Source organism: Candidatus Planktophila vernalis (genome assembly GCF_002288185.1).
GTDB classification, from domain to species: Bacteria; Actinomycetota; Actinomycetes; order Nanopelagicales; family Nanopelagicaceae; genus Planktophila; species Planktophila vernalis.
The window spans coordinates 915,493-971,798 of record NZ_CP016776.1; the positions used below are offsets into that span (position 1 = coordinate 915,493).

Genomic DNA, 56,306 nt, shown 5'->3' on the forward strand with positions numbered 1-56,306 from the left:
CGCACACCATTGAAATCACACCTGAAGGAAAGTTACATCCAATTACCCAGCAGCTTAAAGATTTTGAATTAATCACAGAGCAGTACTGGTTACTCACCGATCCCTATATGCACGTACTTGCCACCACAACTCAGCTGGCTCGTGAGGGCGACCCTTGGGATAGTGAAGTTACCTCACCTGCAATGTGGGTCCGAAAGTGGGGCAAGGGGAAGATTTTTATTTGCAGCCCAGGTCATAATCTAGATGTCGTAAAGAATGATTCAGTTACAACAGCAATACAAAATGGACTTATCTGGGCATCCAGGTAATGTGATTATCGCTGCGCAACTAATTTCTTTTGCACTTTTATCAAATTGAGAATAGTAGGCATTTTCTTCTTTTCTAAAGTGACAAGATCTGGCGTGAGTAAACCACCTGTGTCTGCGGAGCCAGGATTCCAAGCCCAGTAGGTCCAGCTCATACCTTTTTTGCCAAGGTAATCCGTAAAGGCTTTCATCCATCGCCCGCTGATTGTCTTGGTAGAAAAATCCTTTGCGCCAAATTCACCTATGAGGATTGGAGCAATCTTCTGATCATGGATATATCCAAATCCCTTACTCCAGCGGTCGAGCAGGTTTTTCTCAAGGTTTTTCGAGATCAGCCATGGCTGTGGTGAGACTTCCGGGCCATATTCATGGGGAGAGTAAACAACCTTATTGGCTACTGGCAGACGCACTGGATTATTTCTGACTCCCTCGAGATTGCCACCCCACCAATGTCCAGATAATTTCTGTCCACCAGCAACTTGGTTCTCAATGCCTTCAACAATAATTAGTGGGTTCGGATTAACTTCTTGAATGGCAGTTCCAGCTCTTTCAGCGGCGCGCCTAAAATCAGTGGCAGATCCATCTCCCCATGTCGCTTTTCCATGAGGCTCATTCTTTAAGTCAAAACCCACAACATTAGGTGAATCTTTGTAGCGAATTGCTAGAGACTTCCACATCTCAACCCAATCATCTTCTGTGTAACCTGCCTGGCCATACCAAAGATCATTTCTATATCCCTGATCAGCCTGTGAGTGGTTATCCAGAATAATCATCAAGCCTTGCACGTTGGCCTCGAGAATGAGTGCATCCAGAACTTCAATCGGTGATTTATCTTTAAGTTCTCTATTTGAACCAATGTAATCTGCAACTGAAGAGACTTCTTTTCCTTTAGTCAAAGTCTGCATTGAAAATGGAATTCGAATCACATTAAAGCCGGTCTGCTTAATTTGTTTAAGCATAAGTTTATAATCTCTAGCATTGAGTCCTATGACTGTTCCAGGTTCATTTTCCATTCCATACCAGTTGACGCCTTGCAAAATTACTTGTGCGCCAGAGGAGTCAACAATCTTGTTTCCTGATGTAGAAAGTGGAAATTTTGGTGAGAAGGCCTGTGCTGCCGGAATTGCATAGAGAAATGTGGAGGACAAAATCGCTGACAGAGCTATAAACATCCGAGTCTTCATGATGAGATCTTTCTACGAGCTCGTTGAAGAATTGGCTTCTCAAAGAAATACCAACTCAAAGATGCAATAGCCACTGCAATCGCAATAACAATCAAGCTCAATCTTGTCCACTGCCCTATATCTGTGATTCCAAAGTAGACATAAGACTCCTTGAAACTTCTCTGGAGAATGTTTTGAACCACCTGATGCCACAGGTAAACACCAAAGGAAATCTTAGAAATCCAGACAAATAATGCATTATCAACGACTTTGTAGGCATAGTGGCTCATGGCAATGCAGACTAAAGCAGCGGCCATGATGATTGCATAGATTGGAGAAAGATAGGCTTGCTTGGTCAAGCTATCTGGTGAACCAGGAATTAACCGAACTCCGACCACTGCAACTGCTGCCAATAGAAGGCCTGCACCTGCGATATCAAAGCGGATCGAATCTGGCTTAATGTTTTTTCGTAAGCGAGCAATTACTAATGCAGCAATTGAACCCACTAAAAATTGAGAAAAGAAAGAGTTGACGTTCCAATATGGAAGCCAGGCTTTTGCTCCCCCGACTAGACCTTTATCCCATCCTTTTCCATCCTCACTTGTCATGAAGGTTTCAATAACCCAAGGATTTACTACTACCTGTAGCAGAATGAGAACAAACACAAGTGTTGCAAAAGCTTTCAGAAAGCTTCCTGTCTTTTTGATAATTGGATACAAAAGGAAGGGAAGAATGACATAGCAAGAAACTTCTAAGCCGATTGACCAAAGTGGACCGTTGAGTTCGGCAGGAAAAAAGGTTGAATAGTGATAACTATTAATAAAAAGTAATCCCGAAATAAGCATGTTGAAGTTCACAGGAATGTCATAGAAATACAAAGCAATCAATGTGCAAAGAATGAGATTAAGCCATGTGGCGGGCACAATACGCGCCACGCGTGCGATGGAGTAGTTCTTGATTGATGGGTGTGAGGTGCCATTGATGAAGGAGATCCAAAATGGATAAGAGAGCAATGCGCCAGAGAGTACGAAAAAGAGACTAACGCCCACCTCTCCGCGCATGCCAAAGTGGTGAATGCTTGCAAACCAGCTTGGTGCTGAATCTGGATTCATCTTTTGTGTCAGGTGGTGGAAAAGTACGAGTAAACAAGCCACGGCACGGAAGCCATCGGCCCCCCTTATATGCAGGGATTGACGATTCATGGCTTGTCCTTTCCACTCCTGTCAGGCGGACTCCTCCGCAGAAGGCTTTCGCGAACTGTAATGCAAAGTAGGCAATTTTGAGAGCGCTCTCTAGAAATAGCTTCAAGCCGTGAGAAATGAGCGTAATTACCAGATAACAATCAGATAACAAACTGTAAATTGCCAGGTTGACCCCTTGTTATTCGAGGCCGAGAGATGAATTATAAGAGCGCTCTCATGGCTCATGGAGTTCATGCTTGGGAACCGTTCTCAGGGAGCACATTTAATCCGGAGGATACATGTTCAAAAAAATTCGAAAGGTTCGAATTCTTGCTGCATTTGCAGTGATGGGAGCTCTTATTGCCCCAGCTGCTCCTGCAGTAGCTGCTCCAGTTGAGATTACTCTCAGCTGCTTTAATGATCTCAACCTCTCTAATCTTCTAAAAGAGTGGGAGACGGTCAACCCAAACATCAAAGTTAAGGTGAAAACAGCTGATTTCAATGCTCACCATGATGGTTTGCTCACTCAGCTAATCGCTGGTTCAGGACCAGATATTGCTTGCGTAGAAGTTGGATACTCTTCCCGATTTAAGGCATATCCACAGTTGTTTACCAACCTTGGAAAGACTTTCAAAGCAAACACTCTTGAAAAGACTTTCATTAACTGGCGTTGGGAGCAAGGAGTTGCTCGCGATGGAACCATCATTGGTATTCCAACAGATGTCGGCGGACTTGCAATGTGTTACCGCCAAGATTTGCTCAAGAAGGCTGGCCTTCCAAATGAGCGAGGCGCAGTTTCTGCTGCAACCTCTACACCAGAAAAGCTCACCGCGTTTGCACAAAAGTACGTTACTGCAACAGGTAAGCCATTCCTAGATAACGTTGGTTCACTATTTGAAGGTGTTTCTCGTCAAGGTGCTGACGGCGTGCAGTTCTATGACAAGAAGACTGACAAGATCGTAGAAGTTCCACAGGTTAAGAAGGCTTATGACCTTGCTGCAACTTTTGCAACTAAGAAGCTTTCAGCTGAAATTGAACTATGGAGCAGCGACTGGAACCAAGGAATGGGCAATGGAGCTTTTGCTGCAATGCTTTGTCCTTCATGGTTGCTTTCTAACATCCAAAACAATGCAAAGGATATTCCTGGTGCATGGGATGTAGCGCAAATGCCTGGCGGCGGAGCTAACTGGGGTGGATCACAGCTTGTGATTCCTAAGTTCGCTTCTCACCCTAAGGAAGCTTGGGCGTTCATCAGCTGGGTTCTAGCACCAGCACAACAGCTAAAGCTCTTCCTTGATAAGGGTGTTCTTCCTACAACACCAGCTGTTTACAAGGATCCAAAGTTCTTAGCTGCTAAGGATGTTGCTTGGAATAACGCTCCAATTGGCAAGATTTACTCAGATGTAGTTATGGCTATTAAGAAGCCTATCTACGAAGGTAAGTACCAGGTATCTGTTAAGGATGCCTACAACGCAGCTGTTGGTCGCATGGCTTCTGGTAAGCAAACTCCAGCAGCTTCTTGGGCGCAGCTCATGAAGGAAATTAAGAAGATTAAGGCTCTTTCTTAACCCTTAATCTCCTTATGCAAGGGGCGGGTCTGGGGGTGGTAGTGATTCATTCACTACCACCCTCGGTATTCCCTAATTCGTAGAATCGCAACAATGATGGAGAGAAATGAAACTACCGATAATTAATCGAGCTAAGAAAAAATCTTCAATTCGTGCTGGAGAGGGTCGCCTTGCATTCTTTGCGGTTTCTCCATTCTATTTTCTCTATTTGATTTTTGGTATTTTCCCAATTCTCTACACAAGTTATATGGCTTTCTTTAGCTGGGATCCACTTGGGGAAAAAATCTTTATTGGACTTGCAAACTTCACAAATTTACTTGCCGATGACACTCTCTGGAAAGCGCTAAGAAATACTTTGAGTATCTGGGTCCTTGGAACTGTCCCCCAACTTGCTCTAGCCCTTTATATGGCAACTCTTCTCAACCGCACTCGCTTGAGATTCTCAGGCTTCTGGCGTTCAGCTATTCTTATTCCTAACGTTACTTCAGTCCTTGCAATCGCTGTTATTTTCAGTTCTCTCTATGGTCGCGATTTTGGATTAATCAACTATGCGCTCAGTTTTTTTGGAATTGACAAGATCAACTGGATGAATGGAACATTTTCGAGCCACGTAGAAATTGCAACCATGATTATTTGGCGCTGGACGGGCTATAACGCCCTTATCTACCTGGCAGCTATGCAGTCCATTCCCAAGGAGCTCTATGAATCAGCCCAGCTAGATGGAGCCAATGCCTGGGAGCAATTCAGATTTATCACTCTGCCCGGCATACGAAATGTTCTCATCTTCACGGTGACCATGTCCACAATCGGTGGCCTTCAGACCTTCAATGAACCATACATTCTTGGCGGTATCACAGGTGGAAATGATAAACAGTTCTACACACTAGCGATGTTTCTTTATGAAGAAGCTTTTAGAAAATTCCAATTCGGTTATGGAGCAGCAATTGGAATATTTATATTCTTCTGTGTTGTCATTTTTGCGATAATTAATGCGACTATAGCTAGCAAGATTGCGAAGGACTAACATGACACAACTTGTAGCAGTTACCCCGCGAAAAACTAAGAAGCGAATCCAACTTGGGTCATTTGCGGCTTATGTAGTTCTCTCAATAAGCACATTTCTAGTTGCATTCCCATTTTGGTGGATGTTGGTTGTAGCATCAAATAAGAAGAATGAGATTGCTAAGAATCCCCCACGATTCACATTGGGTGATGAATTAGGAAATACATTCGATGTTATTTTTCAATATGCAAATATTAGTCGGGCAATTCTGATCTCATTCACAATTGCATTTACTATGGCCATCTCTCATATCTTCTTCTGCACCTTTGCAGGCTACGCTTTCGCAAAGCTTAAATTTAGGGGCCAGAAGCAATTCTTTGCATTTATTCTCCTGACGATGATGATTCCAGGGCAGCTGGGCATAATTCCTATGTATATTCTCGTAACCAGGCTCGGATGGAATAATGACCTCAAGGCCATTATCGTTCCTGGTTTAGTTTCGGCATTTGGTGTGTTTTGGATGCGCCAGAGCATTAGTGCCGTCATTACCGATGAAGTGATCCAAGCTGCTCGTATTGATGGTGCATCTCCGTGGCAGATTTATACCAAGATTGTGTTTCCACTAGTAAGGCCAACAGCCTTGGTAATGGGTCTCTTCTCGTTCTTGAATGCATGGAATGATTTCTTATGGCCGATGTTGATTTTGGATGGAGATAAACTTCTCACAATCCAGATGGCAATTGCACAAATGAAAGAGCAGGCTTACTTAGTCAACCATGCGGCTCAAATGGGTGCAGCTTTCTTTGCCACTCTCCCACTCATCATTCTTTTCTTCCTTGTATCCAAGCAGCTTGTTAAAGGTGTCATGGAAGGCGCAATTAAGGGCTAGTGAGCTCATGTGTGACCTTTAGGCGTAGAGGCTTGCTAGTGGCTCTTGAGCACCCGGTAAAGCCACTAACTCTTAGGTGCAGGGCTCATGTTCGCAACCGCACCTATGCCTCTACCCTTACAGCATGCGCCCTAAAACAATCATCCTCATCTGCGCAGGAGCTATTAACGCCCTTCTTATCTACCGCTACTTCTCCACCTTAGTTACTGAGGGCAACCGCAGCGCTAACGGCTTTGGCGCGCTCTTTCTTATTCTCTTTCTCGCTTTGTTTAATGCAATCCTCTTTGTGATCTTTTTTGTGAAGAAAATACCTTTAATACGCGCAGGCCTGGTCATAGCCTTTTTGCCTATAGCCCTTGCCTTTCTTACATCCCTCATCAATGGCACATCCATGTTTGATGAGGGTTCAGGAAGTGGTGGCTATCTCTGGTTGTTGATGGGCAGTGTGCCAATAGGGTTTTTACTTGTTGTAATTGGCGCAATTGTTGCCCTGTTTAAGCGCCTCAAGCCAAAGGATGGGTTGTAACCTCTTATCTATGAACTACAACGGAATTAGAACTACATTAAAAGCTGGCTCTATGGTCTTTGGCGCATCTGCGCTCTTTCTTCTTATTGCACCTTCTCTTTTTCTTGATCTTCTAGGTCTAGATAAGAACGAACCCATGATCTGGTCCATGCGCATGATTGCGATAACTCTTGTGGCCTTAGCTGGGAACATGTGGAACAACTCTAAAAACAGCACGGATAGCGGTGTGGGCAACGTTGCAAAGGTGATGTGTGTGAGCGCAACTGGCCTCGGGGTGTTAACTCTTATGATTCCAGGTGAAATCACCTGGTTTAGCTACCTTTATGCTGCTGTTGGTTTTGGCTTTGGCTTAAGTTACTTAATCAATATTGTGCGCAAGTAAAACTACTTAGGGACACGGTAAGTCGCGCAGCTGAAAGCTTGGCATGACCAATCGTTCACCTTTGCCATTTTTTTCTGTAAAGAACTCAGTCATGGTGCGAAACTCCTTTTTACAGACCAGCCCTTTAATATCAATAACTAAAGGATTTCTTGAATCATTGACATAGCCCGTTTCAAAGTAAACCTTCTGGAAGTCCACTACATCTGTTACATAGAGCCTGTATGACTCATGGCCTGTCACATTCCAGGTTGCTCGGCCTTGCAGTGAACCAGTAGGGACTATGTCCCCTCTAGTGACTCGTATAGGTGAGGTGGGTTGGCCAGGATTGTTATCTGCTGGCTTTGGTGGAGGTGGAACAAACTTATCAATATCTGTTTTTATAGCTTCAAAGAGAACTCCATCATCATTGCTATCAATAACGGTGAACTGCCAACCAAGCATTGATTTGGATTGTCCTTTTGTGAGGACAGAGTTTTGCGTAAGGATGGGTCCTTCTCCGTGGCCTACATAGGTGTTGATGAGATAAAGAAGCAAACCTTTCTCACTTCCAGAGCCTGGGCGCACCTCAGCTGCAAGTGTCACACCAGGTGCAAGGTTAATCGTGAGCAACTTGGGATCTGTGGTGGTGTCAGCATCTGTGAGGTAGTGAGTGGAAGATTTTTGATCACTCAAACAACGAACTTCATTTTCATAGAGCCAACCCATGAGCAATCTGTTCCATTCAAGTAATCCAAGGCCTCTAGAAGAGTTAGCCATCAAATCCCACTTGTTGGGAACATCCATATCTGATTTACGCAAAGTGCCTGAGGTTTGACTCTGCGCCTCACTAAAAAGATAGAGATCTTCAAAAGAAAATAGTGAGTGCCCTAGTTCGTGAACCCATAGCGTGGTGTTGGTTATGCCACCTGCTAAGAGAATGGCGTTAATAGTGCCTGTTTTGGAGTTCTTCACTTTGAGGCCAAAGGAGGCTTGAGCCGATCCCAGACCACTCTGGCCTGGCATTCCGTTTCCTGTGATGAAGGCAAAAGTGTCGTAGTCATCAAATTTAAAGCTGCTCTTATGTTTGTTAATCACATCTGAAATTGTTGAGAAGTTATCAACTCCCCAGACTCCACTTAATGGATTATCTGCATCGATGGCCCACCACTCAGACTGAGGTAAAACATCGATGACTAGTTCAAAGCGGCCGGCAGAGAGCTTTTGAAAGGACTCTTTTATATAGGGAATAGTTTCGTTAAGAAGATCTAGATCTGAGGAAAAGACTTGACCTCGTTGTATCTTTTCAAAACGAAATGGAAGGTCATTAAATCCCATGGGAATGATTAACATTTTCCCAAGTTTTTTCCCATACACAGTTTCAGATGGTCTTGGAAAACCATTTCTATGCTTTAAAACCCCTCCATAGTGTTGATCTGGGGTCTTATCTTCAGTCTTGCATGTATCCAAGGCTGTTAGCCCAGAAATCAAGGTTATACGTGGGTCCGATGCAAGCAGGTTCTTAATCTCAACTTTTGTTTCTGGACTTGGCGCAGGTGCAGGTTCGGCTTTCTTGAGCGCAACCCCTTTATTCCACACCAACTTCTTTCCTGACTTAACACAGGTGTATTTGATTCCGGCTGATGTGCTTGTTTGGCCAACTTTCTTACAAGCTGTGCCAGGCTTTGGGGCAGCTGCATACACAGGTGAAGAAAGAGAGAGCAGCACAACAATCGCTAACGCTAGATGCGATTTCCTCTGCATAATCTCAGCCTAAGTCAAAGTGTTGAAAATGACTACGGCATCACCAATCCACCATCAACTGGCACGGTAATCCCTGTTACATAACTAGAAGCATCACTGACTAACCAGATTAGCGTTGCTGCTAACTCCTCTGGATCTCCTAGGCGACCTGCTGGTGTGAACATCTTGACCATCTCGACCATATCTTTTGGTAGTTCATCACTCATCTCTGAAGGAAAGAAACCTGGAGCAAGAGCATTCACTCTGATGTTTTTGCGCCCCGTCCACTGCGCAGCTAGATCTCGGGTTAAACCAATTAGACCTGCCTTAGAGGAGGCATAGGCTGCTTGTGGCAGACCTTGAGGCTTTAATCCCAAGATGCTTGAGATGTTAACAATAGCGCCGCCGCCTTTGTTTGCTCTAGCAAAAGCTTGAGACATCCAATAAGCACCAAAGAGATTGACATCAATAACAGATTTAAATTGCTCTGGTGTTTCATGGGTTGCAGGAACTGCTGTGCCAACACCTGCGTTATTAACCAAGATATCAACGCGGCCAAACTTTTCCATGGCCAGAGCAATGAGTGCATCGCAATCCTCAACCTTTGTCACATCTGTTGTGAGGGCTGCGTATTTGCGCCCAGTAGCTGTTACTAGAGCACCTGTTTCATCCAGGCGATCTGTGCGACGAGCACCTAGAACAACGTCTGCTCCTGCCTCGGCTAAGGCTTTAGCAAATGCAACGCCAAGACCTGAGGATGCGCCGGTGACCACTGCCACTTTTGAATCTAAACGGAAGCGGTCCAGAATGCTCATTCTTCTTCTCCTCAAATTGGGTAACTATGCGTAAGGTTAAGGCATGGACTTCTCCTTAAGCGCTAAGACAAGCCAATACGCAGCCAAACTGCAAGCTTTCATGGACTCTGATGTTTTTCCATCAGAGGCAATCTATGAAAAACAACGCGAAGAGTTAGCAGCTGCCGGCAAACCACATGGCCTTCCCCCTGTTGTGGAAGAGCTCAAGAAGAAAGCTCGAGCACTTGGTTTATGGAATCTGTTTTTGCCACATAGTCACAACCCAGAACATGGTTTATCTGTGACTGAGTATGCAACGCTGGCAGAGATAACTGGTTGGTCTCCTGAGTTAGCACCAGAGGCAATCAACTGCGCAGCACCTGACACAGGCAACATGGAGCTGCTAGATATGTTTGCAACCGAGGAACAAAAGAAGACTTGGTTAGAACCACTCCTTGATGGCCGTATTCGTTCTGCCTTTGCAATGACAGAGCCTGATGTGGCATCAAGTGATGCTAGAAACATTAGAACCTCTATTACTACTGACGGTAATGATTTCGTCATCAATGGCACAAAGTGGTGGACAACAGGTGCGATGGATGAGCGTTGTCAGATTCTTATTGTGATGGGCAAAACTAATCCTGAAGCAGATGATCACCATCAGCAATCTATGGTGCTGGTGCCGATGAATACTCCAGGAGTTAAAGTTGAGCGCAACTTAACTGTCTTTGGTTATGTGGATCAACATGGTCATGCTGAAGTTTCCTTTACGAATGTGCGAGTACCAAAGACAAACCTTCTTGGGGCCCAAGGTGAAGGCTTTGCACTAGCCCAAGCCCGCCTTGGTCCTGGTCGTATTCATCACTGCATGAGAGCTATTGGTATGGCAGAACGTGCTTTGTCTCTGATGATTAAGCGCACGGTCTCACGTGAGGCTTTTGGTAAAGAGCTTGTAAAACAAGGAGTAATCCAAGAGTGGATTGCCCAAGCACGCATTGATATTGAACAAGCACGTTTGTTAGTACTCAAAGCTGCTTGGATGATTGACACTGTTGGAGCAAAAGGTGCTCGCAAAGAGATTGCTGCAATCAAGGTGGCTGTGCCACAAATGGCAGAGCGCATTATTGATCATGCAATACAAAGCTATGGCGGAGCAGGAGTAAGCCAGGACACTCCCCTTGCATCCCTCTATGCAGGCATGAGAACGCTGCGCATTGTCGATGGCCCAGATGAAGTGCATATTCGAGATATTGCACGTTTAGAAATCAAGCCTTATTTGTCATGAAGGATTTAACCGCGGTCCGCGAAGAGGATCGCTTTGATGTTGATGCCATGCATGCATGGTTGCAACCTTTTATTACCCATAAAGATGCTCCGCAGGTTATGCAGTTTAGAAGCGGTGCATCCAATCTGACTTATCTTTTGCAATACCCAGGACAAGAGTTAGTGCTGCGCAGGCCGCCCGTTGGAACTAAGGCAGTCTCTGCTCACGATATGAAGCGTGAGTTCTTAATTCAATCTCGCTTAAAGCCAAGCTATGACTTAGTGCCCAAGATGTTTGCATTATGCGAAGACCACTCCATCATGGGCTGCGATTTCTATGTCATGGAGCGGGTTGTGGGAGATATCTTTAGGAGAGATATCGAAAAAGATATTACTTCCAGTGATGTTGCCATCATGGCTGATTCGCTCATTAATGGTCTGGTGCAACTACACGGTGTTGATGCCTCTGTTTTAAGTGAGCTCAACAAAGGTAGTGGCTATGTGGCACGCCAGGTGGAGGGTTGGTCAAAGCGATATCGCAACGCTTTAACTGATGATGTGCCAAACGGTGAAAAGGTAATGGCGTGGTTAGATGCCAATAAGCCAGAAGATGTTGATTCCTGTGTCATCCATGGTGATTGGCGCATAGATAACGTTGTATTTGATTTAGAGAAAGCACGAATTGTTGGCGTATTGGATTGGGAGCTTGCAACAGTTGGTGATCCTTTGATGGATTTAGGTTCCTCCCTTGCCTATTGGGTGGATCGAGATGATGAACCTGCTTTTGCATCCCTTCGTCGCCAACCTAGTCACCTAGAAGGAATGCCCACACGCAATGAGTTTGTGCAGCGCTATCTAGAGTTAAGCGGTCGCACATGCGCAGACTTTACTTTCTATGAAGTCTTTGGCCTCTTTAGATTAGCTGTGATCATTCAACAGATTTGGGCCCGCTATAAGGTGGGACAAACAACTAATCCAGCATTTGCTGGCTTTGGCGATGCAGTGAACACATTGATTAACCGAGCAGAAGGCAAACTCACATGAGAGCAGGAAGAATAAGCGTTTCTACACGCGCCTTTGAGGTTGTCGATGTGCCAACGCCAGATGCAGGGGCTGGGCAAGTGAGAATTAAAGTAGGTGCTGCTGGTGTGTGTTTATCTGATGTGCACTTTCTAGAAGGCATTTTATCTCCCGGCTACCTAGAGGGTGATCACGTCACACTCGGTCATGAAGTAGCAGGAACTATTGATCAAGTCGGCGCAGGTGTCACAACATCTACTGTTGGCGATCGAGTTGTAGTTATTGCCGGTGAGCGCAATGCAAACCAACAGATAACAACGATGGGCTTTGACTATGACGGCGGCTGGGCCGAATACGTTGTTACTAAAGCAGAGCTCGTTGCAAAGATTCCTGATTCATTGGCCTTTGAACAAGCAGCAATCATTCCAGATGCTGTTTCAACACCGTGGGCCGCAATTACATCAACGGGACATGTTGTGGCAGGTGAGAAGGTCGCTGTCTTTGGTGTGGGGGGCCTTGGAATACATGCTGTGCAACTACTTAAAATCATTGGCGCATCTGTTATTGCAATTGATCCTCGTGAAGATGCACGCTCTAACGCTCTAGCGCGCGGCGCCGACTTTGCCTTTGCCCCTGATGATGCTGAGTTAAAAAAGCACCGTGGCTTAAACGCAGTCTTTGATTTTGCAGGAGTATCTCCTGTTAGAAAACAGGCGTTATCTATGTTGGGTGAACAAGGGCGCTTAGTTATTGTTGGTATTGCTAATGAACCTATTGTGATTCCAAACGATATGGCCTTTACCTACATGCGTACACAGATCATGGGCCACTATGGCTCAGAGGCCCATCACGTAACTGAGCTCATTGAACTTGCAGCCTCTGGGCGTTTGGATCTCTCTCACTCAGTAAGTGAAGTTTTACCTCTTGAAAGCGCCGGAGATGCGTTGGATAAGTTAGCCAACAAAGTTGGCAACCCAATCCGTATTGTTCTAAAGCCCTAAAGAGGCCAACTTCTCCACTACTTGCTTGGCAGATGGGTTAGTCATTGCCTCTCCATCACTAAATACAAGTGTGGGCACGGTGCGATTTCCGCCATTGACCTTCTCAACAATCTCAGCAGTTCCTGGAACTTCTTCGATGTTGATTTCATCGAATGTGACACCAAGATCTGCAAGTTGTGATTTAAGGCGCTTGCAGTAGCCACACCAGCTAGTTGAATACATGACAAATGACATGAGCTTCTCTTTTCCCTTTAGCGCTCTTAGATTTATGCTTTTTTAGTCTGGCGCCAGTGATAGAGATATAAAGGCGCTGCCACGACAATAGTAATAAATGAGGTGAAAATTCTCTTCACCGCTTGAATCTGGTTATTGCGCTCTTGCTGATCAAGTAAATCAGCTGATGGTGAGTTTTCAGGCTTTGAGTAGATATCAACATAGGCAGGATCAGGAAAAACTGCATTCATGATTGCATTGATGAGAGAGACTGTAGAAAAGAGAACAACAAGCAAAGTAATCAAGCAGACGGCATAGAGATAGAGAGAGCGCCAATCCACTCGATCATGGTGGGTTTCAATGACCGTTGTCTTAACAGATTTCTTTGCAACGGCCTTTTTAGCTGTGGCCATGTGCGCCTCCTTCTTTTTCGATGATGAAACTAGCCTTGAAAGCTCTTAGCCAACAAGGGTTGAAGCAAAGATCTGCCAAGCAAGTGCTGATTTAGCGATCAGTGAGAGCGTGATGTAGGTCTTCTCTCCCCTGATGTAGTTACTCCACTTGCCCACCTTTTTATATTGCAAGTACTGCACGATGGCAAAAGTATTAAAGAGAACAAAGATTGAGATAACAACGCCATAGACAAATGCTGGTGCCTTAGCCTCACCAGGCCCACCTATTGCAAAGACATAGAAAACTAGGCTTAGCCAAGGAACGATGCCTGCGATGCAGCCAAAAATAAATGGAAGCCAGCCGCCATTTCCTGGGCTCTCATACTTTTCTTGCAAACAACCAAAGAGAATCATTGAGGCGTTCACACCAAAGATTGCAATAAGAGCGCTCACATCGCTCACACCACATATCTGAGCGATTAAGACAATCATTACTGATGAAGAAATGCTGTATTCAACCCAACGGAAATAGTTACGCTGCGCAGCTATCCCGGTGCTATAGCGACCAAAGTACTGCGGTGATGCAACCAGGAAGTGAAAGAAAGCAGATAGACCTAGAAAGATTGCAACTGTCAATCCCACTGGGGTGTTCAGTAAAGTGATGGGATCAGCAAAAGTACTTCCTGGTGGGCCCGACATATAGCGGGCAACGATGGGAAGTGAGAAGTCATTAGAAAGTGCTAGGACCACAAGCATTTGGGCTAAGTGGAAAACACCAGCGATGAGGTTGTAGCGACGAAGTGTGGATGAAGTGATCTCTTTGCTCATGAGTACATAGTGCCAGTTACCAGTTGCGTTATTGGGTATTCTTGGCATGTGGCTACTAAAGATCCCTCCCGTGAGGCGCATTTTCCTTCTATAGAGAAAAAGTATGGACGCACAATGTCCTATTGGTTCTCTGTAATGAAGGATTTAGCTGATGAGAAATACCCAGCTCAGATCGCATTCCTTCGTGAAAACCATGGCTTTAGCCAAGCTCATGCAAATGCCCTTGTTATGTATTCCAGGGGCTCACTAACAACCCGCAAATTTGAAACTCCCACACAGTTCTATCAATCAATTGGTAAAGATCAAGCTAAAACGATGCGCACAATCTTTAAGGCAATCACAACCAAATACCCAAAGGCAGAGCTAGTTATTGCGTGGAACCAACCAATGATGAAAATTGATGGCCATTACGTCTTTGGTGCAAGTGCTTCCAGCAAGCACATCTCTATCTCCCCATGGAGCACAGATGTCATTGATGCCTTTGCCCACAAGATGGAAGATCTGGTGGTGAAGAAAAAGACGATTGGTGTGCCCAACGATTGGGATGTTGATACTAAGTTGATTCTGGCGATGGTTAAGGCGAGGTTGGCGGAGTGTAAGTAGGGTCGCACCCGATTTGTCACTTGATTAGGGCACTATAGAGCCATGGGATTTTGGGCCAACCTAAAAGCGAAGAGGGCACATAAGAGCGCCTTAAGAGAATATGAAATCAGTTACGCTGATTGGGAGCGTGATGTCGAGATCTTCACAAAGATTAAGGAAGCTTTCGCCTTAGCTGCAAAAGGTGAAGATGCAGCTTCGAATTTAACTGTGCAAAAACCAGGTGAGTTTGTTTTGTGGACTGGGCAAGGTCAATTCCATGAAACTGGAAGAACTGCTGGGCGTTATGAAGGAAGCAGTCAGGGCGTAAGCATTCCTATCGTGGCAGGCATCCGCTATCGCGTTGGTGCCAACCGTGGAACCTTCGTTTCGGGTACTGAGATCCAGGTTTATAAAGAGGTGGGAGAAGTAGTTTTAACAACTGAGCGCTTGATGTTTAACGGCATGATGAATACCAAAGAATGGCTATTTTCTAAATGGAACGGGGCTGCCACTACTAGTGATGAAAGTGATTACATTTTCCATGTGAGTAATCGTCAAAAGACTTCCGGTATTTTGTTTCAACCAAGTACTGGCCGCGAATTTAACCGCTTCCTTGCACAAGCGTTGATCTCTGCAGAACAGGGAATCAGCGCAGTCAAGCCTGTTCTCTCAGAAGTTTTAAAGGGTTTGGAAGAAGATAAACCTAAAAAACCGCTGCTAGAACTTTCTTCATCGTAAATAAAAGTAGCCCCACGCGACGAACTGTGAGGCTACTTAGAGTGTGTACCACTGGCGGGATTCGAACCCGCGTCCCATGGCCTACGTCAAAGACCTGCTCTATCCGCTGAGCTACAGCGGTACACAAAGAGGAACGTAGAGATAAATCAGATGAACAATTCATACAAAAGAATATTTGTGGATAACAGAGTGCTACTGTTTACGTACTACGTCAAAGGCCGCTAAATGCGAGCTATAGTACAAAAGCCTCACAGATAAACTTCTGTGGGGCTTTTGTGTTGTTAAAGCAATCTAGAGATCAAAAGAGAGCCTCACATCAACTCTCTGCCCTAGCTCTAACTTCTGTGGCAAACGAATAGCGTTCTTAATAGGTACTAAATAAGCACCATCTTTAGGTATGAGTGCGGTTTTCCATTGGGTTGTATTGATTGTGACATTGGTGTGTAGGACTCCCCAGCCATAAGTCTTTGCTGCTGCAATAACCTTTATCTCCTCAGTGATATCTGCTGGGGTTTGAATGAAGTAGAAAGGTGCAGGACCACGCCACTCAATGAGCTCGTTTGTGAAGCGTAATTCCATGGCAAAAGTGTAATGGTGAGCGTGTGTGGAGAGGTTATCCACAAAAAATCCCCCATACTTCAAATGAATATGACAGAGATGGGCGCTAAGTTATCCCTTGTGAAGAAAACTATCGCCATCGTTCTCGCGCTGCTGTTTTTGGCACCTGCCACTGCCGTGGCCGCTAGCGATAAGTTCTCAGATTCTCAAACCACGCTTTCTTATTCGGTCTATAAGCCAAGTAATACTTTGGGATTAAGAACAACAAAGTTTTCTCTCCTTCCCTGCCAGCCAGATGAACAAGATTGGCTCTTTGTTCAATACGGTGGAACTGTGCGCTATTTGCAGATCATGCAAACAATGGCTGGCGTTAAATGCTCTGATCCTGGTCTTTCTAAGTTTCTAAAAACAGTTCTAGTAAATGGCATCAAAGCTAAGGCCTATGCCTACTGCGACCCTTCACAAATGTCTGTAGCTGCTTATAAGCGATGCGGGATTGAAGATATTGGCCGTGTGGGTGGTTATTTGATGTTCACAACAAAGGCTGTCAAGGGATTGAGTGCAACAGAGATTCAAGTCCAAGGTATTGGTGGAATCACTTATGCCCAGTTAGTAGCTGTGGCAAAAAGTTTAAAAACTGTGAAGGCAAGTGGTCGACCACTTGCTCAAGTTCTACCGCCCATCATGATTGATCCCCTCACCACAACAGATGTCTCTGTGCGAGCAGGTAGTTCTATTGTGTTAACGGTTGCCGACCCAGCTAAATGGAGCGCTGAAGTATTAAGTGATGGAATTGTTTCCTTTGTTCCAGGTGGAGATCAAGGTGGATTCATAACAAATCCTGCTCTGAAAGCTCTGATATCTGGTGCCACCACAGTCAAGCTAGTTAATTCAGATGATCCAACTAAGGTCTATCAGTTAGAGATAATTGTTAACCCTTAGGGTGTGCTAACAACCAATCCATGACTTGCAGGGCGAACGATGAATCAAGTATTGGTCCGTGGGAACCATCTTCTACAGTCCACAATTCAACCGATGCGCTAGGACAACTGTAAATAGTTGGAATAGTTTCTTTTCCCTCAAGGATAGTGATTAAATCGAAGGCATTATCCACTCTTGGATTGAGTGAACACTGATTAATTCCTGCCCAGCGCTTCGCACTTTCCTGTGCTGAAGTAAATAAATTTCCCAAAATCTGACCACCATCGTAATTAATGACATCATCATTGGTGCCATGAATGTGTAAGACACTTACAGTAGATTTAGCTCCGCAGTTATCTAATGCAATATCCATAGCACCAGCCAATCCTGCGATAGCTGCAACTGTTTCAGGCTTCGTGCACGCAAATTTATAGCTCATAAAGTGTCCGTTGGAATGGCCAAAAAGATAAATACGTTTAGGGTCAACTGAAACCTTCTTAGATATTTCATCTATCAAGCCTTGAATATATGCGACATCATCGACTGGATTGGCATTGAAATTACAACATGCTTCAGAAGCATTCCAAAATTGATTGCCCTGACTATCTATAAGGCCATCGAGAGCTGCATAGATCACGCCTCGCTTATTTGCCGCAACGTCCATCTTCGCAAAACCTTGTTGGTCGGCGCTCGAACCCGAATAACCATGGAGATCGATGATCAAAGGCGCAGGAACGCTTTGTGAATAGCCGGTGGGCAAAGTAACAAAGGTAGGACGATCTCCCCCAACGCTAAATACAGATGAGTCTGCACTTTCTTGAAATTCTATTGACCTGAAATCTTTGCTCACAGGACTTTGATTGAAGATAAAACCGACAGCTACGGCGAGAATAATTGCTATAGCAAGCGAAATCTTCTTCCCCAAGCGTTGTGGCAAGCCCCCAATTGCGCTAGTTCTATCTTGTTCCAAATCTTTGATCACATTGAGAAAATGAAAGGCGACACCTAGGAGCGAGCCAGCTGCCAAAACCCACAATGGTGGTGTGCGATTTACTGCATAGAAAATCGAACCTGGCAAAGCAGCACATGCAATTGCATAAGGAAGTGGTGAAAGAAGTGAGAACTTAAAGTAGAAGTTGTATGCAATTCCGCATCCCACACCTAACAAATAAACACTGCCACCCTTTAATCCCAGAGGACCAATCAGATTTGCAATTACTGCAATAGGAATAAATATAAAGGTTGTTTTACGTAGGTTTTCCGGCGTGATAGTTCCTGCAACTAGAGGCTTATTAGTTCGATTATGTTTTAAATCATCTTGGTAGTCATAGAGATCATTGCTCCAGCCAATGATTAATTGGCCAAGAAAGACTGTGAAGGCAATGAAATATGCCGGGCCTTCCCACCAGAGTTGTACGCCCAGAACAAATGAAATTGCAGTAATAAGCATGGTCGGCCCAAAGTGAGCCGCTTTTAAGTAGGCGCGAAGTTTTAACAATCGCATGCAGTATCAACGGCCTCTGATGAAGCAACATCCATTGCAGGACTTCTCCTAAAGAAACCAGATGGCTTTAAGTGAAAGCCTGTGCGCTCTACTGGCATTACTGGCCAATCCTCTGTGCGAGGAATGTGGTTAGTTCCAAATACATGCCAAAGAACAACGTCAGTGTTTTCAATTGAGCGATCATTTTTAGTCCACTCAGGAAGACCTGCACCACCCTCATGTTGGAATGGATAATCTCCTGCTGGATAGCGCTCTGATTCAACGTTAGGTGTGACCCACAAGTGGCTATACATAAAGCCTGCTCGCTTACCTAACACAGATTCTTTATGAGCAAGTGGATAGGTGGTGTGACCCGGGATGAGTTTGTAAGCAATTGAGTGCCCAACATGATTTTTCTTATTGGGGTTAACAACTTTCCAAAAACGAGACTTAATCGGATCAACTAAGCGCTGTGCTGCACTCTCACTCTTAAGGACAGTCTCACTTGTTTCATAAGCACCACCATAAGGATTCTTCTCCCCCACAGGGTGAGCAAATGATTCAATCTCAACAACTGAGTTATTAACACCATCGATCTCTAAATCCATACGAGCACACAAAATATGTTGGTGATATGGCGCCCAAAGTCCTGGTTCTAACTCTGTGGCCGATGGGTGATCGGCACCTGGCTTATCTGCAAGTGTTAAAACAATTCCTGTCAGCTTTGCTTCAAACTCAATTGATCCATCTTGATAGAAATACCAGAAGTATCCGTATTCATAGTTGTTGACCGTAACAATGGAGGATGCAACAAAGCGGCGTCCACGGCGCACTTCTGTGTGACCATCAACGTCCACGTGCTTCCATAGGATTCCAAAGTCTTCTTCATGCATACAGATAGCGTTCTTTATCGTGCGAACGGTGCCATCACCCTCAGTAACAGCAGCATCTAAATAGACAATCTCTCCCAGGCAATCACAGCCAAGAGTGAGTGAGTTAGTGAAGTTACCTAAACCAAACTCTCCTGTGTCAAAAGCGTTTTTGCGATAAGCACCCTGTGCTGGATCACCGTAAGGAATTACTAACTCTGCAATAGATAAGCGGTGAGCAATCTTTCGTGTCTTTCCCTCATCATTAAAGTGCACGTCATGGATTACTAATCCTTCTCGCTGATCAAAGCCAATTCGAAATGTCCAACGCTCCCATTTGATATTCCAACCTTGCACATCAAATGAAGGGCCATCTGGTTGATCAATCTTGAGCTCTTTTAGTTTTACGCTGCCACCGGTTTGAGATTCACGATAAGGCCCAGGTGTCTGTGGAATAGGCACATCAGCGTTATCTTCAAGGCCCACAACTTCTTCAGCATCGATATCAACGATTGCATGCAGACCATGGATTGGGTGAGCATAAAAGTTTGCATCCGGTGTTGGTTGATGCCACATCGGCGTCCAAATAAGTCTGCGACCATCATCTAAGTGCGCTGGAATTTGTGCACCGATTGGCCAGGTCTCCATGTGAACTGTTGTGATGTCATTAATTCCACGGCGAGCAAGGGCCTCAATAACAGATTTATCTTTGCGCACCACATCGAGTGCAACTGCTGATTCAACAACGCTCACCGGAGATTTAGCTCCAGGAATTTCTACAAACTCTTTTGCAACACCATCGGTTGTAATAAGACCTTCACTCACTACAGCCTTTTTGCGATCCCAGATTGTTACGCGGGCTGTGCGATCAAGTTTCTTGCCCGATGAAAGCTCTGCCTTTGTTGGCTCATGTAGTTGCAACATTGCAAAGAGATGATGGTCTTCTAACTTCCAGGCTTTTCTAGAATGGGCAACGATTAACTCTTGCTCACTATGGCTTAATGGATCTAATGGATGCGGGAATGACATTGGGTGAGTATACGGGTGGTCAATTAACTTGGCAGATATTGCTTAGCGTGACCGCCACGGGCAAAGGCAAGAAGGGTTAAGTTAAATTCCGCCGCTAAATCAACGGCCAAAGATGTTGGAGCACTGACCCCTACTAATGCAGAAATGCCCGCACAGACCGCCTTTTGTACTAACTCATAACCCACACGGCCAGAGACAACTAAAGTCCAATCAGCCAACGGCAGCTTTTTATCCATAAGCGCTGCCCCAATTACTTTATCGACTGCGTTATGTCGACCAACATCTTCACGTACCCAGACCGCTACGCCCTCTGGATTAACTAGCGCTGCAGCATGTAGTCCACCTGTTTTTTCAAAGATTTTTTGGCGACCATCTAGTAGTTCCACCATCTGGGCCAACTCTTGAATGCTGTGTTTAGCCTTCTCTACTTTCTTCACTTCGCGCTTATGCAGATCGCTAATGTTTGTTGATCCACACACCCCACACGCCGATGTAATGGTGAAGCGTCTCTCAAGGATGCGAACTGCTTCTTCGGCATTCTCATTAATTTCAGCAATAACGACATTGGCACGTTGGCGAAGAGATAAGGATTTATCTGCACATACCTTTACAGAAATTAACTCATCAGGAGATTTTAAAAAGCCTTCTCCCCACAAAAAACCTGCGGCTAACTCTAAGTCAGCACCTGGCGTGCGCATGGTGATTCCTAGTTGATCTTCGCTTTTGCCACGCTTGATTCGAATCTCAAGCGGCTCTTCAACAACTACTGAATCTGAAGAAGTAACATCGCTATCGGTTTTTTGAACTTTAACTCGCGCAACAGATGACGGCGCAAGCTCATCACTTGGCATGGCGATAAAACTCGATGTTTTCAGCAGGCAGTGGAGTTTTACCTAAAATTAAATCAGCAGCCTTTTCAGCAACCATCATTACTGGTGCATAGATATTTCCATTTGTGACATATGGGAAAACTGATGCATCACAGACGCGCAAACCTTCAACGCCATGGACTTTCATAGTCTGTGGGTCAACAACTGACATTGCATCTGTGCCCATCTTGGCTGTGCAGGATGGGTGGAGAGCAGTCTCTGCATCTTTTCTTACCCACTCTAAAATCTCTTCATCAGTTGAAACTGATTTTCCAGGTGATGATTCACCAGCATTGAAATCATTCATTGCTGGCTGGGTCAAAATGTTACGTGCAACCTTTACGGCCTCCACCCATTCACGACGGTCTTGGTCGGTAGATAGATAGTTAAATTGAATTGCAGGCTTCTCAAATGGGTTAGTGCTCTTGATCTTTAGCCAGCCACGAGCATCTGAATACATAGGCCCCACGTGGACTTGGTAGCCATGACCACGAGTATCGCCAGTGCCGTCATAGCGAATGGCAAGTGGCAGGAAGTGGAACATTAAGTTGGGATAGGCAACATCGTTGTTGCTTCGTGTAAAGCCACCAGCTTCAAATTGATTTGTGGCTCCTGGACCTTTTCTAAAGAACAACCATGCTGCGCCAATAAATGGGCGGCGCCAGAACTGTGTAATAGGTTGTTGTGTCACAGGAAGCTTGCACTTGTATTGAACATAGACCTCTAGGTGATCTTGCAGATTTGCACCCACACCAGGCAAGTCCTTAACAACTTTAATACCAAGCTTTTCTAGATCTTCCTTCTTACCAACACCTGAGAGCTGCAGAATCTGTGGAGTATTAATTGAGCCGCCAGATAAAACAACTTCACGTGAAGTGAACACATGCTTCTTGCCACGGATCATTACTTCAACACCTGTGGCAGTTGTGCCATTGAATAAAACCTTGGTGACATGTGCACGGGTTTTAACGCTTAAGTTTTTGCGCTTCATTACTGGATATAGATATGCACGAGATGCACTCAAACGGCGTCCGCGATAAACGTTTCGATCAAAGGCGGCAAAACCTTCTTGGCGATAACCATTGACATCATCAGTTCGTGGATAGCCTGCTTCTTCAGTTGCTTTAAAGAATGCGGCAAAGAGTGGGCCCTTGACTGGTCCACGCTCTAATTTAAGCGGACCGTCATCTCCACGAAATGCTGACTTTGGATCTGCTAAACAGTTCTCCATCTTTTTAAAATATGGCAAGCAGTGCGCGTAATCCCAGTTAGCCATTCCTTCATCTTTAGACCAGCGCTCATAATCCATTGCATTACCGCGCTGCCAGATCTGACCATTGATGGATGAAGATCCACCTAATACTTTTCCACGCGCATGATAAATGCGGCGATTGTTCATATGTGGCTCTGGCTCTGATTCATACATCCAGTCGTAGTACTTGCTACCGATTGGAAAAGCTAACGCTGCTGGCATATGAATAAAAACATCCCATAACCAGTCACGACGTCCTGCTTCAAGAACTAGAACTTTATGGTTGGGATTCTCACTTAAACGATTCGCTAGCGCGCAGCCCGCAGAGCCCCCACCAACGATGATGTAGTCATATTGCGCGCTCATGGCAGGAAGTCTACTAATAAAACAAGGCCCTTACTCGGCCAATTGCACCGAGTAAGGGCCTTGCTTCTTAGACTGTTTTTACTTACCTAGCCATGAATTAACAGTGGCAGTGTTAGCAGCAATCCACTTCTTAGCTGCTTCTTCTGCTGTCATTCCGCTTTCAAGATCTGCGGCAACACCGTTCTGATCAGCATTAGTCCATGAGAAGTTCTTCACAAGAGAAGTAAATGAATCATTAGCATCATTGAGCTTCTTTGAAATCAACTTCTTGAGTGGTGTTGATGGGTAGTCAGTTAGACCACTTGCCGCTGCTGGATCGCTCCAGTCATTGGCAGGGAACTTCACGCGAGCTGCTTCAAGTGTTGGAAGCTTTGAGTGAAGTGTCCAAGGCTGCCATGCATAACCAATGAATGGAGTCTTGTTCTCTTCTGCCTTCAAGAAGCCATCAACTAGTGCTGCTTCTGAACCAGAGAAGATAACTTTGAAGTTCAACTTGTTAGCAGAAACCATCTTTTCACCGATAGTTGTGTAACCAGTTGGGCCTTCAAACCATGCACCCTTGCCACCTGAATCTGCAGTCTTGAATAGAGCTGCATACTTGTTGAGGTTCTTTGAGTCTGTGATGTCTGGATACTTTTCAACCATCCATGGAGCGACATACATACCAATAATTCCAATGTTTCCGTTATCGCCAACTTCAACTACAGCTCCGCGATCACTCCAGTCCTTCCAGCGTCCACCGCCCCAATCTTCGATTAGTACGTCGATTGTTCCAGCTTCCATTGCGTCATAAGTGACTGGACCTTCTTCTAGAGTTGTCTGAGTAATTGTGCAACCCAATTCTGCTTTTGCTACTTCTGCAAGTACTTGTGCTGAAGCTGTGTAACCGCCCCAAGCATGCATAGCAATTGCATAAGAACCGCAGTCTCCTGAGGCTTCGCCAGCTGAATCGTTAACGCTGCTGCTGCAACCTGAAAGAACCAGTGCTGTTGCAAGTGCGGCAGTAACGATTGCCGAACGACGACCGAATAGTGATTTCATTAACCCTCCTAAAGAGTTTTATGTTTTGGCATAGCCTAGGGCGCAGATGAGCCTAGGGCTAGTGATTTAGGGGGTTAATTCCCGGTGTTTATGAGGAGCGGCGGGCGCCGGCTTGCATAATCCGGTCGAAAATTACGCCTAAGAGCAAGATGGCAACACCGGCAATAAGGCCCTTGCCTTGCAGCTCTGGCTTGGAGTTACCAGCGATTACTAAGTAACCAAGTCCACCTGCGCCAACGAAGCCACCAATAACAACCACTGCCAGCACATAGATCAGTCCCTGGTTAGTTGCAAGCAAAATAGTTTTCTTTGCCGCAGGCAATTGCACCTTGGTAATAATCTGGCGGGTAGTAGAGCCTGCAGCAGTTGCTGCCTCAACGAGTGCATCTGGAACTGCGCGTATACCTTCACTAACAATCTTCACAACAACAGGAATGGCATAAACAATGCCTGTGGCGATGGCGGTGAATCGAGTAGGACCAAATAAGCCCAGCATCGGAACTAAGTAAACAAATGCTGGAAGAGTTTGCCCGGCATCAAGAAATGGTCGCAATACTTTCTCTGCTCGATCATTTCGTCCCGTCCAGATACCAAGTGCCAGACCAACAATCATTGTTAGCAAACATCCAACAATTGTCTGGGTAAGGGTGAGCATTGCTTCATACCAAAGACCAGATAAGACAATTGCCATGGAAAGTACAAATGCCAAAATTGCAGTTCGTGCTCCACCAATAATCAATGCAAGAGCCACAATCATTCCAACTGTCACATACCAAGGAGATGCCGCAAGCTGAGTCTCAAGTGGATTAAGTACGCCGTATGAAATGAAGTCTTTAAAACCCTCAGTAAAGATAGTTAAGTTTTCTAGAATCCATGCAGTCACATTATTCGTAACTTTTGCTACTTGCGGAGCAATTGTGACTTCCTTTGGCCAAACTGCTGCCCATAACATTGTGCGAGACATAAAGACAGATACAACTGTAAGAATTGCCCCAACAATAAGTGTGATTCGCTTTGTTTTTATCTGCTTTGGCGTAGGTGGGACAAAAGTACTTTGGCGCTTAGCTGCAGCACTTGTGCTGCGATCGAGCAAAATAGCGAGGAAAACTACGGCAAAACCAGCAACAAAGCCCTGTCCAACGTTTCGAATAATCAAAGCTTCGATAACTGGCTTACCAAGTCCAGGTGCACCAATGAGTGCTGCGATCACAACGAATGAAACGGCAGCCATAACTGTTTGATTAATGCCAAGAACAATCATCTGCTTAGCCATAGGAATCTGGACCTTGGACAAAGTTTGCTTTGGCGTGGAACCCATTGATTCTGCAGCTTCAACTGGAGATTGATTTAAGTTTCTAATCGCATGGCTTGTAATACGTATTGCGATAGGAATGGAATAAATCATGGTTGCAATAGTTGCTGAAGCTGCACCAATCATGAAGACAAGTGCAATTGGTGCCATATAAACAAGAGTGGGCAAAATCTGAGCTAAATCTAAAAAGGGCGTGAATATCTTTAAGACCCGATCAGATAGGCCAGCCCAGATTCCTAATGGAATTCCAATTGCTAATGAAAGTAGAACTGCCGCCAAGGTCATTGCAATGGAGTCCATAGTGAACTGCCACATCCCTAAAGCGCCACATGCAAGTAAAAGTGAAACGCAGAGAAGCGCAGTTCTCCACTGACTTGTTGCATAAACTGCAAAAGCAACGATTCCAACTACACCTAACCAGCCAATAATTGGAATGACAGAGTTGGGCGCTGGAACTGAGATGAGGTTTCTAATTGCTTGGACAAAGCCATCAATTACACCGCGTATGGGATTAAAGAAATAAATGAAGGCAGGGCTCTCAGTTCGGTTTCCGCGAAGATCGAGGGCTTTTTCACCAACGTAACTAGTAAATGCGGTGTTTTCATAGGTGGCTATCTGCAATGTGTGAGTGCCGTTGAGCAAACGGCCCAGCAATATCCAGACTGTGACTGAGGCTAGAAGAAGATAGGACTTACGAACCTTCATTAAGCGCCACCAGAAATTAACCGCAAAACATCCTCGCTAGAGACAATTCCTAACGCCTTGCCATTGTCATTAACCCGTACTGGTTTATGGGCTTGCAAAATCACTTGGGCGGCATCGCGAATGATGGTGTTAGCGGCAAGCTCTGGCCCATCAGTATCTTCTCCAGGCTTTGCTTTTCTGGCTAAGTGCTTCAATGTCAGAACATGTGACTTAGCGATATCGCGCACGAAGTTGGCAACGTATTCATCTGCAGGATTAGCAACTAGATCCTCTGGGGTTCCAATCTGAACAATTGCACCATCTCGCATGATTGCAATGCGATCTCCTACTTTTACAGCCTCAGATAGATCGTGAGTAATAAAGACCATTGTCTTGCCTAGTTCGTGGTGCAAGCGGATAACTTCTTGCTGCATATCGCGGCGGATAAGTGGGTCAAGTGCTGAAAAAGGCTCATCTAAGAAAAGAACCTGAGGATCAACAGCTAATGCACGTGCAAGACCAACGCGCTGTTGCATTCCACCAGAGAGTTGTTCTGGGTAGGCATGTGAATAGCCTTGTAAACCAACGAGTTCAATTACTTCATTTGCTCGCTTATGACGATCTGCTTTGTTAACGCCATTGATTTCAAGTGAGTAAGCAATGTTGTCAATGACATTGCGGTGAGGCAATAAACCAAAGTGCTGGAAAACCATAGAGAAACGAGTCTTGCGAAGTTCGCGAAGACGGGCATTATCAACTTTTAGAATGTCTTCGCCTTCAAAAGTCATGGAGCCTTGTGTTGGTTCAATCAAACGGGTCATGCAACGAACAAGAGTTGATTTACCAGATCCTGAAAGACCCATCACTACGAATACTTCACCTGGAGCAACATCGAAGGAAACATCGCGGACCGCAATAGTGTTACCGGTTTGTGCGCGAAGCTCAGGTCGAGTCAGTTCAACTAATGGTGAGCCGACTACCTTGTCAGCATTGGCGCCGAATACTTTCCAGAGATTCTTTACAGAAATCATTGGTGCACCAGAAGCCATTTATCCTTCTCCCCCATCTGAAAACCAGCCAGATTTACTAGGAGCATTGTTAGTCCAAATGTGTTTGATTTCAAGGTATTCGCCCAAACCATGCTCACCTAATTCACGGCCGATGCCAGATTGCTTGTATCCGCCCCATTCAGCCGCTGGCTTATATGGCCCAAAGTCATTAACCCAGATCGTTCCGTGACGAAGTGCGCTAGCAACGCGAGCGGCTTTGTCTGCATCCTTTGACCACAGCCCGCCTGAGAGACCAAATGGTGTGTCATTAGCAATAGCGATTGCTTGAGCCTCTGTGTCAAAAACTTCCACTGTCATGACTGGACCAAATGATTCATCTTGAACACAAAACATCTTTGTATTGCAGTTATCTAGAACTGTTGGCAGGTAATACCAGCCGTTTGCATGCTCACTCTTTTCGCTGCGCTTTCCACCGACTAACAATGTGGCACCTTCAGCAACTCCCTTTTCAACATACTTAGTAACACCCTCTAGGTGCGACTTACTGATCAGAGGCCCAGTCTCAGCAGTTAAATCATCAGGTCCGCCAAGGCGAATCTGGCCAGCTCTGCGCACGATCTCTTTAACGACACGATCATGAATGGAGCGCTCAACAATTAAACGTGTTCCAGCAGAACAGACTTGGCCTGAGTGCAAAAACGCTGCAGTGACTGCGTTATCAATTGCTGCATCTATATCTGCATCAGCAAAAATGATATGTGGATTCTTTCCACCTAGCTCAAGGGCTAAGCGCTTCACTGTTGAAACAGCTGCCTTCATAATTGTTTGGCCAGTGTTTAACCCGCCAGTGAAGGAAACCATGTCAACGCGTGGATCGTTAATTAAATGGTGGCCAACTACAGAGCCTGGACCTAGTACTAAGTTTGCAACTCCTTTTGGTGTGCCAGCCTCTTCTATGGCATGCATTAGCGCGATAGCACTTTGTGGAGTGAGTTCAGATGGCTTAACGATGAAGGAACAGCCAGCAACAAGTGCCGGTGCAACTTTCCAGGCAATTTGTAATAGCGGGTAGTTCCATGGGCCAATGAGTGAACAAACACCGAGAGGCTCATGAACTATGCGGCTATTTACGCGAGAAATACCCACATCTACAAGGCGATCGTGTTGTTTTAAACCAAGGGCAGCAAAGTGGCGAAAAGTAGCGATGACATCTGCGATGTCATATTCAGCTTCGATGATGCGCTTTCCTGTGTCATCACTTTCTTTTTTAGCAATTGCTTTTAAATCACGCTCTAATAAATCTGCAATCTTGCCAACTAGTGCGCTGCGCTGCTCAAAGCTCCATGAAGTAAAGATGCCTGAATCAAATGAAGTGCGTGCAGCAGTGATCGCATCTAGAACGTCATCTTGTGTGGCCTGTGAAACGGTTGCAACAACACTTTGATTATGCGGGCTGTGCACATCATGTGCCCCACCATCGGATGCGCTTTTCCAAGCACCATCGATATAGAGCGTTGCGACCATTTACTTAATCTAGTTGGCTCTTGCGCTTTGCCACAAACTCATCGAGTTCTTGCTTCATACGTGGATCAATCTCTGGTTGCACATACTCTTCAAGCTTCTTGATATAAATCTCAGAGGCGCGTGCCTTTGTGTCCTTTGCCCCAAGTCGCATCCAGCGCTCATAGTTATCGCTATTTGTTAGGAACGGACGGTAGAAACAGTCACGGAATCGCTCCATGGTGTGGGCTGCTCCTAGGAAGTGACCGCCATGGCCAACTTCAACGTGAGCATCAAAGGCTAGGGATTCAACGTTAAATTCAAGCGGGGTGAACTCGGTCATCAGCGATTGAAGGATTTCAATGTCAACAACGAACTTCTCATAGCAAGAGACGAGTCCGCCTTCTAACCAGCCAGCTGTGTGCATGACCCAGTTAGTTCCAGATAAGAATGTAGGCATCATCGTCATCATTGTTTGATAAGCAGATTGCGCATCAACAGTTTGTGAGGAGTTCAAGCCGCCGCCTCCACGGAAAGGAAGGTTAAAGCTACGTGCAATCTGGCCGGTGCAAAGCAGGCCAATACCTGACTCAGGTGTACCGAATTGAGGTGAGCCTGATTGCATATCAATGTTGGAAAGGAATGAACCAAAGACAATTGGGCATCCTGGATTAAGAGTTTGAGCAAGAGCAATTCCGGTGAGGGCTTCAGCAATTTGCTGTGCAAGTGTTGCTGGAATTGTTACTGGGCTCATTGCACCCATCAAAAGGAATGGTGTGACCACAACTGGTTGACCTGCAAGAACGTATTCGCGCAATGAATCGAGCATGCGATCATCCCAGCGAAGAGGTGAATTACAGTTAATCAACGAGATTAACGCTGGAGTATTTTCAATTGATTTGCGACCACCGAAGATAATTTCAGACATTGCAATAACGTCTTTCGCGTTCTGCGCAGTTACAACGTTACCCATAAAGAACTTATCGGTCAGAGTTGCCGCTGCATATGCCATATCCAAGTGGCGTGAATCTAGAGACAAATCATTAGGCTCACAGACAACACCACCGACGCTATCTAGTGCGTCATAGCTTTGTGCTAACTTACAAAAATTCTCATAATCCTTGAAAGTCGCATCGCGACGAACATCGCCTTCGCGGACGAATGGTGGGCCATACACACCACCGAAGACCATTGAGTCTCCACCAATTTGAACATTGTTCTTTGGATTGCGTGCTTGCAAATTGAATTGACTTGGAGCCTTAGCAACTTGCTTTAAGATCCATTCAGGATCAAATTTAACGTTATCGCCTTCTACAGTCTGACCGTTTTCGCGCAATAGATCGATTGCCCAAGGGCTCATGAACTCGATACCGATTTCAGAGACAATGCGTTTCCAACCAAGGGTCAGCGTTGCCATCGACTCTTCGCTCAAGATTTCATAGCGGGGCATCTTGTTAATAAAGCTCACGGTTAATTCCTCACCTGTAGTAGTGGTTCGATATTAATAGCGTTGTGGCGCTATTGACCTTGAACACGCACGAGAATACTCTTAAGTTATGGAACTATGGTTCCATATAGTGAAACCTTCTAAGGGGGTGTGAGATGGCCGAACTTCATAGCGGCACGCAAGCAATTGATCGCGCATCCTCACTCTTGATTCATATTTTGGAATCACAGACTCCTCCACTTCTTACTGAACTTGCTCGTATTTATGGTTTACCAAAGAGCACAACATCTCGAATCTTGAGTGCACTTGAGCGCCAAGGATTATTGCTGCGCGATCGCAACGGTGCTTATATCGCCGGCTCTGTTCTCACACAATTTGCACGTGGGCAAAACCATGACTCAATTCTTGTTGCACGCATGCATTCAATCTTGGAAGTTCTAGCAAATAGAACAGGTGAGACAGCTAACTTGGCAGTTGCAGGCAATGGTGACCTCAAGTTAATCGATCAGGTGGATGGTCAATACCTCTTATCTGCAACCAACTGGGTTGGTAAGTCTGTTCCATATCACGCATCAGCACTTGGCAAAGTTCTACTTGCCTATGCAGCAGTGACAATTCCTGCAGGTCGCTTAGAAAAGCGCACATCAAAGACAATCACTTCTCGCACCAAGCTACTCGAAGAGTTAGAAACTGTGCGCAAGAAGGGCTACGCCCTCATCATTGATGAGTTAGAAGAAGGTTTAGTAGCAGTAGCAGCACCTATCCGCGAGCACGATGGCCGCGTAGTTGGTGCAATTTCAGTTTCTGGTCCATCAACTCGATTGACTCAGAAAGATCTCATCAAGATCGGTGACATGATTATTGATGAAATCGCAACACTTCAAGCAAACCACGATGGAAAGATAGGTGCGGCATGACACATGACGAGATTATCAAAGCTCTCTTTGACGAAACCCTTGTCGGAAATGCTCCAGCAGTTCTCGAACTGACCAACCGAGGCATTGCAGATGGAATGACGCCTGGCGCCATTCTCTTTGATGCACTGATTCCAGCATTGGAAGAAGTTGGTGCACGTTTTGAGCGCGGAGATTTCTTCGTTCCAGAGATGCTTATTTCAGGAAAGGCAATGTCAGGAGCACTTAACGTGCTGCGCCCATTGCTAGCTGAAACTGGTGCTGAGACTGTTGGAACGTTCTTAATGGGCACAGTGAAGGGCGATGTGCACGATATTGGCAAGAACCTTGTAAATATCATGCTCGAAGGCGCTGGATTTGAAGTTATCGATCTAGGTGTTCAGGTACCACCTGAGAAGTTTGTTGCCGCAATTATTGAGCACAAGCCAGACATCGTTGGTATGTCAGCGTTCTTAACAACAACAATGCCCATGTTCAAGGTCAACATTCATGAAATTACTAAGGCTGGACTGCGTGACCAAGTAATCATCATGGTTGGCGGCGCACCTGTTACTCAGGAATATGCCGATGTAGTTGGAGCTGATGGTTTTGCTGCAGATGCATCAACAGCGGTGCGTATTGCTAAGGATCTCATCACTAAAAAGCGCGCAACGGTTAGTGCATAGGCTTTCGTTGTGTTAAAAAAACTTCTACCTTTCGTTGAGCATGTCATCAAGAAACCCGTGTGGGATTGCCGCATGTGTGGACAGTGCGTGCTGCACTCAACAGGTATGACATGTCCTATGACATGTCCAAAGACTCTTCGCAACGGACCTTGTGGTGGCGTTCGCGAAAACGGTAATTGTGAAGTTATTCCAGATATGCAATGTGTGTGGCTTAAGGCATACGACCGTAAAGTCTTCTTGCCTTTGCCAACAGTATGGAAAGACCACTTCAACGAACTACGTCCTCCAGTAGATATGCGCCTCCAAGGATCTTCATCGTGGATTAACTTGGTTACAAAGCGCGATCAGCAAACACCTGCTGGTTGGTCAACAACAGATGGTGCGCACTAATGTCACAGATGCGCGAGAAGTTAGAAAACACTAACGAAGTTGTCTTCACCGCTGAATTCCCATCACTTGATGGTGGCGGAATGGCTAAGGTAGTTAAGAACGCTGCTCGTTTAGCACCGTGGTTTGTTGGCGTGAACGCAACTGATAACCCAGCAGCACATGCCCATGCTTCAAATACTGCCTCTGCTATTGCCATGAAAATGCATGGAATTGAACCCATCATGCAGATTGTTTGCCGCGATAAGAACCGTCTAGCTATTCAAGCCGACATGATGGGCGCTGCACTGCATGGAATTGAAAACATCTCTCTTCTCACTGGTGATGATGTAACAGCCGGTGATGAGCCTGAAACCCGCAGAGTCTTTGATATCGATAGCACTCAAGCAATCAATATCGCCCGAATTATCACTACTGGCAAATACCTTTCAGGGCGCAAAATCGATCCTGCCCCAGATTTCTACATCAGCGCAGTTGAAAACCCAGCTGCTCCCCCATTTGATTATCGAATTGAACGCGCGCTTAAGAAGTATCGCGCTGGTGCAAAATATCTTCAGCTTCAGATTTGTTATCACCCAGAACGCCTTGAAAAGTTCTGTGCTGGCGTAGCCAAGATTGCTCCTGATTTAAAATTGATTCCAACTATCGTTTTGGTTAAGAGTGCCAAGCCAATGTCATTTATGCATGACAAAGTGCCTGGAATCGATATTCCACAGGACACAATCAATCGGGTTTCATCAGCTGCTGATCAAGCTGAAGAGGCATACAAATTGACTGTGGAACTAGCAAAGCATGCAATGACTTTGCCGTCAGTGCGTGGTTTACACGTTACAGATTTTAGACATGATGATTCGCTAGACCGCTTTATGTACGACCTCGGACAGAAACCAAGAAACTAACTAGGAGCCCCTATGCACACAGTCCTGACCTCACCTGGCAAAACCGTAACGATCGGCCATGACCAGCCATTTTGTATTATCGGTGAGCGCATTAACCCAACAGGTCGGAAGAAGTTTCAAGAGCAACTTCGTGCGGGCGATCTCTCTGCCATTGAAAAAGACGTGGCAGCCCAAGTTGCAGGTGGTGCTGATGTACTAGATGTGAATATGGGTGTTCCACTAACAGATGAACCAGAACTGCTGAGAAAAGCAATCACTTTGGTTCAATCACTCACAGACCTTCCTGTGTGTATTGACTCATCTGTTATCGAAGCCCTTCAGGCTGGACTTGAGACCTACCAAGGTAAAGCGTTAGTTAATAGCGTTACAGGTGAAGATGATCGTATGGAGCTCGTGCTTCCTTTAATTAAAAAGCATGGCGCAGCCATTATTGCTCTTCCTAATGATGAAACTGGCATTCCACAAACTGCTGCAGAGCGCATGATTATCGTTGAGAAGATTGTTCGTACTGTTGAAAAGCACGGCATTCCTCTAGAAGATCTTGTTATCGATCCACTTGCAATGACTGTGGGCGCGGATCCAGATGCAGTGAAAAACACGCTAGAAACTATCTATTTAATCCGTGAAAAATACGGTCTAAACATGACTCTTGGTGCATCGAACATCTCATTTGGTCTTCCACATCGCCATGCTCTCAATGCCGCCTTTTTGCCAGCAGCTATGGCAATGGGATTAACAAGTGCTGTTATGGATTCTCGTACGCCGGCAATTGTTGAATCTGTTCGTGCTGCTGACTTGCTCCTTGGTCTTGATCCTTGGGGAACAAATTGGATTATGCGCTATCGCGCAATGGAGGCAGCAAAAGCTGCCGCTGAAGGGAATTAATTATTAGTAAAAAAGAGTTAGACCCATCCCTGATACCAACGCATGACGGTACAGGGCGAGTCAAGCTTGCCTTCACATCCCTTGAAAAAGATGGATCTATTGGATCTCAGAAAACAATTACCGTTCCAACAGGTGTGAGCGCATTTGATGCTGCATCGTGGAATGGAATTGGTATTGATTCAACGTGTGGTGGTTATGGCACATGCAAAAAGTGTCGTATCAAAGTTACTGAAGGAGATGTTGAACCATCAAAGTTAGATTTTCGTGCCTTTACTGCAACTGAAATCAAAGAGGGTTGGCGCCTTGCCTGTTTAGTGCGCACAGCTAAAGATATTTCAGTAGATGTTCCAGCTCTTACTACCCGTCCAAAAGCTGCAACTGTAGGTGTTGGCCGACAGGTTATTTTGCGCCCAGCAGTTCAAAAGCGTTACATCGAATTGGAAGAGCCATCTCTTTCTGATCAACGCACCGACATTGTGCGCATCTTTGATGCCGTTGATGACATTGAGGCTAATGCAAGCCTTGCATCGATGCGAGAGCTCCCCCGCATCTTGCGAGCATCCAATTACAAAGTAACTGCCGTCTTTGTTGATCAAGAGTTTTTAGGTATTGAAGCTGGCGACACAACCGGCCTTCGCTATGGCATTGCTTATGACTTAGGCACAACAACTGTTGTGGCAACTCTGCTTGATCTCAATACTGGAACTCCAGTAGCCGTTAAATCAATGCTTAATAAGCAGCAACCATTTGGCGCAGATGTGATCACACGCATTAGTGCAACGATGCTAGATCCTGATGCGCTGGCAAAACTGAGTGGATTAGCCCAAGAAACCCTTAATCAACTGACCCAAGAGGTCTGTGTTGAGGCCGGAGTTAATCCTCACAATGTTTATGAATTAGCAATCGCAGGCAATGCCACAATGACGCAGCTTCTCCTTGGCATTGATCCAGAACCGCTAGGCGTTGCTCCATTTATTATGGCAAGTGCTTACTATCCAAATATTGATGTCAAAGAGATTGGCATTGCAGTTCATCCACTTGCAAAGGCAGTTATCTTGCCTTCACTTGGTGCCTATGTTGGTGGAGACATCATCGCTGGCGCTCTAGCCTCTGGAATGGATCGCGATAAGCGCCTGCGCTTGTTCATCGATGTTGGCACTAACTGTGAAATTGTTTTAGGCGATGGTGACAAGATTCTTGCAACCGCTGCCCCTGCCGGTCCTGCCTTTGAAGCTGCCAGCATTAAATGCGGCGTGAGAGCAGCATCTGGTGCAATTGAAACGATCAAGGTTGTTGATGGCGAGCTTGAAATTGGAACTATTGATGACACTCCTGCAGTTGGTATCTGTGGTTCAGGATTAGTTGATGCATGTGCATCTCTAGTTCAAGTGGGCTTGCTTGATCACTCAGGAAAGTTTGTTTCAGATGAAGCAGCGCTAACTATTTCGCCAAAACTTGCTAGCCGTTTGGTTACTCGCGAGGGTGAGCGTGTCTTTGTTCTTACTTGGAGCAAAGAAGTGGGCGATCTATCTGATTGCGTCTTTCTCACTCAGCGTGATGTGCGCGAACTTCAGTTTGCAAAGGCTGCTATTGCCACAGGTTGGGCGCTACTGCTTGAAGAGTTTGGTGTGCAGGAATCTGAAATTCAGCAAGTACTACTTGCTGGCTCTTTTGGTTCTTACCTATCCCCTTCTTCTGCAGTCAAAATTGGTTTAGTTCCAAAGCTTTCAGTGATGCGCATTATGTCTGCAGGTAACGTTGCAGGAGAAGGCGCAAAGATGGTTTTGCTATCTGCCCAAGAGCGAAATGGCGCACAATCTTTACTGGAAGCAATTGACTACATCGAATTATCTGATCGCGAAGATTTCAACGATAAGTTCGTTGAACGTCTCGCTTTTCCTGCATGAGCGTTGGCGTAGTTGCCTGCGGGGCACTTGCTACCCATATTGCCGATATTGCAGAGGCAGAATCACTCGATATCACTATCTATCCTCTTCCTCCCTTGCTCCACAATCGTCCAGAAAAGATTGCCGGTGAAGTTGATTCGCTGCTCACTGAAATCAAAGGCAAGCATTCAAAGTGCGCAGTTGCATACGCTGACTGTGGAACATATGGAGCACTCGACACGGTCATTGCAACCCATGGCGTGAAGCGTCTAGGTGGAAACCATTGCTATGACATCTTTGCAGGTTCCAAAAAGATCGAAGAGATCATGGAATCAGATGCTGGTACCTACTTTTTGACAGACTTTCTTGTTAAGTCATTTCATCGAAGTGTCATGGTTGAACTGGGTTTAGATAAGCGGCCTGAGCTTCGCGATGATTACTTCAAAAACTACTCACGAGTGATCTGGTTGGCCCAGCAACCAAGTAAAGAATTAGAAGAACTCGCCGCACAAGCTGCAGCAAGTATTGGTTTGCCTCTAGAGATTCAAAACGTTGGTTACGGGCAGCTAGCTCAGCAAGTCAAAGAATTACTTAGCAACTAACATAACTTCAAGAGCCTTTAGGGCAATTGGTGAGAGTAAAGATTTATCAACATCTTTGTGTAAACGCTCAATCATTACTGGGGTCCAGAACTGAACTATGTGGTGAGCCATTTTAACTTCAGGAGCATCTGTTGCCGGAAAGTTTGCGGCAATCTGATTAGCCATACGAATAATTGATGCTAGTTGAACATCTCCATCAATATGAGTCTCAATCATTGCACCTGGGCCTTGGGCACTAGGAGTAATCTCAACAGCAGTTACTTTGTATTCAGGACAGTTCGTTGCCCAGTCAGAGAAATCAGTTGTAATGACGTTAGCGCCACTTTCTGGGAAGTGGAAAGTTGTGTAAACAACTCCAGCAGGGACTTCATCTGTAATTCGCGCACGCATGATTGTTTCGCCCACACGGCTAGAGAGTTTGACCCAAGAACCATCGGTAACACCGCGTAGCTCGGCATCTGATTCATGCAGATCCAAAATATCTTCGGTATGCCAGATGTTGTTGGCTGTGCGACGCGTTTGAGCTCCCACGTTGTACTGGCTCAATACACGGCCAGTAGTGAGCAAGAGCGGGAATTTACGTGTCGCCTTTTCATCTGTTGCAACATAAGGAGTGCGCATGAACTGACCTAAGCCACGCATGAAAGTCTCCAAGTGCATAGTTGGAGTTCCTTCAGGATTTGCCTCATTACATGGCCACTGCAAACTTCCAACCTCATCAAGCTTTTTGAAGGAAACTCCAGCAAATGTTGGTGTTGTTGCTGCAATCTCATCCATGATTTCGGCCCCACTGCCATAAGACATTGGATAGCCCATGGCAGTAGAAAGATCACAAGTGACTTCGTATTCACTCTTTCCCGTTGCCGATTTCATTACTGGTCGAACACGGTTAATACGGCGTTCTGCGTTAGTGAAAGTTCCGTCTTTTTCTAAAAATGATGTACCCGGCAAGAAGACATGTGCAAACTTAGAAGTCTCATTTAAGAATAGATCCTGAACAATGACCATATCCATGGCGCGAAGTGCTGCGTGAACGTGAGAGGTATTTGGATCAGACTGGGCGATATCTTCACCGTGAACATAGAGTCCACGATAGTTACCAGCAAGTGCTGCATCAAACATATTTGGAATACGCATTCCAGGCTCTGAATCTAATGTGACGCCCCATTTGTCATTAAAAATCTTGCGGGTATCTGCATTTGAAATGTGACGGTAGCCAGGTAGCTCATGTGGGAATGAACCCATATCGCATGAGCCTTGAACGTTGTTTTGTCCGCGCAGTGGATTAACTCCAACACCTTTACGGCCAATGTTTCCTGTAACCATGGCAAGGTTTGCAATACCCATCACCATTGTTGAACCTTGACTGTGCTCTGTTACACCAAGACCGTAGTAAATAGAGCCATTAGGAGCTGATGCAAATAAGCGTGCAGCTTTGCGAATCTCTCCTGCTGGAACACGTGAAGATGCTTCTAGTACTTCTGGTGAGTTCTCAGGAAGTGAAATGAATGCTTCCCACTCCTTAAATGACTTCTCCTCACATCGTGCATCAATAAAGTCACGCTTTGCCAAACCTTCAGTAACAATGACGTGAGCCAGTGCGTTGATCACTGCAACATTTGTCCCTGGCATTAGCTGCAAGTGATGGGCTGCAACAACACCTGGTGTGCGAACAAGGGCAATAACGCGTGGATCGACGACAATGAGTTGAGCGCCTTTACGAAGGGCCTTCTTCATGCGTGATGCAAATACTGGGTGAGCAGATGTTGGGTTAGCACCAATCAACAAGATCACATCACTGTGCTCAACAGACTCAAAATCCTGCGTTCCAGCTGATGTTCCAAATGCTTGACCAAGTCCATAACCTGTTGGTGAGTGGCACACACGAGCGCAGGTATCAACATTGTTATTAGCAAAAGCTGCACGGACCATCTTCTGGACTACGAATACTTCTTCATTGGTACAGCGTGAAGATGTAATTCCACCAATTGCATTTCGGCCAGATTCGGCCTGAATCTTCTTTAAACCTGCCGCCGCAAAGGAAATCGCCTCTTCCCATGAAACTTCTTTCCAGGCATCTGTGATTGCATTTCGAATCATTGGCTTTGTAATGCGATCTGAGTGAGTGGCATAGCCATAAGCAAAGCGGCCCTTAACGCAAGAGTGGCCTTCATTTGCGCCGCCATCTTTGAGCGGAACCATGCGAACTAACTTGTCTCCACGCATCTCGGCTTTGAAGGAACAGCCAACCCCACAGTAAGCACAGGTTGTAATGACAGAGGATGTTGGTGCGCCGATGGTTAAAAGAGTCTTTTCAGTTAATGCACCAGTTGGGCAAGCCTGAACACATGCACCACAAGAAACGCATTCACTTTCAAGAAATGATGTGCCAGAGGATGAAACGCGTGCTTCAAAGCCGCGGTTCTCAATTGTTAATGCAAAGGTGCCTTGGACTTCATCACATGCTCGCACACATCGATTACAAACAATGCACTCAGTTGAATCAAACGTGAAATATGGATTGGACTCATCTTTTGCTATATCAAGGTGAGTAGAAGTTGCTGCATAGCGGCTCTCCGTAATTCCAATCTTCTTTGCAACTCCATGGACTTCGCACTCATCCCCTGTTGCGCACTCTGCTGGGTGATCAGAGAGATAGAGCTCCATGACACCTTTGCGAAGTCGATCTAGCTTTTCAGATTGGGTAACAACTTTCATTCCATCTGCAACCGGAGTTGTGCAAGAAGAAGGAGTTCCGTTGCGTCCATCTACTTGGATTACACACAAGCGACATGAACCAAAAGCCTTTAGACGATCAGTTGAACAGAGCTTTGGAATATCAATTCCCACCATTGATGCTGCGCGCATGATGGACGTATCTGCCGGAACTGTTATTGATTTCCCGTCGATTTCAAGGCTGACTTGTTGGGCTTTATTGCTAGCCGGCGTACCAAAGTCATGCTCGTGGATCATTGTCATCGTCGACTCACCTCTCCAGTGAAATCTTCGGGGAAGTTAATCATCGCACTTTTTACTGGCATTGGGGTTAAACCGCCCATGGCACACAGCGATCCATCGGTCATAACCTCACATAAATCCAAGAGAAGCTTCTTGTTCTCATCCACCTTCACGCCTTGAATAATTAAGTCGATTGTCTCAACACCGCGCGTGGAACCGATTCTGCATGGTGTGCACTTACCGCAGGACTCAAGAGCGCAAAATGCCATTGCAAAGCGGGCTTGCTGCGCTAAATCTACTGAATCATCAAATACAACTACTCCGCCATGTCCGAGCATTCCGCCAGCTGCCAACATGGATTCATAATCTAAAGACGTTTCAAACTTATCTGTTCCAAAGTAAGCACCTAACGGACCACCGACTTGAACAGCGCGTAGCGGCGCACCACTCAATGTTCCCCCACCATAGCCATTGACGATCTCTTCAATCGATATACCAAAAGGCTTTTCAACAATTCCACCCCGTTTGATATTGCCAGCTAATTGGAAAACCTGTGTTCCAAGTGATCTGCCAACACCACGTGCTTTATATGCCGGTGCACCATCTGCCAACACTGCAGGAATTGTTGAAAGTGTTAACACGTTATTGATAACAGTTGGTTTGCCAAACAAACCCTCTAGTGCTGGCAGTGGTGGCTTGGCACGAACCACTCCACGCTTTCCTTCAATACTCTCCAACATTGCAGTTTCTTCACCGCACACATAAGAACCAGCACCCACGCGAATCTTTAACTCAAATGCATGCTTGCTTCCAAGAACTGAACTTCCAAGCCAGCCGAATGCATGAGCAATATCGATGGCCTTTTGCAAAGTTTTGATTGCGTAAGGATATTCAGAGCGTAAGTAGACAATGCCTTCTGTGGCACCCACAGCAATAGCTGCAATAGTCATGCCTTCAATGAGTGTGTATGGATCACCTTCAATGAGCATACGGTCGGCAAAAGTTCCGCTGTCACCTTCGTCAGCATTGCAACAAATGTATTTCTGATCACTCACTGCATCGGCAACCGTCTTCCACTTAATGCCAGCTGGAAATCCAGCCCCGCCACGTCCGCGCACGCCTGATTCTTTTACTTCTTCAATAATTGCTTCTGTGCTCAGTGAAATAGCACGGCGCAAGCCAACTAATCCCCCATGTGCTTCATAGTCAGAAAGTGAAAGTGGATCAATGATTCCAACGCGTTTGAAGGTCACACGATCTTGGCTAGCTAACCACTCAATCTTCTCGCTCTCACCCAAAGATAATTTGTGAGCACCACCATTTATGAAATCGGCGGCAATAAGTGAATCAATATCTTCAACGTTTACTGGTCCATAGGCAACGCGGCCCTTATCCGTCTCAACTTCCACCATTGGCTCTAACCACAGCGCACCGCGTGAACCATTGCGAATAATTGTTGCGCCACTTACCTTTTGTGCAATTGCTGCAGCAACATCATCTGCCCCAACTGAAATTGCGGCACTATCGCCTGGAACATAGATCTTCATGTGCGCACCTTTGCAATCTTTTCAACGCTGGCACGTCCAATAATTGCCCCGTTCACCATGGCGTTAGGTCCTAATGCACAGTTACCAAAGCAGTAACCATCATGGACTTCTTTGCCAAACTTGGCTTTCACATCTTTTTCTAACTGGCGAGATCCCACCGCTTGGCATGCCTCTGCCACACAGACAGAAATATGGTTATCAGCTGGTGGCTCGGTAAGTAGATCGTGATAGAACGTTAATACTCCGTGAACATCAGCCCGAGTGTTGTTGAAGAAATTAGCAACTAAAGCCACATCTTCCTTGTGTACATAACCAAACTCTTTTTGCAGAGCTTGCAAGGCCATGAGGACTGCTCCTTTTTCATCGCGCAGGGTCGCAAGAACGGCTAACGCCGCATCTTGTGACCAAGTCGAATACTTCATTAGAACAGACCAACAACCTTTCCATCGATGTAATCAATGCGCTCAGCTGATGGCACCTTAGGAAGACCTGGCATTGTCATGATTTCTCCGCAGATCATCACGATAAATTCGGCGCCTGCTGAAAGTTTCACTTCGCGCACATTGATGGAGTGTCCACTTGGTGCACCGCGCAATGCTGCATCAGTACTAAAGGAATACTGCGTTTTTGCCACACAGATTGGGAAATGCCCGTAGCCAGATGCCTCTAGCTCCTTGAGCTTGAGGCGCACTTTGGCATCAGCTGTTACTTCTTTAGCCCCGTAAATCTTGGTGGCTACTTTGTTGATTTTCTCCCACAACGAATCACTATCTTCATAAACAAAAGTCATTGATTGTGGCTGCTCACATAGTTCAACAATGGCATGTGCCAAATCAGCAGCACCTTTACCGCCATCAGCCCAGTGAGTTGCAAGCACAATCTTCACGCCAAGCTTTTCAACACGCGAACGAAGAAGATCAACTTCTGCCTTTGTATCACTTGTGAAGTTATTGATGGAAACAACTAAAGGAAGGTTATAAACCTTAGTGATGTTATTAATGTGACGCTCAAGATTTACAAGACCTGCCTCAAGTGCTGGCAAGTTCTCCTCTGTGATTGTCTTTAGGTCTGCGCCGCCGTGGTATTTGATTGCACGAATTGTGGCAACCAATACGCAAGCAGAAGGACGTAGTCCAGATTTGCGACATTTAATGTCAATAAACTTCTCAGCACCAAGATCTGCACCAAATCCAGCTTCAGTAACAACATAGTCAGCTAGCTTCATGGCAGAAGTCGTAGCAACAACAGAGTTGCAACCATGGGCGATATTGGCAAATGGTCCACCGTGAATAAAGGCTGGTGTATTTTCTAATGTTTGCACCAAGTTTGGCTGGAAAGCATCCTTTAAGATCACAGTCATTGCACCTTGTGCATTGAGCTCAGAGGCCAATACCGGAGTCTTATCGCGCTTGTAACCAACAACAATCTTGCCGATTTTCTCTTTTAGATCTTCAATCGAAGTTGCAAGACAGAAGATTGCCATGATTTCAGAGGCAACAACGATGTCGAAGCCATCACTGCGTGGGTATCCATTACCAACGCCTCCAATGGATTGAATGATTTCGCGCAAAGCACGGTCATTCATATCTACTACTCGCTTCCATGTGACACGGCGAATATCGATAGCTAATTCATTACCATGGTGGATGTGGTTATCAATAAGGGCTGCAAGTAAGTTGTTTGCAAGTGCTATAGCGTTGAAATCTCCAGTGAAGTGAAGATTGATATCTTCCATAGGAACAACCTGGGCGTAACCGCCACCTGCTGCTCCACCTTTCATTCCAAAGACTGGTCCAAGAGATGGTTCACGCAAAGCAATCATTGCATTCTTGCCAATATGACGTAGAGCATCACCTAGACCAACAGTTGTAGTTGTCTTTCCTTCACCTGCAGGTGTCGGGCTAATGGCAGTTACCAAAATCAACTTTGAGTTATCGCGCTTTGGAAGTGTAGTTAAGTACTTAAGGTTTACCTTCGCCTTGTACTTTCCATAAGCCTCTAAGTTATCTGCATCAATTCCTAAGCTGGCACCGATTTCGGTGACTGGCTTCATTGTTGCAGCTTGTGCAATTTCGATATCTGACATTTTTTTATCCCTTGGCTTGGCGAATTGCGCTGGTTAGCGCAGGTATTACCTGATGCAGATCACCGATGATTGCGTAATCTGCATAGCTGAGAATTGGAGCCTCTGGATCTGTATTGATTACTACGATTGTCTTGCTGTTCTTCATACCTGCGATGTGCTGCATCGCACCTGAGATACCAGCTGCGATATAGAGATCTGGTGCAACTTTTGTTCCTGTCTGTCCTACTTGCTCAGCGTGTGGACGCCATCCTGAACTTGTTACAACGCGAGAACAACCAACTGTTCCCCCAAGCAAATTAGCAAGTTCTTCAATCTGACCAAACCCATCTGGGCCACCAACACCACGTCCACCAGAAACGATTACCTTGGCATCATTGAGTGTTACTCCACCCTTAGATTCACCAGCATCACGACTTAAGACCTTAACTGCATAGTCAGAAGGCTCTAACGCTGGTTCGAAGTCAACAACAGTTGCGGCTCCACCATTGGCAGATTCAGGTTCTGTTGAAAATGCTAGAACAGTTGCAATCAAGAGCTCTGCGTGAACATTTGCAGATTCAATGAGATTTCCTGCCCACCGTGCACGAAGCACATGGTGAGGTGAACCTAAAGTGATCTCTGAACACTCAGCTGCCATTGGAAGGTCTAGAAAAGCAGCTAAATGCGCTAACTGTTCATTTCCACGTGGGCTTCCAGCGGCTAACACAGCTGATGGCTTTAGCTTTTCAACTAAGTCTTTAAGGGCACGACCAGATGCCATTGGTGTGTAATCAGTGAGGTTGGCATGAGAGGCAACGTGTAAAACCTTTGCGCCATATTCACCGACGATGCCAGCAAGTGCTGCGCCTTCTTTACCGATAACAATTGCTTCAACATCTTGACCTAACTTGCGGGCTGCAGTGAGTGCGCGTAGTGAGAGTTGATCTAGTTCACCACGGTCATGATCTACAAGTACAAGAATCATTAGAAAGCCCCAATCTTTTTCAAGATATCTACCAGTGCAGGAACTGCATCTGCGCCATTACCTAAAACTTCAGCGCCTTTTGCCTTAGAAGGTGCAAGTGCCAAAGTAACTTTTTCTAACTTAGGAACTCTTGCTTCAGCCTTTTTCATATCAACTGGCTTCTTGCGCGCTTGCATGCGACCTGGCACTGATGGATAACGTGGAATGTTTAATCCATCGCGCACGGTGACAATTGCAGGAAGTGCAACTTCATAATGCTCACGTCCGGCAGCAACCACGCGATCACACACAGCAACGCCATTTTCTACCTTCATTGATTTAACGTTGGTGATAATCGGGCGATTGAGTGCATGCGCCACACGGATATGGATTTGATATCCAGCACTATCAGCAGATTCTGCGCCAAAAATGATTAAGTCAAACTTTGTCTCTTCGGCATTGATTGCATCAACTAGAGCAGCAGCAGTTCCTTGTGGATCCCACTCTTGTCCATCGGTTTCAATCAACACGGCGCGAGTGGCACCGATAGCTAGCTGTGAACGTAGTTGTTCTTCAGCATCACTAGGTCCAAGAGTAAGCAGAGTCAGTGTTCCACCCATTTGTTCTACGAGTTGAACACCAGCTTCAACTGCGTTTTCCTCATGGGGACTAATACCAAAACCTAAATGCTTGGTTTCGATATCGCGTGAATCTGGAGTCAGAATCAATGTTCCACCAGCTAGTGGAACGCGCTTTAGGCAGACAAGTACGTCCATTATGCAAGGATCCGTTCATTTGATGGGTCAAATACTGATGTTGGGCCAACTTCAGCTACTGAACATGGATAGTGCTCACCAAGATATTCAACGATGAACTTGTTTCCAGCAACAGCTAACTCAGTTGGAAGGTAAGACATAAGGATGTGCTTACCAAGGGAAGGAGCAGAACCAGCACTCGTTACATATGAACGACGTCCATGTGCATCTGTAATTGGCTTCTTATCCAATGTAAGGATTGGCTCATTACCCATCATGTAGCGCTTCACACCAGTAGATGATGTGTGATCATCAACAAAGAGTGTGCACAGCATTGCAACTGGCTTTTCAGCGCGGTGCTTTACGTGCGCTTCTTTACCAATGAAATCTGCCTCTTTGAGCTTTGGAGATTGCATTCCAGCTTCAACTACTGTGTATTCAGTTTCAAGCTCTGGTCCATATGCGCGGTAGCACTTCTCTAGACGACCAGTAGTTCCATACACACCAATTCCAACTGGAATTAATCCATGGTTCTTTCCAGCTTCCCAGAGCGCATCCCAAAGAGCAGGACCATCAGCCATAGGAACATAGAACTCCCAGCCAAGATCGCCAACGTAGGAAATGCGAGATGCAAGAACTTTCACGCCCTTGATTTCAATCTCTCTACAAGTACTGAACTTAAATGACTCATGGCTCATATCTTCAGATGTAACTTCTTGAACAATCTTTCTAGCATTTGGACCCCACACACCAAGGGTGGTGTAGTCAGAAGTAATGTCTTTGATCTTTGCAGAGCCGTCGGCTGGCAATAAATCAGCAAACCACTTCTTATCTGCCATACCGTGTGCACCACCGGTAACAACGCGGAAGTGATCGGTATCAAGACGCATGATTGTTAAATCTGATTTAAATCCACCATTTGGACCAAGTACAGGTGTGTAAACAACGCGGCCAATAGCAACATCCATCTGACGCAGGGCTGCCTTTTGTACAACAGCCAAAGCTGAAGGGCCAGTGATATCAAAGTATGCAAAGGCAGTTAAATCAACGATTCCTGCTGTCTCACGCATTTGTAAGTGCTCTGCATTGATAATTGGTGACCACCAACGTGATTCCCATTCAGCAGCACGTGGCATTACTTTGTCGCCAAACTTTGCAACTAAATCCTTATTGGATTCATACCAGAACGGACGTTCCCATCCGGCAGTCTCATAGAAGACAGCGCCGAGAGCTGCTTCGCGCTCATAGTAAGGAGACAGGCGTACTTTACGATTTGATTCATACTGCTCAAGTGGGTGAACGATTCCATAAGTCTTGTTGAATGATTCAGCCACACGAGACTTAATGTGCTTCTCTTCCTTGTGGTGCTCATGGAAGCGAGCAATGTTTGATGCGTGAAGATCAATATGTGAATCTCCTAGAACCATCCATTCAGCTACAGACTTTGCAGTTCCTGGACCTTCCTTAATCCAGACCGCAGCAACCGACCACAGATTCTTAACTTCTGGAGTTTCGCCAAGAATAGGCATTCCATCTGGTGTGTAAGAAAGAATTCCGTTACATGCATACTTCTCACGCACTGATTCATCTCCAACAATAGATGGCATCAATTCATAGGCATGCTCATCTTGGATATCGAAATCTGCTTGAGTAAATGCAAACTCTGTTGGAGAAAGAGCTGCAGTTGCATTTGAAGGAATGTCATCTGGTGTGTAGAGAATTGGACGGTGAGCATAGGAACCAATTTCAAGTCCAGTTCCATGTTGGCGCTCATACATGAACACATCCATGTCACGAACGATTGGCCATTCAATATCACCCTTGGTGTCTTTGAAGAATGGAACTGGTCCAATGTCCTTCATCTGGTGAACTGCAGGTGTTAATGGAATATGTGCTCCAGCCATTGCAGCTAGCTTTGGTGACCAGCAACCTGTAGCGATAACAACGTATTCAGCTTCAATTGTTCCTTGATCGGTAACAACTGCCTTTACAACTCCGTTTTCAACCTTAATGTCTTGAACTTCAACGTTGGCAAATGATTGCGCAGCGCCCATCTCCTGTGCTTTCTCGCGCATGATTGTTCCTGTGCGAAGTGAGTCAACGACGCCCACAGTTGGCTGGTAATACCCGCCTAAAATGATGCTTTCATCGATGTATGGCACTAATTCTTTTACTTCTGCAGGAGTAAGGATTCGACCACCTTCGATTCCCCAAGACTTTGCAGATGTAATACGACGTGCCAGCTCTTGCATACGCTCTTCTGAACGTGCAACTTCAATTCCACCCGTTTCAGTGAAAGTTCCAAACTCTTTGTATTGGCGCATACTTTCAGCCGTAATTGCAGTCATCTCTTTTGAGTGATCCACAGGAAAGATGAAGTTAGATGCGTGGCCAGTTGAGCCACCAGGGTTAGGAAGAGGTCCCTTATCAATCTGGACTATGTCTTTCCAACCGAGCTTTGCAAGGTGATAGACCATACCGTTGCCGACGATTCCAGCGCCGATAACAACGCACTTTGCCTTTGCAGGTAACTTACTCATAGCTTCATTTCCTTTTTCTGTTGGTGGTGGTTATAAAGACTTACGGATTTCTGATTCAAAACCTTCAACGTGCTCTTTCATTGCCTTTGATGCTGCCTTTGGATCATTACTTGCGATTGCTTCTAGTAAAGCTCGGTGTTCGATAATTGCATCAGCTAAATGCTCAACGCGATCAAGGGCTAAGAACCAGATGCGAAGGGCATGGGCGTAGTAGTTATCAAGGGCTGATGCTAGAAATTCATTGTGGGTGCATTGGTAGATGTGATGATGAATTCGCTGGTCTAACCCAATCAAAGTTGGCATATCTAAATCACCTTTGATTGCGTTGATTTCCTTAATTAATGCTTTTGTAATCTCTTGGTCAGCAGCAGTTGATCGAGTGGCAGCAAGTTCTGCAGCCTTAATCTCAAGAACTGCTCGGGTTTCAGAGAGCTGTGAAAGATTTGCAACATCAACACGGGAAACAAACATGCCACGACGTGGATAAACCTCAACAAGCTTTTCATTTGCCAGCGAGCGCAAAGCTTCACGAATGGGTGTGCGACCCATCTTTAATGTGCTCATCAATGCACTCTCACTAATGAGTGATCCTGGTTCAAGTTCTAACGTAATAATCATTGAGCGAATACGACTATAGGCCGCCTCGGATAAGGAGGAGCTCTCTCTAGAGAGAATATGGATAGCTTGGCTCACATCGGCGATGATATATCAGTGATATACCAATGAAAAGGGGCGCGAGGGGGTGGTTTTAGCCTTAGTAGTACTTGGTAAATAGCCAGGCTGAGGCACCAAAGCCCACGGTGAGAATCAACCCTCGATAGACGGCCACTGGCATTTTCGCCGCATAGCGTCCCCCATAGGTTCCACCAATGCTGGCACCTATTAATAGAGCGATTACTGCTCCCCAATGGGCCAATCCGCTAAAGATATAGATGACGTTAGAGACCAAAGAGGTCCAGCCAACAATTAAATTCTTAGCAGTGTTCAGTGTCTTGGGATCGCGTCTGATGTCGCGGGCAAGGACAGCAATCACCATCACGCCTTGGCCTGGACCGAAGTAACCGCAGTACAAACCGCTTCCTGCAATTCCTATCTTTTCAACCAGGCCATGCCTGGCACCGCGATCAGGCTTAGCTTTAATCAAAAATGACAAGCTGGCAAAGAGAAGAAGAAAAGGAACCATCTTTTCAAATACACCTGGTGGCACATTGAGCAGTAAGAGTGCACCAATCGTTGAACCAGCAATAGATATGTAGATGAGTTTCTTGTATTCCTGAAAGTAAGCACGCATTTGATGGCGCACAGCGATGAGTGCAAAGAAGTTTGCTGGTGTCACACCTAAGGCATTTGAAATGGCCGCACTTACCGGCGACATTCCTGTTGCGAGTAGGACTGGGTAAGAGATAACCGATGCTCCCCCAGCCATTCCATTAATTCCACCGACAAGGATGCCAGTGAAGAAGATAATGATGTACTCGAGCATTGGGTAACCATACAATGCAGTTATGGCTATGGATATAGAGATTCGCTACTTTGCAGCTGCGCGAGCCGCGGCTGGAGTAAGCGTTGAGCGCGCAAATCCAGCATCACTCTCAATGATCCTCACACAAGTCACTGCCAGTAATCCAGCGTTAGCTCACGTTATTGATCAATGCTCATTCTTAGTTGATTCAGTTGCGGTCAATGACATGGATATGCCTGTTCATGCCGGCAGCTTTATTGATGTCCTGCCACGTTTTGCAGGTGGCTAACCACCAATTGCTGACATTGGCCTAAGCGGTGCAATAAAAGAGGGATCGTTAATACCGTGGCCAGGTAGCTTGCTAATCACGGTTTTTTGGAAGCGGGCCGCTATTTCCACTCGCTTTGCTGCTTCATCCTTGTTCTCATCTCGCAACACTTTTCTCACATCAACTTCTTCATTTGAGAATAAGCATGAGCGCAATTGGCCATCAGATGTTAAGCGCAAGCGATCACATGCCCCACAAAACGGCCTTGTCACACTGCCAATAATTCCAACTGTTGCTTGTGTGCCATTGATATAGAACTCCTCAGCAGGTGCTGAACCACGTCCATCCACTGGAGTTAATTCGTAGTGTGTGGATAGATCTGCATAAATCTCATCGGCAGTCACCATTGTTGCTCTGTCCCAAATTCCACCAGCATCAAGCGGCATCTGCTCGATAAATCGTAATGCAAATTCATTCTTTAGCGCCCATTCCAACAGCGCTGGTGCTTCATCATCATTTATCCCCTTAAGCAAAACCGTATTTACTTTAATGGGAAACAGCCCTGCAGCTTTGGCAGCATCTAATCCCTCGATGACATCATCAAAACGGTCCCTATAAGTCAGTTTTTTGAAACGCTCGCGGCTTAATGTATCCAAGCTGATATTGATTCGATTCAATCCAGCTTTTGCTAAGGGCTGCGCTAATTCCTTTAACTTCAAACCATTGGTAGTTAAAGTCAAACGCGGGGCGTTAGCAAGGCCGGCAATACGGTCAACAATTTCAACAATATCTGGGCGAAGCAAAGGTTCGCCACCAGTTAAGCGAACCTCATTAATTCCTTGTTCTACGGCTACTTCAATAACAGTGAGAAGTTCATTAGTGGTCAGCAAATCATCATTGGGAATCCATGCGGCAAAATCATTGGGCATGCAATAGGTGCAGCGAAGTGAACAACGATCAGTCAGTGAAACGCGAAGATTGCGGTGCTCGCGGCCATAGGTATCAATAAGTTTGCTCATGCGCAGTTAACCCACTCATCACTGCCATCAGTGAACTTTTGGTGCTTCCAAATAGGCAGCTTGGCTTTAACTTCATCCACTATTGCAGCGCAGGCATCAAAGGCAGCTTGGCGATGAGCGGCAGAAACTGCCACGGCAAATGCTGTTTCACCGATAGCAATATCCCCATAACGATGGGCAACAGCTACTTTTTCAATCTCAAATCGACCGATTACCGATTGTGTTATCAGTTTGATTTGCTCTGGAGCACTTGGATGAATCTCATAAAGAAGTGATGCGACTTCTTTGCCACCATCATGGTCTCGAACATCTCCGCAAAATGTCACTACTGCGCCGCTGTGTGGATTAGCAACGAGTTTGGACAATTCCTGAATATGGACGGGTGCATCAGTAACAACTGCATAAACAAGCTCTGGCATTAGTGATCCTTGCCATCGAGCTGATCGAGAATATGGCCCGCTAAACGTTCGATGATTACTAGGCCATCTTTAATTGCTCCCTGAGAACCAGGCAGATTAATTATTAGTGACGTTCCATGTGTTCCGACTAAACCTCTTGTTAGATCAGATGTTGGAACCTTTTCGCGCGAATGAGCACGAAGTGCTTCGCTAAAGCCTGGGATGAGCTTTTCAATAAACGGGGCAGTTGCTTCAGGTGTTACATCTGTCGGAGAGACTCCTGTTCCACCTGTTGTGACTATAAGACGAGTTTTATCTGCTAGGGCCAAAGTAAGTTGCTCTGAGATTAAATCAATGGAATCTGCAACTACATGTGGTCCAGAGACTTCATAGCCAAGAGCGGTAAGACCTTTGGCAAGTGATTCACCACTTAAGTCTGCATACTCCCCGCGTGATGCACGATTACTTGCCGTGATTACAACTGCGGTGCGCATACTCACTTGCGCTTCCAATCGCCATTCTTTCCACCGGATTTTGAATCAACGTGAATAGCGCTAATTTCTGCAGATGGATCTAGGGCTTTAATCATGTCAATAATTGTTAAGCCTGCAACGCTTACGGCAGTTAACGCCTCCATCTCAACACCAGTGCGATCTGAAGTAATCACATGTGAGGAAATATCTACACCTGTATCAGTAATTGCTAGTTCAATAGAAATCTTATTTATTGCTATGGGATGACATAGTGGAATCAACTCACTTGTCTTCTTGGCGGCCATGATTCCAGCGATTCGAGCGGTAGATAGAACATCACCCTTAGGTGTTGTGCCATCACGAAGCAGTGCAACAACTTCGCTGGAGAGTTTTACCTTTCCTGATGCCACTGCTTCGCGCACCGTTACATCACGGCCAGTCACATCAACCATGTTGGCTTCACCTGAACTATTTAGGTGGGTTAATCCATCGCTCATGCCGGTAAGTCTAACCAGCGCACTTGCTCGCCAACACCGGTCAAAGCCTTCGTAACAATGGCAAAGCCATCAGAGTGCGCTAATCCACGCAGCATTGCAGAGCCTAAATACGGCGCAACATGGAACTGACCATCAATGAGATTTCCAATGATTAAACGGGTGAAATCTTGCGGTGCGCTTAATTCACTAGCTGTTATGACTTTTGCTAACTTCTTGTGAGTCTGGCCTAGTTGAGAACCAATGACTGGTTGGCCAAGGGATGCAAGTGCAACGATTGCAGATTGTGGATTTCCAGGAAGACCAAGAATGGCAACATCACCTTTGCGCGCTAACAACATGGGGTGTCCTGGTCGCACTTTCACAGTGTCAACCAAAATATTGGCACCAACTGCTTCAAGTGCGCTGTGTAGATAATCGCGTGGGCCTTGCGCTGTTCCACCTGTTGTGATGACGATATCTGCCTTTTCGCAAGCATCTTTTAGCGCAGTGATCACTAGATCTAATTGATCAGAAATGTATTGGGTACTAATTATTTGTGCGCCCATAGCGTTTAACCAGCCAGGTAGCTGTGGTCCAAGTGCATCCCTGACTAAGCCATCGCGTGGAATACCTTTGAGTTGAATTTCATCACCGAGTAAAACAAGTGCGACTCTAGGCGCTGTTACAACATCTATTTCATCAAAGCCTGCTGCGGCAAGTAAACCAATCATTGCTGGGTTTAACACTGTGCCCTTATTTACAATCACGTCGCCGGCTTTGCATTCATGGGCTGGTGGTCGAATATCTTGATCTTTAACTACTGCCCCGTTTAACTCTGTTCCATCTACTTGTGCAGATTCCCAACGAATGATTCCAAATGTTCCTTCGGGTATGACTGCACCTGTTGCAATTCCAACGGCTGCACCAGATTCGAGTACACCTTTCATCGGCAATCCAGCTTTTACTTCACCCACTATTTTCCAAGGGCCAGGACCACTGACTGCATAACCATCCATCGCAGAAGTTGCATAGGTTGGAAGATCAACGAGTGATTTGGCATCTACGGCCAAAGTTCTGTTAACACATTGCGCAACTGGCAAGGATTCTGATTTCAGCTGCTTAAACGTGGACTGTGCTATCCCACGAGCATCATCCCAACTTCCCTCTATAAGTGCGCTCATATCTTTGCCAGGTATTCCATGGCAACTACTAAATCATGGGGAGTATCAACATCAATCATGGCTTTTTCAATCTCTGGACTCATTTGGATTTCATGAACATTTAGATGTGAAATCAAAGTTCGCATAGATGCACCGTGGGGATTGCCAATTTTAGACAGCGCGCTCTCTAGCGCTTCGCGTCGATAGAGGGCAGCTAGAGGTTGCTTAAAGCCCTGTGAATCAACATACATAAGCGCATCATCATGTGAAGTCATTGCACTTAATAAATGAATCATGTGGGCTGCTGCAAAAGGCATATCGGTGGCAAGAACTCCAACAATCTCACTTTCACACAGCTCGAGTGCAGCTGCGATGCCTGCTACTGGCCCACCACCAACTGGATTTTCTTGGACACAACGGTATGGAGCTCCAGTAAATAATGGATCTGCTCCCACCACGATGATTTCAAATTCTCCTGGAACGCTTGCGAGTATGTGGTGAATCAACTGCTGATGACCCAATATTGCTTGGGATTTATCTGCGCCAAAGCGAGAACTCGTGCCGCCACTTAAGACGATGATGCTTCCGGCTTTGCTTTCCACTTGGCTAGGATACTGACTATGGCATTTGCTCGTGGAGAAGCGAACTCACTGGGCTGGCGCAACCTTGTAAACGTGGCCGCTGAACCACATTGTGGACATACCTTTCCCGCATCGAGCACACCTCTCTTAGTTCTACATCACCTCTCTGATCTACATGTCTGCGATGCACAATCTCCTACCCGGCCAGAGTATTTAGATCGTCACGCCGATCCTGATAGCCCAATTCGTGCACAAGTGGGAACCATTGGTACTTACCGACCACATGCGATGTTGTCACCACATGTTGTTGAATCAATGGTGCAATCACTTAACTCAATCACTGTTGGACCTTTGTCTGGGCATAAAATTGTTGGAGCGATTATTACGGGAGACACAACTGATAACGCACAGAAAAATGAAGTTGATTGGTATTTAGCTTTACTAGATGGCTTAGAGATTCGTCCTGATTCAGGTGATTTTTCAAAATATGAGGGCGTCATTGATGATGGATCAGAACATTACGACGTTCGCTATTGGCATCCACATGGAACTCCTGCAGGAAAAGAAGATGATCAAGCCCGTGCTAAGTATGGATTCCCAATCATTCCTAATCTTCTAAATTCTTGTCGCACACCTTTTAAAGCAACTGGGTTAAATTTTCCTTGGTATGCCGTGCACGGCAATCATGATGCACTTTTGCAAGGAACAGTTACACCTACCCCTGTAGTAAATAAGGAGATGGTTGGCGGTAAGCGCTATATAGGTCTGCCATCTTCTGCAAATCTCTTTGAAACATTGATGCAGTTCGGTGAAGTTGGCCCAGCTGGATACCTTGCTGCAGATGATGCACCTTATGTTGAAGTAAGTGCAGAGATAGAGCGTCGCGCAATTGAGCGCGGTGAATATGCACAATTACACCTTGATTCACCAGGTACTCCACGTGGTCATGGATTTAGCACAGATAACGTTCGCGATAAGACAATGTATTACTCAATGCTTGTGCAGGGCGTAAAACTGATTGTTATAGATAGCGTCAATCACTTCGGTGGCTGGCAGGGTTCTTTGGATGAAGAGCAGTTTGCTTGGATTGAAAAGGAAGTTGCTGCATCCGATAGGCCTGTCGTTTTAGCTTCACATCATCCTTTGAGCACAATGTTTAATGATTATGCGCCGAGTGGCCGTCGAGTATGCGTTGATGAAATCCGTGAAATGTTACTCAAATATCCAAAAGTGATTGCATGGCTAGCTGGTCATGAACACCGCCACCATGTTGAGTGGATTGGTGATGTAGAAGAAGTAAGTGGTTTCTGGCAGATTGAAACTGCATCCCATGCAGATTGGCCACAGCAATCTCGCACAGTTGAAATGGTTACCGATGCATCTGGTGACTTTTACTTTGGTTTAACTGTTGTTGATCATGCAGCCGGAACTGACCATGGCTCTGCTACTACCCCCCTAGAAATTGCCGCACTTTCTCGAACCGTTAGCGCTAACGTCTGGCAAAAGCGACCAGAGCTTGGCGCAAAGCATGGAATTGATTGGTGGTTAGGACGACCAACTGATCGAAATGTTGTACTAAAAATTAACAAGCGCTAGTCATGCCGATTTGTTGTTGCCTCAATAACTTGCGTTGATCGCAAAATAATCAAAATAACTAGAGTTAAACCTGCTGCAGCTACTTGAAAGCCCAGTCCTACGCCCACACCAACTGCTGCTGTTGCAAAAACAGTTGCAGCTGTTGTGACGCCACCAATTCCAGAAGAACCTGCGCGAGTATTTGTGAAAATTAAGCCCGCGCCAAGAAAACCAATTCCAGTTATAACTGCATGCAGCGCACGGGTTGGGTCGCCAAATTGAGCTTCGACATCCATGACAGCGCCAATAGCAACAATTACTGCAGAGGATGCGCACACCAGGGCCATAGTTCTAGGTCCTGCAGATTTACCGGCCCGGTCGCGTTCCCAGCCGATGAGTGAGCCAAGAACTGCCGCTATCACGGCATTGATAACTACCGCCGCTTGTTCCCATAAATCAACTGAATGTAGATCAATCATGCTTCTAGGGTACTTGCGCAAGGTCAAAATGCTGGGAAATTGGCCTATAGAATTGCCCAATGAGCGAATATCAAATCATGCGCTGGCGTGAGATTCCATCAATGGTTGTCGCACGCTCAGGTGAAACAACTATCAAAATCATGTTGGCTTCTCGTTTTCAAGAGGCCATCGATGAAGCAGCGATGCGCCTGGGTGAGATTGATGCTGATGCATACACATCTGGTTGGAACCGCGATCCATGGGTCGAAACAGAAGGCGCACCTGATGTTGTTGGAGCGCGAATTGTTGAAGAGCTTGAAAGAGAATTAAGTGAAGAAAAACTCTCTGCACTTCTTGATGCCCTAGGAGAAAAGTAATGTCAGCAATTTATGAAGCGCTAGAAAAGGTAACCCTTGTATCTGATGGTGCAATGGGCACAATGTTACAAGATCGTGGCCTAACAGATGGCGGTGCGCCTGAGCTTTGGAATGTTGAAAAGCCAGAAGAGATCGAAGCAGTTCTAGAGGCATACGCAGCAGCCGGTGCAAATTTTATTACGACAAATACTTTTGGTGGAACTGCAGGCCGCCTTGCCATGCATGGCCTTGAAGATCGACTTGCAGAATTAAATAAAGCTGGCGCAGTAATTGCACGTAAAGTTGCAGACCGCCATCCTGGATGTTTTGTTATGGGAGATATCGGACCATCTGGTGAATTGATGGATCCGATGGGAACTCTTACACCTGAAACCGGTAAAGCTTTATTTTCTGCCCAAATCAGCGCACTTGTTGCTGGTGGTGTCGATGCAATTCTTATTGAAACAATGTCAGATCTGGGTGAAGTAGAGGCCGCTGTCGCTGCAGCTCAAGAAGTTGCACCTGGACTGCCAATTATTGTGACGATGAGCTTTGATACAAACCTTCGAACCATGATGGGTGTTAAGCCTGCAATGGCCATTAAGCATTTAGCAGCATTGGGCGTGCGCATCATTGGCGCAAACTGTGGACGTGGCACTGATGAGATGTCACAGATTGCTAAAGAGTTAGTAGAAGCACGACCAGAAGGCGTTTTTGTTATCACTCAATCAAATGCTGGACTACCTAAGTTGCAGGGTGATGAGTTTATTTATGATGGCACCCCAGAGGAAATGGCGCGTTATGCCGCAGAGATGAAAGACCTAGGCGTAAACATTGTTGGTTCTTGCTGTGGTTCATCACCTGCTCACACTCAATCTATTGCTGCAGCTTTGTAACAAGAATAGCCTTGAAATCATGAACTTCAACAAAGTCATTCTCTACTACGGCTTTGCGCCCATTGCTGATCCAGAAGCTGTAAAGCTATGGCAAAAAACTTTATGCGAATCCCTCAACATCAAGGGACGCATTCTTATCTCACCTCATGGCATCAATGGAACTCTTGGTGGCCACATGAGTGATGTGAAGAAATACATCAAGAACACCC

At 45.7% G+C, this 56,306-nt stretch carries 57 protein-coding genes and 1 tRNA gene (2 of these 58 only partly in view); 24 read left to right on the top strand and 34 right to left on the bottom strand.

Translation table 11 applies throughout. From position 1 onward, the window contains the following. Positions 1 to 308, top strand: the 3' portion of a protein-coding gene (locus A7sIIA15_RS04795; protein WP_223298235.1) for a ThuA domain-containing protein. It extends 379 nt beyond the left edge of the window; only the last 308 of its 687 coding nucleotides appear in the window; its start codon lies off the left edge, out of view; its stop codon occupies positions 306 to 308. Between the two features lie 5 nt (positions 309 to 313). Here A7sIIA15_RS04795 and A7sIIA15_RS04800 read toward each other — a convergent pair whose 3' ends face one another. Together A7sIIA15_RS04800 and A7sIIA15_RS04805 are read right to left on the bottom strand one after the other, a co-directional pair. After that, entirely contained in the window at positions 314 to 1,489 is a 1,176-nt protein-coding gene (locus A7sIIA15_RS04800; RefSeq protein ID WP_095686034.1) for a glycoside hydrolase family 5 protein, read from the bottom strand. Further along, positions 1,486 to 2,670: an acyltransferase family protein gene (locus A7sIIA15_RS04805; RefSeq protein WP_095686035.1), complete on the bottom strand. Its 1,185-nt coding sequence runs from the start codon at positions 2,668 to 2,670 to the stop codon at positions 1,486 to 1,488. Before A7sIIA15_RS04805 ends, A7sIIA15_RS04800 begins: the two co-directional genes overlap by 4 nt. A 278-nt stretch (positions 2,671 to 2,948) precedes the next feature. Between A7sIIA15_RS04805 and A7sIIA15_RS04810 the strand changes: the two genes are divergently transcribed. The 5 genes from A7sIIA15_RS04810 to A7sIIA15_RS04830 all read left to right on the top strand — a co-directional run bounded on the left by A7sIIA15_RS04810 (position 2,949) and on the right by A7sIIA15_RS04830 (position 7,017). Further along, positions 2,949 to 4,217, top strand: coding sequence for an ABC transporter substrate-binding protein (locus A7sIIA15_RS04810; RefSeq protein ID WP_095686036.1), 1,269 nt, complete (start codon positions 2,949 to 2,951; stop codon positions 4,215 to 4,217). A 106-nt stretch (positions 4,218 to 4,323) separates the two neighbouring features. Beyond that, positions 4,324 to 5,241 (top strand): carbohydrate ABC transporter permease, encoded by a 918-nt coding sequence (locus A7sIIA15_RS04815; RefSeq protein ID WP_095686037.1) that lies wholly within the window; start codon positions 4,324 to 4,326, stop codon positions 5,239 to 5,241. Position 5,242: 1 nt separating this feature from the next. Then, on the top strand, positions 5,243 to 6,109 hold the full coding sequence (locus tag A7sIIA15_RS04820; RefSeq protein ID WP_095686038.1) for a carbohydrate ABC transporter permease: 867 nt from the start codon (positions 5,243 to 5,245) through the stop codon (positions 6,107 to 6,109). 124 nt (positions 6,110 to 6,233) lie between these two features. Further along, positions 6,234 to 6,635 (top strand): hypothetical protein, encoded by a 402-nt coding sequence (locus A7sIIA15_RS04825; protein ID WP_095686039.1) that lies wholly within the window; start codon positions 6,234 to 6,236, stop codon positions 6,633 to 6,635. A gap of 10 nt (positions 6,636 to 6,645) precedes the next feature. Next, a complete protein-coding gene (locus A7sIIA15_RS04830) occupies positions 6,646 to 7,017 on the top strand; it encodes a hypothetical protein (protein ID WP_095686040.1) in 372 nt (123 codons plus the stop codon). A 6-nt stretch (positions 7,018 to 7,023) separates the two neighbouring features. On the opposite strand, the gene A7sIIA15_RS04835 is transcribed toward A7sIIA15_RS04830, so the two are convergent. Continuing rightward, entirely contained in the window at positions 7,024 to 8,757 is a 1,734-nt protein-coding gene (locus tag A7sIIA15_RS04835) for a hypothetical protein (protein WP_150123726.1), read from the bottom strand. A gap of 32 nt (positions 8,758 to 8,789) precedes the next feature. Beyond that, the gene (locus A7sIIA15_RS04845; protein WP_095686043.1) at positions 8,790 to 9,551 is read right to left on the bottom strand and encodes an SDR family NAD(P)-dependent oxidoreductase; all 762 of its coding nucleotides are present in this window, start codon (positions 9,549 to 9,551) and stop codon (positions 8,790 to 8,792) included. Positions 9,552 to 9,594: 43 nt separating this feature from the next. On the opposite strand from A7sIIA15_RS04845, the gene A7sIIA15_RS04850 reads away from it, so the two are divergent. The 3 genes from A7sIIA15_RS04850 to A7sIIA15_RS04860 are packed head-to-tail and all read left to right on the top strand — an operon-like array spanning position 9,595 to position 12,814. Further along, positions 9,595 to 10,815 carry an acyl-CoA dehydrogenase family protein gene (locus tag A7sIIA15_RS04850; protein ID WP_095686044.1) on the top strand — a complete coding sequence of 407 codons (1,221 nt, stop codon included), beginning with the start codon at positions 9,595 to 9,597 and terminating at the stop codon, positions 10,813 to 10,815. After that, the gene (locus A7sIIA15_RS04855) at positions 10,812 to 11,837 is read left to right on the top strand and encodes a phosphotransferase family protein (RefSeq protein WP_095686045.1); all 1,026 of its coding nucleotides are present in this window, start codon (positions 10,812 to 10,814) and stop codon (positions 11,835 to 11,837) included. The genes A7sIIA15_RS04850 and A7sIIA15_RS04855 overlap by 4 nt, the downstream gene beginning before the upstream one ends. Beyond that, positions 11,834 to 12,814 (top strand): zinc-binding dehydrogenase, encoded by a 981-nt coding sequence (locus A7sIIA15_RS04860; RefSeq protein ID WP_095686046.1) that lies wholly within the window; start codon positions 11,834 to 11,836, stop codon positions 12,812 to 12,814. The genes A7sIIA15_RS04855 and A7sIIA15_RS04860 overlap by 4 nt, the downstream gene beginning before the upstream one ends. On the opposite strand, the gene A7sIIA15_RS04865 is transcribed toward A7sIIA15_RS04860, so the two are convergent. From A7sIIA15_RS04865 to heR, 3 genes are read right to left on the bottom strand one after another with little or no spacing between them, the layout of a single operon-like run. After that, on the bottom strand, positions 12,803 to 13,048 hold the full coding sequence (locus A7sIIA15_RS04865; RefSeq protein WP_095686047.1) for a mycoredoxin: 246 nt from the start codon (positions 13,046 to 13,048) through the stop codon (positions 12,803 to 12,805). The genes A7sIIA15_RS04860 and A7sIIA15_RS04865 overlap by 12 nt on opposite strands. Positions 13,049 to 13,080: 32 nt before the next feature. Next, positions 13,081 to 13,440: a hypothetical protein gene (locus A7sIIA15_RS04870; protein ID WP_095686048.1), complete on the bottom strand. Its 360-nt coding sequence runs from the start codon at positions 13,438 to 13,440 to the stop codon at positions 13,081 to 13,083. Positions 13,441 to 13,485: 45 nt separating this feature from the next. After that, positions 13,486 to 14,247: a heliorhodopsin HeR gene (heR, locus tag A7sIIA15_RS04875; protein WP_095686455.1), complete on the bottom strand. Its 762-nt coding sequence runs from the start codon at positions 14,245 to 14,247 to the stop codon at positions 13,486 to 13,488. A 48-nt stretch (positions 14,248 to 14,295) separates the two neighbouring features. Between heR and A7sIIA15_RS04880 the strand changes: the two genes are divergently transcribed. Then, positions 14,296 to 14,850: a DUF4287 domain-containing protein gene (locus A7sIIA15_RS04880; RefSeq protein ID WP_223298236.1), complete on the top strand. Its 555-nt coding sequence runs from the start codon at positions 14,296 to 14,298 to the stop codon at positions 14,848 to 14,850. Between the two features lie 42 nt (positions 14,851 to 14,892). Continuing rightward, complete coding sequence (locus A7sIIA15_RS04885; protein ID WP_095686049.1) at positions 14,893 to 15,567, top strand: hypothetical protein; 675 nt, start codon at positions 14,893 to 14,895, stop codon at positions 15,565 to 15,567. A gap of 46 nt (positions 15,568 to 15,613) precedes the next feature. Here the strand turns inward: A7sIIA15_RS04885 and A7sIIA15_RS04890 are convergent. Together A7sIIA15_RS04890 and A7sIIA15_RS04895 are read right to left on the bottom strand one after the other, a co-directional pair. Further along, positions 15,614 to 15,688, bottom strand: a tRNA-OTHER gene (locus A7sIIA15_RS04890). Positions 15,689 to 15,858: 170 nt separating this feature from the next. Then, positions 15,859 to 16,146 (bottom strand): DUF1905 domain-containing protein, encoded by a 288-nt coding sequence (locus A7sIIA15_RS04895; RefSeq protein ID WP_095686457.1) that lies wholly within the window; start codon positions 16,144 to 16,146, stop codon positions 15,859 to 15,861. Between the two features lie 63 nt (positions 16,147 to 16,209). Here A7sIIA15_RS04895 and A7sIIA15_RS04900 point away from each other — a divergent pair, with 63 nt between their 5' ends. After that, positions 16,210 to 17,067, top strand: coding sequence for a hypothetical protein (locus tag A7sIIA15_RS04900; protein WP_095686050.1), 858 nt, complete (start codon positions 16,210 to 16,212; stop codon positions 17,065 to 17,067). Here the strand turns inward: A7sIIA15_RS04900 and A7sIIA15_RS04905 are convergent. From A7sIIA15_RS04905 to A7sIIA15_RS04945, 9 genes are all read right to left on the bottom strand, one after another. Further along, on the bottom strand, positions 17,057 to 18,550 hold the full coding sequence (locus A7sIIA15_RS04905) for a UbiA family prenyltransferase (RefSeq protein WP_095686051.1): 1,494 nt from the start codon (positions 18,548 to 18,550) through the stop codon (positions 17,057 to 17,059). The genes A7sIIA15_RS04900 and A7sIIA15_RS04905 overlap by 11 nt on opposite strands. Continuing rightward, on the bottom strand, positions 18,538 to 20,427 hold the full coding sequence (locus A7sIIA15_RS04910) for a primary-amine oxidase (RefSeq protein ID WP_095686052.1): 1,890 nt from the start codon (positions 20,425 to 20,427) through the stop codon (positions 18,538 to 18,540). The genes A7sIIA15_RS04905 and A7sIIA15_RS04910 overlap by 13 nt, the downstream gene beginning before the upstream one ends. Positions 20,428 to 20,450: 23 nt before the next feature. After that, entirely contained in the window at positions 20,451 to 21,278 is an 828-nt protein-coding gene (fdhD, locus tag A7sIIA15_RS04915) for a formate dehydrogenase accessory sulfurtransferase FdhD (RefSeq protein ID WP_095686053.1), read from the bottom strand. Continuing rightward, positions 21,268 to 22,914 carry a choline dehydrogenase gene (gene betA / locus A7sIIA15_RS04920; protein WP_095686054.1) on the bottom strand — a complete coding sequence of 549 codons (1,647 nt, stop codon included), beginning with the start codon at positions 22,912 to 22,914 and terminating at the stop codon, positions 21,268 to 21,270. The genes fdhD and betA overlap by 11 nt, the downstream gene beginning before the upstream one ends. A gap of 78 nt (positions 22,915 to 22,992) precedes the next feature. Further along, positions 22,993 to 23,955 carry a glycine betaine ABC transporter substrate-binding protein gene (locus A7sIIA15_RS04925; protein ID WP_095686055.1) on the bottom strand — a complete coding sequence of 321 codons (963 nt, stop codon included), beginning with the start codon at positions 23,953 to 23,955 and terminating at the stop codon, positions 22,993 to 22,995. Positions 23,956 to 24,043: 88 nt separating this feature from the next. Continuing rightward, entirely contained in the window at positions 24,044 to 25,972 is a 1,929-nt protein-coding gene (locus tag A7sIIA15_RS04930) for an ABC transporter permease (RefSeq protein WP_095686056.1), read from the bottom strand. Next, positions 25,972 to 27,000, bottom strand: coding sequence for a quaternary amine ABC transporter ATP-binding protein (locus tag A7sIIA15_RS04935; protein ID WP_095686057.1), 1,029 nt, complete (start codon positions 26,998 to 27,000; stop codon positions 25,972 to 25,974). The genes A7sIIA15_RS04930 and A7sIIA15_RS04935 overlap by 1 nt, the downstream gene beginning before the upstream one ends. Continuing rightward, positions 27,001 to 28,485: an aldehyde dehydrogenase family protein gene (locus A7sIIA15_RS04940; protein WP_095686058.1), complete on the bottom strand. Its 1,485-nt coding sequence runs from the start codon at positions 28,483 to 28,485 to the stop codon at positions 27,001 to 27,003. A gap of 4 nt (positions 28,486 to 28,489) precedes the next feature. Continuing rightward, positions 28,490 to 29,929: a trimethylamine methyltransferase family protein gene (locus A7sIIA15_RS04945; protein WP_095686059.1), complete on the bottom strand. Its 1,440-nt coding sequence runs from the start codon at positions 29,927 to 29,929 to the stop codon at positions 28,490 to 28,492. Between the two features lie 134 nt (positions 29,930 to 30,063). On the opposite strand from A7sIIA15_RS04945, the gene A7sIIA15_RS04950 reads away from it, so the two are divergent. The 7 genes from A7sIIA15_RS04950 (at position 30,064) to A7sIIA15_RS04980 (ending at position 36,146) form a co-directional block, all read left to right on the top strand. Next, positions 30,064 to 30,825 carry an IclR family transcriptional regulator gene (locus A7sIIA15_RS04950; protein WP_095686060.1) on the top strand — a complete coding sequence of 254 codons (762 nt, stop codon included), beginning with the start codon at positions 30,064 to 30,066 and terminating at the stop codon, positions 30,823 to 30,825. Further along, on the top strand, positions 30,822 to 31,487 hold the full coding sequence (locus tag A7sIIA15_RS04955) for a cobalamin B12-binding domain-containing protein (RefSeq protein WP_095686061.1): 666 nt from the start codon (positions 30,822 to 30,824) through the stop codon (positions 31,485 to 31,487). The genes A7sIIA15_RS04950 and A7sIIA15_RS04955 overlap by 4 nt, the downstream gene beginning before the upstream one ends. A gap of 9 nt (positions 31,488 to 31,496) precedes the next feature. Beyond that, positions 31,497 to 31,877, top strand: coding sequence for a methylenetetrahydrofolate reductase C-terminal domain-containing protein (locus A7sIIA15_RS04960; protein ID WP_223298237.1), 381 nt, complete (start codon positions 31,497 to 31,499; stop codon positions 31,875 to 31,877). Next, positions 31,877 to 32,773 (top strand): methylenetetrahydrofolate reductase, encoded by an 897-nt coding sequence (locus A7sIIA15_RS04965; RefSeq protein ID WP_095686063.1) that lies wholly within the window; start codon positions 31,877 to 31,879, stop codon positions 32,771 to 32,773. The genes A7sIIA15_RS04960 and A7sIIA15_RS04965 overlap by 1 nt, the downstream gene beginning before the upstream one ends. A 12-nt stretch (positions 32,774 to 32,785) precedes the next feature. Then, positions 32,786 to 33,658, top strand: coding sequence for a dihydropteroate synthase (locus A7sIIA15_RS04970; RefSeq protein WP_095686064.1), 873 nt, complete (start codon positions 32,786 to 32,788; stop codon positions 33,656 to 33,658). A 98-nt stretch (positions 33,659 to 33,756) separates the two neighbouring features. Further along, entirely contained in the window at positions 33,757 to 35,565 is a 1,809-nt protein-coding gene (locus A7sIIA15_RS04975) for an ASKHA domain-containing protein (RefSeq protein WP_257789709.1), read from the top strand. Beyond that, on the top strand, positions 35,562 to 36,146 hold the full coding sequence (locus A7sIIA15_RS04980; protein WP_095686066.1) for a DUF1638 domain-containing protein: 585 nt from the start codon (positions 35,562 to 35,564) through the stop codon (positions 36,144 to 36,146). Before A7sIIA15_RS04975 ends, A7sIIA15_RS04980 begins: the two co-directional genes overlap by 4 nt. Here the strand turns inward: A7sIIA15_RS04980 and fdhF are convergent. From fdhF to A7sIIA15_RS05025, 9 genes are all read right to left on the bottom strand, one after another. Further along, positions 36,132 to 39,125, bottom strand: coding sequence for a formate dehydrogenase subunit alpha (fdhF, locus tag A7sIIA15_RS04985; protein WP_095686067.1), 2,994 nt, complete (start codon positions 39,123 to 39,125; stop codon positions 36,132 to 36,134). The two genes, A7sIIA15_RS04980 and fdhF, sit on opposite strands and share 15 nt — an antisense overlap. Then, complete coding sequence (locus tag A7sIIA15_RS04990) at positions 39,122 to 40,651, bottom strand: formate dehydrogenase beta subunit (RefSeq protein WP_095686068.1); 1,530 nt, start codon at positions 40,649 to 40,651, stop codon at positions 39,122 to 39,124. Before A7sIIA15_RS04990 ends, fdhF begins: the two co-directional genes overlap by 4 nt. Further along, positions 40,648 to 41,073: an NAD(P)H-dependent oxidoreductase subunit E gene (locus A7sIIA15_RS04995; protein WP_095686069.1), complete on the bottom strand. Its 426-nt coding sequence runs from the start codon at positions 41,071 to 41,073 to the stop codon at positions 40,648 to 40,650. The genes A7sIIA15_RS04990 and A7sIIA15_RS04995 overlap by 4 nt, the downstream gene beginning before the upstream one ends. After that, positions 41,073 to 42,737, bottom strand: a complete 1,665-nt coding sequence (locus A7sIIA15_RS05000; protein WP_095686070.1) for a formate--tetrahydrofolate ligase — start codon at positions 42,735 to 42,737, stop codon at positions 41,073 to 41,075. Before A7sIIA15_RS05000 ends, A7sIIA15_RS04995 begins: the two co-directional genes overlap by 1 nt. Positions 42,738 to 42,741: 4 nt before the next feature. Beyond that, positions 42,742 to 43,701 (bottom strand): electron transfer flavoprotein subunit alpha/FixB family protein, encoded by a 960-nt coding sequence (locus A7sIIA15_RS05005; protein WP_095686071.1) that lies wholly within the window; start codon positions 43,699 to 43,701, stop codon positions 42,742 to 42,744. After that, positions 43,701 to 44,456: an electron transfer flavoprotein subunit beta/FixA family protein gene (locus A7sIIA15_RS05010; RefSeq protein WP_017955853.1), complete on the bottom strand. Its 756-nt coding sequence runs from the start codon at positions 44,454 to 44,456 to the stop codon at positions 43,701 to 43,703. The genes A7sIIA15_RS05005 and A7sIIA15_RS05010 overlap by 1 nt, the downstream gene beginning before the upstream one ends. Beyond that, positions 44,456 to 46,975, bottom strand: coding sequence for a GcvT family protein (locus A7sIIA15_RS05015; protein WP_095686072.1), 2,520 nt, complete (start codon positions 46,973 to 46,975; stop codon positions 44,456 to 44,458). The genes A7sIIA15_RS05010 and A7sIIA15_RS05015 overlap by 1 nt, the downstream gene beginning before the upstream one ends. Positions 46,976 to 47,005: 30 nt before the next feature. Further along, positions 47,006 to 47,668, bottom strand: coding sequence for a GntR family transcriptional regulator (locus A7sIIA15_RS05020; RefSeq protein WP_223298238.1), 663 nt, complete (start codon positions 47,666 to 47,668; stop codon positions 47,006 to 47,008). A 61-nt stretch (positions 47,669 to 47,729) separates the two neighbouring features. Then, positions 47,730 to 48,458: a sulfite exporter TauE/SafE family protein gene (locus tag A7sIIA15_RS05025; protein ID WP_095686074.1), complete on the bottom strand. Its 729-nt coding sequence runs from the start codon at positions 48,456 to 48,458 to the stop codon at positions 47,730 to 47,732. Between the two features lie 22 nt (positions 48,459 to 48,480). On the opposite strand from A7sIIA15_RS05025, the gene A7sIIA15_RS05030 reads away from it, so the two are divergent. Beyond that, entirely contained in the window at positions 48,481 to 48,726 is a 246-nt protein-coding gene (locus A7sIIA15_RS05030) for a MoaD/ThiS family protein (RefSeq protein WP_095686075.1), read from the top strand. Here the strand turns inward: A7sIIA15_RS05030 and moaA are convergent. Genes moaA through mobA form a run of 6 tightly spaced genes read right to left on the bottom strand, consistent with a single transcriptional unit; the run spans position 48,723 to position 52,833 of the window. Continuing rightward, a complete protein-coding gene (moaA, locus tag A7sIIA15_RS05035) occupies positions 48,723 to 49,724 on the bottom strand; it encodes a GTP 3',8-cyclase MoaA (RefSeq protein WP_095686076.1) in 1,002 nt (333 codons plus the stop codon). The two genes, A7sIIA15_RS05030 and moaA, sit on opposite strands and share 4 nt — an antisense overlap. Continuing rightward, positions 49,721 to 50,143, bottom strand: coding sequence for a molybdenum cofactor biosynthesis protein MoaE (locus A7sIIA15_RS05040; RefSeq protein ID WP_095686077.1), 423 nt, complete (start codon positions 50,141 to 50,143; stop codon positions 49,721 to 49,723). The genes moaA and A7sIIA15_RS05040 overlap by 4 nt, the downstream gene beginning before the upstream one ends. Then, positions 50,143 to 50,616 (bottom strand): MogA/MoaB family molybdenum cofactor biosynthesis protein, encoded by a 474-nt coding sequence (locus tag A7sIIA15_RS05045; protein ID WP_095686078.1) that lies wholly within the window; start codon positions 50,614 to 50,616, stop codon positions 50,143 to 50,145. The genes A7sIIA15_RS05040 and A7sIIA15_RS05045 overlap by 1 nt, the downstream gene beginning before the upstream one ends. Before the next feature lie 2 nt (positions 50,617 to 50,618). Further along, on the bottom strand, positions 50,619 to 51,092 hold the full coding sequence (moaC, locus tag A7sIIA15_RS05050; RefSeq protein WP_095686079.1) for a cyclic pyranopterin monophosphate synthase MoaC: 474 nt from the start codon (positions 51,090 to 51,092) through the stop codon (positions 50,619 to 50,621). Further along, positions 51,089 to 52,252, bottom strand: a complete 1,164-nt coding sequence (locus A7sIIA15_RS05055; protein ID WP_095686080.1) for a molybdopterin molybdotransferase MoeA — start codon at positions 52,250 to 52,252, stop codon at positions 51,089 to 51,091. The genes moaC and A7sIIA15_RS05055 overlap by 4 nt, the downstream gene beginning before the upstream one ends. Then, complete coding sequence (mobA, locus tag A7sIIA15_RS05060) at positions 52,249 to 52,833, bottom strand: molybdenum cofactor guanylyltransferase (protein WP_095686081.1); 585 nt, start codon at positions 52,831 to 52,833, stop codon at positions 52,249 to 52,251. The genes A7sIIA15_RS05055 and mobA overlap by 4 nt, the downstream gene beginning before the upstream one ends. A gap of 18 nt (positions 52,834 to 52,851) precedes the next feature. On the opposite strand from mobA, the gene A7sIIA15_RS05065 reads away from it, so the two are divergent. Continuing rightward, on the top strand, positions 52,852 to 54,408 hold the full coding sequence (locus A7sIIA15_RS05065) for a TIGR03767 family metallophosphoesterase (RefSeq protein WP_095686082.1): 1,557 nt from the start codon (positions 52,852 to 52,854) through the stop codon (positions 54,406 to 54,408). Here A7sIIA15_RS05065 and A7sIIA15_RS05070 read toward each other — a convergent pair. Further along, positions 54,405 to 54,866 (bottom strand): MgtC/SapB family protein, encoded by a 462-nt coding sequence (locus A7sIIA15_RS05070; RefSeq protein ID WP_095686083.1) that lies wholly within the window; start codon positions 54,864 to 54,866, stop codon positions 54,405 to 54,407. The two genes, A7sIIA15_RS05065 and A7sIIA15_RS05070, sit on opposite strands and share 4 nt — an antisense overlap. A gap of 59 nt (positions 54,867 to 54,925) precedes the next feature. Between A7sIIA15_RS05070 and A7sIIA15_RS05075 the strand changes: the two genes are divergently transcribed. The 3 genes in view from A7sIIA15_RS05075 to trhO are tightly spaced (at most 19 nt apart) and all read left to right on the top strand, a layout consistent with a single transcriptional unit that may run on beyond the window. Further along, entirely contained in the window at positions 54,926 to 55,222 is a 297-nt protein-coding gene (locus A7sIIA15_RS05075; protein WP_095686084.1) for a virulence factor, read from the top strand. After that, on the top strand, positions 55,222 to 56,097 hold the full coding sequence (locus A7sIIA15_RS05080) for a homocysteine S-methyltransferase family protein (protein ID WP_095686085.1): 876 nt from the start codon (positions 55,222 to 55,224) through the stop codon (positions 56,095 to 56,097). Before A7sIIA15_RS05075 ends, A7sIIA15_RS05080 begins: the two co-directional genes overlap by 1 nt. Before the next feature lie 19 nt (positions 56,098 to 56,116). After that, positions 56,117 to 56,306: the 5' portion of an oxygen-dependent tRNA uridine(34) hydroxylase TrhO gene (gene trhO / locus A7sIIA15_RS05085; RefSeq protein WP_095686086.1), read on the top strand. It continues 719 nt past the right edge of the window; 190 of the gene's 909 nt are visible here — the first part of the coding sequence; it begins with the start codon at positions 56,117 to 56,119; its stop codon lies off the right edge, out of view.

What these genes read in the sequence shown, in the direction of transcription:
- A7sIIA15_RS04990 (WP_095686068.1), bottom strand. Translation starts at nt 40,651, where the DNA reads ATGAAGATCTATGTTCCAGGCGATAGTGCCGCAATTTCAGTTGGGGCA.
- A7sIIA15_RS05030 (WP_095686075.1), top strand. Translation starts at nt 48,481, where the DNA reads ATGGCTATGGATATAGAGATTCGCTACTTTGCAGCTGCGCGAGCCGCG.
- A7sIIA15_RS04825 (WP_095686039.1), top strand. Translation starts at nt 6,234, where the DNA reads ATGCGCCCTAAAACAATCATCCTCATCTGCGCAGGAGCTATTAACGCC.
- heR (WP_095686455.1), bottom strand. Translation starts at nt 14,247, where the DNA reads ATGAGCAAAGAGATCACTTCATCCACACTTCGTCGCTACAACCTCATC.
- A7sIIA15_RS04910 (WP_095686052.1), bottom strand. Translation starts at nt 20,427, where the DNA reads ATGTCATTCCCGCATCCATTAGATCCATTAAGCCATAGTGAGCAAGAG.
- A7sIIA15_RS04970 (WP_095686064.1), top strand. Translation starts at nt 32,786, where the DNA reads ATGCACACAGTCCTGACCTCACCTGGCAAAACCGTAACGATCGGCCAT.
- A7sIIA15_RS04965 (WP_095686063.1), top strand. Translation starts at nt 31,877, where the DNA reads ATGTCACAGATGCGCGAGAAGTTAGAAAACACTAACGAAGTTGTCTTC.
- A7sIIA15_RS04855 (WP_095686045.1), top strand. Translation starts at nt 10,812, where the DNA reads ATGAAGGATTTAACCGCGGTCCGCGAAGAGGATCGCTTTGATGTTGAT.
- fdhF (WP_095686067.1), bottom strand. Translation starts at nt 39,125, where the DNA reads ATGACAATGATCCACGAGCATGACTTTGGTACGCCGGCTAGCAATAAA.
- A7sIIA15_RS05025 (WP_095686074.1), bottom strand. Translation starts at nt 48,458, where the DNA reads ATGCTCGAGTACATCATTATCTTCTTCACTGGCATCCTTGTCGGTGGA.
- A7sIIA15_RS04830 (WP_095686040.1), top strand. Translation starts at nt 6,646, where the DNA reads ATGAACTACAACGGAATTAGAACTACATTAAAAGCTGGCTCTATGGTC.
- A7sIIA15_RS04930 (WP_095686056.1), bottom strand. Translation starts at nt 25,972, where the DNA reads ATGAAGGTTCGTAAGTCCTATCTTCTTCTAGCCTCAGTCACAGTCTGG.
- A7sIIA15_RS05080 (WP_095686085.1), top strand. Translation starts at nt 55,222, where the DNA reads ATGTCAGCAATTTATGAAGCGCTAGAAAAGGTAACCCTTGTATCTGAT.
- A7sIIA15_RS04950 (WP_095686060.1), top strand. Translation starts at nt 30,064, where the DNA reads ATGGCCGAACTTCATAGCGGCACGCAAGCAATTGATCGCGCATCCTCA.
- A7sIIA15_RS05075 (WP_095686084.1), top strand. Translation starts at nt 54,926, where the DNA reads ATGAGCGAATATCAAATCATGCGCTGGCGTGAGATTCCATCAATGGTT.
- A7sIIA15_RS04940 (WP_095686058.1), bottom strand. Translation starts at nt 28,485, where the DNA reads ATGGTCGCAACGCTCTATATCGATGGTGCTTGGAAAAGCGCATCCGAT.
- moaC (WP_095686079.1), bottom strand. Translation starts at nt 51,092, where the DNA reads ATGAGCGATGGATTAACCCACCTAAATAGTTCAGGTGAAGCCAACATG.
- A7sIIA15_RS05055 (WP_095686080.1), bottom strand. Translation starts at nt 52,252, where the DNA reads ATGAGCGCACTTATAGAGGGAAGTTGGGATGATGCTCGTGGGATAGCA.
- fdhD (WP_095686053.1), bottom strand. Translation starts at nt 21,278, where the DNA reads ATGCCAAGTGATGAGCTTGCGCCGTCATCTGTTGCGCGAGTTAAAGTT.
- A7sIIA15_RS05065 (WP_095686082.1), top strand. Translation starts at nt 52,852, where the DNA reads ATGGCATTTGCTCGTGGAGAAGCGAACTCACTGGGCTGGCGCAACCTT.
- A7sIIA15_RS04995 (WP_095686069.1), bottom strand. Translation starts at nt 41,073, where the DNA reads ATGAAGTATTCGACTTGGTCACAAGATGCGGCGTTAGCCGTTCTTGCG.
- A7sIIA15_RS04980 (WP_095686066.1), top strand. Translation starts at nt 35,562, where the DNA reads ATGAGCGTTGGCGTAGTTGCCTGCGGGGCACTTGCTACCCATATTGCC.
- A7sIIA15_RS04955 (WP_095686061.1), top strand. Translation starts at nt 30,822, where the DNA reads ATGACACATGACGAGATTATCAAAGCTCTCTTTGACGAAACCCTTGTC.
- A7sIIA15_RS04935 (WP_095686057.1), bottom strand. Translation starts at nt 27,000, where the DNA reads ATGGCTTCTGGTGCACCAATGATTTCTGTAAAGAATCTCTGGAAAGTA.
- A7sIIA15_RS05010 (WP_017955853.1), bottom strand. Translation starts at nt 44,456, where the DNA reads ATGGACGTACTTGTCTGCCTAAAGCGCGTTCCACTAGCTGGTGGAACA.
- A7sIIA15_RS05015 (WP_095686072.1), bottom strand. Translation starts at nt 46,975, where the DNA reads ATGAGTAAGTTACCTGCAAAGGCAAAGTGCGTTGTTATCGGCGCTGGA.
- A7sIIA15_RS04800 (WP_095686034.1), bottom strand. Translation starts at nt 1,489, where the DNA reads ATGAAGACTCGGATGTTTATAGCTCTGTCAGCGATTTTGTCCTCCACA.
- A7sIIA15_RS04850 (WP_095686044.1), top strand. Translation starts at nt 9,595, where the DNA reads ATGGACTTCTCCTTAAGCGCTAAGACAAGCCAATACGCAGCCAAACTG.
- A7sIIA15_RS05045 (WP_095686078.1), bottom strand. Translation starts at nt 50,616, where the DNA reads ATGCGCACCGCAGTTGTAATCACGGCAAGTAATCGTGCATCACGCGGG.
- A7sIIA15_RS04805 (WP_095686035.1), bottom strand. Translation starts at nt 2,670, where the DNA reads ATGAATCGTCAATCCCTGCATATAAGGGGGGCCGATGGCTTCCGTGCC.
- A7sIIA15_RS04865 (WP_095686047.1), bottom strand. Translation starts at nt 13,048, where the DNA reads ATGTCATTTGTCATGTATTCAACTAGCTGGTGTGGCTACTGCAAGCGC.
- betA (WP_095686054.1), bottom strand. Translation starts at nt 22,914, where the DNA reads ATGAGCGCGCAATATGACTACATCATCGTTGGTGGGGGCTCTGCGGGC.
- A7sIIA15_RS04815 (WP_095686037.1), top strand. Translation starts at nt 4,324, where the DNA reads ATGAAACTACCGATAATTAATCGAGCTAAGAAAAAATCTTCAATTCGT.
- A7sIIA15_RS05040 (WP_095686077.1), bottom strand. Translation starts at nt 50,143, where the DNA reads ATGCCAGAGCTTGTTTATGCAGTTGTTACTGATGCACCCGTCCATATT.
- A7sIIA15_RS04885 (WP_095686049.1), top strand. Translation starts at nt 14,893, where the DNA reads ATGGGATTTTGGGCCAACCTAAAAGCGAAGAGGGCACATAAGAGCGCC.
- A7sIIA15_RS04835 (WP_150123726.1), bottom strand. Translation starts at nt 8,757, where the DNA reads ATGCAGAGGAAATCGCATCTAGCGTTAGCGATTGTTGTGCTGCTCTCT.
- moaA (WP_095686076.1), bottom strand. Translation starts at nt 49,724, where the DNA reads ATGAGCAAACTTATTGATACCTATGGCCGCGAGCACCGCAATCTTCGC.
- A7sIIA15_RS04820 (WP_095686038.1), top strand. Translation starts at nt 5,243, where the DNA reads ATGACACAACTTGTAGCAGTTACCCCGCGAAAAACTAAGAAGCGAATC.
- A7sIIA15_RS04925 (WP_095686055.1), bottom strand. Translation starts at nt 23,955, where the DNA reads ATGAAATCACTATTCGGTCGTCGTTCGGCAATCGTTACTGCCGCACTT.
- A7sIIA15_RS04905 (WP_095686051.1), bottom strand. Translation starts at nt 18,550, where the DNA reads ATGCGATTGTTAAAACTTCGCGCCTACTTAAAAGCGGCTCACTTTGGG.
- A7sIIA15_RS04900 (WP_095686050.1), top strand. Translation starts at nt 16,210, where the DNA reads ATGAATATGACAGAGATGGGCGCTAAGTTATCCCTTGTGAAGAAAACT.
- A7sIIA15_RS05005 (WP_095686071.1), bottom strand. Translation starts at nt 43,701, where the DNA reads ATGATTCTTGTACTTGTAGATCATGACCGTGGTGAACTAGATCAACTC.
- A7sIIA15_RS04870 (WP_095686048.1), bottom strand. Translation starts at nt 13,440, where the DNA reads ATGGCCACAGCTAAAAAGGCCGTTGCAAAGAAATCTGTTAAGACAACG.
- A7sIIA15_RS05000 (WP_095686070.1), bottom strand. Translation starts at nt 42,737, where the DNA reads ATGTCAGATATCGAAATTGCACAAGCTGCAACAATGAAGCCAGTCACC.
- A7sIIA15_RS04845 (WP_095686043.1), bottom strand. Translation starts at nt 9,551, where the DNA reads ATGAGCATTCTGGACCGCTTCCGTTTAGATTCAAAAGTGGCAGTGGTC.
- A7sIIA15_RS04860 (WP_095686046.1), top strand. Translation starts at nt 11,834, where the DNA reads ATGAGAGCAGGAAGAATAAGCGTTTCTACACGCGCCTTTGAGGTTGTC.
- A7sIIA15_RS04810 (WP_095686036.1), top strand. Translation starts at nt 2,949, where the DNA reads ATGTTCAAAAAAATTCGAAAGGTTCGAATTCTTGCTGCATTTGCAGTG.
- A7sIIA15_RS04895 (WP_095686457.1), bottom strand. Translation starts at nt 16,146, where the DNA reads ATGGAATTACGCTTCACAAACGAGCTCATTGAGTGGCGTGGTCCTGCA.
- A7sIIA15_RS05070 (WP_095686083.1), bottom strand. Translation starts at nt 54,866, where the DNA reads ATGATTGATCTACATTCAGTTGATTTATGGGAACAAGCGGCGGTAGTT.